Source organism: Acinetobacter sp. NIPH 2699, from assembly GCF_022549355.1.
Classification (GTDB): domain Bacteria; phylum Pseudomonadota; class Gammaproteobacteria; order Pseudomonadales; family Moraxellaceae; genus Acinetobacter.
This window is the reverse complement of record NZ_JAKZGL010000002.1, coordinates 1-57,671: the sequence shown is the minus strand read 5'-3', so window position 1 is coordinate 57,671 and position 57,671 is coordinate 1. Positions and strand designations below refer to the sequence as shown.

The 57,671-nt window shown below is 40.4% G+C and carries 48 protein-coding genes, 2 rRNA genes and 1 pseudogene (1 of these 51 running past the window's edge); 20 read left to right on the top strand and 31 right to left on the bottom strand.

From position 1 onward, the window contains the following. The 3 genes from gpmI to lptF all read right to left on the bottom strand — a co-directional run. Positions 1-1,323 carry the 5' portion of a 2,3-bisphosphoglycerate-independent phosphoglycerate mutase gene (gene gpmI / locus MMP72_RS02215; protein ID WP_241314125.1) on the bottom strand. 222 nt of this gene lie to the left of the window's left edge, so 1,323 of the gene's 1,545 nt are visible here — the first part of the coding sequence; the start codon lies at positions 1,321-1,323; its stop codon lies beyond the left edge, outside the window. Between the two features lie 128 nt (positions 1,324-1,451). Beyond that, entirely contained in the window at positions 1,452-2,522 is a 1,071-nt protein-coding gene (gene lptG, locus MMP72_RS02210; protein ID WP_241314123.1) for an LPS export ABC transporter permease LptG, read from the bottom strand. Beyond that, the gene (gene lptF / locus MMP72_RS02205; protein ID WP_241314121.1) at positions 2,522-3,622 is read right to left on the bottom strand and encodes an LPS export ABC transporter permease LptF; all 1,101 of its coding nucleotides are present in this window, start codon (positions 3,620-3,622) and stop codon (positions 2,522-2,524) included. The genes lptG and lptF overlap by 1 nt, the downstream gene beginning before the upstream one ends. Positions 3,623-3,779: 157 nt before the next feature. Here lptF and MMP72_RS02200 point away from each other — a divergent pair, with 157 nt between their 5' ends. Genes MMP72_RS02200 through MMP72_RS02190 form a run of 3 tightly spaced genes read left to right on the top strand, consistent with a single transcriptional unit; the run spans position 3,780 to position 6,302 of the window. Beyond that, complete coding sequence (locus MMP72_RS02200; RefSeq protein ID WP_241314119.1) at positions 3,780-5,228, top strand: leucyl aminopeptidase; 1,449 nt, start codon at positions 3,780-3,782, stop codon at positions 5,226-5,228. A gap of 4 nt (positions 5,229-5,232) precedes the next feature. Further along, on the top strand, positions 5,233-5,640 hold the full coding sequence (locus tag MMP72_RS02195) for a DNA polymerase III subunit chi (RefSeq protein ID WP_241314117.1): 408 nt from the start codon (positions 5,233-5,235) through the stop codon (positions 5,638-5,640). A gap of 35 nt (positions 5,641-5,675) precedes the next feature. Continuing rightward, positions 5,676-6,302 (top strand): hypothetical protein, encoded by a 627-nt coding sequence (locus MMP72_RS02190; protein WP_241314115.1) that lies wholly within the window; start codon positions 5,676-5,678, stop codon positions 6,300-6,302. Positions 6,303-6,347: 45 nt separating this feature from the next. Here MMP72_RS02190 and MMP72_RS02185 read toward each other — a convergent pair whose 3' ends face one another. The 7 genes from MMP72_RS02185 to glnK form a co-directional block, all read right to left on the bottom strand. Then, positions 6,348-7,007 carry a riboflavin synthase gene (locus MMP72_RS02185; RefSeq protein ID WP_241314113.1) on the bottom strand — a complete coding sequence of 220 codons (660 nt, stop codon included), beginning with the start codon at positions 7,005-7,007 and terminating at the stop codon, positions 6,348-6,350. Between the two features lie 167 nt (positions 7,008-7,174). After that, complete coding sequence (locus tag MMP72_RS02180) at positions 7,175-8,011, bottom strand: MIP/aquaporin family protein (protein WP_241314111.1); 837 nt, start codon at positions 8,009-8,011, stop codon at positions 7,175-7,177. Between the two features lie 393 nt (positions 8,012-8,404). Beyond that, the gene (locus MMP72_RS02175) at positions 8,405-9,697 is read right to left on the bottom strand and encodes a DNA adenine methylase (RefSeq protein WP_241314108.1); all 1,293 of its coding nucleotides are present in this window, start codon (positions 9,695-9,697) and stop codon (positions 8,405-8,407) included. Beyond that, complete coding sequence (ribD, locus tag MMP72_RS02170; protein WP_241314106.1) at positions 9,694-10,794, bottom strand: bifunctional diaminohydroxyphosphoribosylaminopyrimidine deaminase/5-amino-6-(5-phosphoribosylamino)uracil reductase RibD; 1,101 nt, start codon at positions 10,792-10,794, stop codon at positions 9,694-9,696. Before ribD ends, MMP72_RS02175 begins: the two co-directional genes overlap by 4 nt. A gap of 12 nt (positions 10,795-10,806) precedes the next feature. Then, positions 10,807-11,271 carry a transcriptional regulator NrdR gene (gene nrdR / locus MMP72_RS02165; RefSeq protein ID WP_241314104.1) on the bottom strand — a complete coding sequence of 155 codons (465 nt, stop codon included), beginning with the start codon at positions 11,269-11,271 and terminating at the stop codon, positions 10,807-10,809. Between the two features lie 148 nt (positions 11,272-11,419). Next, positions 11,420-12,808 carry an ammonium transporter gene (locus MMP72_RS02160; RefSeq protein WP_241314101.1) on the bottom strand — a complete coding sequence of 463 codons (1,389 nt, stop codon included), beginning with the start codon at positions 12,806-12,808 and terminating at the stop codon, positions 11,420-11,422. A gap of 68 nt (positions 12,809-12,876) precedes the next feature. Next, a complete protein-coding gene (gene glnK, locus MMP72_RS02155) occupies positions 12,877-13,215 on the bottom strand; it encodes a P-II family nitrogen regulator (RefSeq protein ID WP_000780326.1) in 339 nt (112 codons plus the stop codon). Positions 13,216-13,490: 275 nt separating this feature from the next. Between glnK and MMP72_RS02150 the strand changes: the two genes are divergently transcribed. Further along, positions 13,491-13,718, top strand: coding sequence for an accessory factor UbiK family protein (locus MMP72_RS02150; RefSeq protein WP_241314099.1), 228 nt, complete (start codon positions 13,491-13,493; stop codon positions 13,716-13,718). Positions 13,719-13,787: 69 nt separating this feature from the next. Beyond that, positions 13,788-15,275: a YifB family Mg chelatase-like AAA ATPase gene (locus MMP72_RS02145; RefSeq protein WP_241314557.1), complete on the top strand. Its 1,488-nt coding sequence runs from the start codon at positions 13,788-13,790 to the stop codon at positions 15,273-15,275. A 41-nt stretch (positions 15,276-15,316) separates the two neighbouring features. Here the strand turns inward: MMP72_RS02145 and MMP72_RS02140 are convergent. Together MMP72_RS02140 and MMP72_RS02135 are read right to left on the bottom strand one after the other, a co-directional pair. Continuing rightward, positions 15,317-16,102, bottom strand: a pseudogene (locus MMP72_RS02140) (TorF family putative porin). 441 nt (positions 16,103-16,543) lie between these two features. Next, positions 16,544-17,314: a TorF family putative porin gene (locus MMP72_RS02135; protein ID WP_241314097.1), complete on the bottom strand. Its 771-nt coding sequence runs from the start codon at positions 17,312-17,314 to the stop codon at positions 16,544-16,546. Positions 17,315-18,048: 734 nt separating this feature from the next. On the opposite strand from MMP72_RS02135, the gene MMP72_RS02130 reads away from it, so the two are divergent. Beyond that, positions 18,049-19,323 (top strand): OprD family outer membrane porin, encoded by a 1,275-nt coding sequence (locus MMP72_RS02130; RefSeq protein ID WP_241314095.1) that lies wholly within the window; start codon positions 18,049-18,051, stop codon positions 19,321-19,323. Between the two features lie 104 nt (positions 19,324-19,427). On the opposite strand, the gene ppa is transcribed toward MMP72_RS02130, so the two are convergent. Next, positions 19,428-19,955: an inorganic diphosphatase gene (gene ppa / locus MMP72_RS02125; protein WP_241314093.1), complete on the bottom strand. Its 528-nt coding sequence runs from the start codon at positions 19,953-19,955 to the stop codon at positions 19,428-19,430. A 119-nt stretch (positions 19,956-20,074) separates the two neighbouring features. Further along, a complete protein-coding gene (locus MMP72_RS02120) occupies positions 20,075-20,473 on the bottom strand; it encodes an MAPEG family protein (protein WP_241314091.1) in 399 nt (132 codons plus the stop codon). A 166-nt stretch (positions 20,474-20,639) separates the two neighbouring features. Here MMP72_RS02120 and MMP72_RS02115 point away from each other — a divergent pair, with 166 nt between their 5' ends. Continuing rightward, positions 20,640-21,026 carry a hypothetical protein gene (locus MMP72_RS02115; RefSeq protein ID WP_241314090.1) on the top strand — a complete coding sequence of 129 codons (387 nt, stop codon included), beginning with the start codon at positions 20,640-20,642 and terminating at the stop codon, positions 21,024-21,026. A gap of 86 nt (positions 21,027-21,112) precedes the next feature. Here MMP72_RS02115 and MMP72_RS02110 read toward each other — a convergent pair whose 3' ends face one another. The 7 genes from MMP72_RS02110 to MMP72_RS02080 all read right to left on the bottom strand — a co-directional run bounded on the left by MMP72_RS02110 (position 21,113) and on the right by MMP72_RS02080 (position 34,363). Continuing rightward, the gene (locus MMP72_RS02110; RefSeq protein WP_241314088.1) at positions 21,113-22,792 is read right to left on the bottom strand and encodes an AMP-binding protein; all 1,680 of its coding nucleotides are present in this window, start codon (positions 22,790-22,792) and stop codon (positions 21,113-21,115) included. A gap of 157 nt (positions 22,793-22,949) precedes the next feature. Next, the gene (gene parC, locus MMP72_RS02105; protein WP_241314087.1) at positions 22,950-25,169 is read right to left on the bottom strand and encodes a DNA topoisomerase IV subunit A; all 2,220 of its coding nucleotides are present in this window, start codon (positions 25,167-25,169) and stop codon (positions 22,950-22,952) included. A 558-nt stretch (positions 25,170-25,727) separates the two neighbouring features. Beyond that, positions 25,728-26,312 carry an RHS repeat-associated core domain-containing protein gene (locus MMP72_RS02100; RefSeq protein ID WP_241314085.1) on the bottom strand — a complete coding sequence of 195 codons (585 nt, stop codon included), beginning with the start codon at positions 26,310-26,312 and terminating at the stop codon, positions 25,728-25,730. 452 nt (positions 26,313-26,764) lie between these two features. Beyond that, entirely contained in the window at positions 26,765-31,426 is a 4,662-nt protein-coding gene (locus MMP72_RS02095; RefSeq protein WP_241314083.1) for an RHS repeat-associated core domain-containing protein, read from the bottom strand. Positions 31,427-31,530: 104 nt separating this feature from the next. After that, positions 31,531-32,175: a trimeric intracellular cation channel family protein gene (locus MMP72_RS02090; protein ID WP_241314081.1), complete on the bottom strand. Its 645-nt coding sequence runs from the start codon at positions 32,173-32,175 to the stop codon at positions 31,531-31,533. Between the two features lie 52 nt (positions 32,176-32,227). Continuing rightward, entirely contained in the window at positions 32,228-32,698 is a 471-nt protein-coding gene (locus tag MMP72_RS02085) for a YchJ family protein (protein WP_241314079.1), read from the bottom strand. An 81-nt stretch (positions 32,699-32,779) separates the two neighbouring features. Continuing rightward, positions 32,780-34,363 carry a TerC family protein gene (locus MMP72_RS02080; protein ID WP_241314077.1) on the bottom strand — a complete coding sequence of 528 codons (1,584 nt, stop codon included), beginning with the start codon at positions 34,361-34,363 and terminating at the stop codon, positions 32,780-32,782. A 326-nt stretch (positions 34,364-34,689) separates the two neighbouring features. On the opposite strand from MMP72_RS02080, the gene MMP72_RS02075 reads away from it, so the two are divergent. Continuing rightward, positions 34,690-35,310 carry a TIGR00730 family Rossman fold protein gene (locus MMP72_RS02075; protein WP_241314075.1) on the top strand — a complete coding sequence of 207 codons (621 nt, stop codon included), beginning with the start codon at positions 34,690-34,692 and terminating at the stop codon, positions 35,308-35,310. 41 nt (positions 35,311-35,351) lie between these two features. Here MMP72_RS02075 and MMP72_RS02070 read toward each other — a convergent pair whose 3' ends face one another. After that, on the bottom strand, positions 35,352-37,352 hold the full coding sequence (locus tag MMP72_RS02070; protein ID WP_241314073.1) for a choice-of-anchor I family protein: 2,001 nt from the start codon (positions 37,350-37,352) through the stop codon (positions 35,352-35,354). Positions 37,353-37,517: 165 nt separating this feature from the next. On the opposite strand from MMP72_RS02070, the gene mdtD reads away from it, so the two are divergent. The 10 genes from mdtD to MMP72_RS02020 all read left to right on the top strand — a co-directional run bounded on the left by mdtD (position 37,518) and on the right by MMP72_RS02020 (position 46,106). Continuing rightward, the gene (gene mdtD, locus MMP72_RS02065; RefSeq protein ID WP_241314070.1) at positions 37,518-38,906 is read left to right on the top strand and encodes a multidrug transporter subunit MdtD; all 1,389 of its coding nucleotides are present in this window, start codon (positions 37,518-37,520) and stop codon (positions 38,904-38,906) included. 154 nt (positions 38,907-39,060) lie between these two features. Further along, the gene (locus tag MMP72_RS02060; protein ID WP_241314069.1) at positions 39,061-39,822 is read left to right on the top strand and encodes a glycoside hydrolase family 25 protein; all 762 of its coding nucleotides are present in this window, start codon (positions 39,061-39,063) and stop codon (positions 39,820-39,822) included. Continuing rightward, entirely contained in the window at positions 39,812-40,879 is a 1,068-nt protein-coding gene (dinB, locus tag MMP72_RS02055; protein ID WP_241314067.1) for a DNA polymerase IV, read from the top strand. The genes MMP72_RS02060 and dinB overlap by 11 nt, the downstream gene beginning before the upstream one ends. Positions 40,880-41,174: 295 nt before the next feature. After that, positions 41,175-41,897 carry a two-component system response regulator CreB gene (creB, locus tag MMP72_RS02050; protein ID WP_241314555.1) on the top strand — a complete coding sequence of 241 codons (723 nt, stop codon included), beginning with the start codon at positions 41,175-41,177 and terminating at the stop codon, positions 41,895-41,897. Positions 41,898-41,932: 35 nt separating this feature from the next. Continuing rightward, positions 41,933-42,205, top strand: coding sequence for a hypothetical protein (locus MMP72_RS02045; RefSeq protein WP_241314065.1), 273 nt, complete (start codon positions 41,933-41,935; stop codon positions 42,203-42,205). A 32-nt stretch (positions 42,206-42,237) separates the two neighbouring features. Then, on the top strand, positions 42,238-42,447 hold the full coding sequence (locus MMP72_RS02040; protein WP_241314064.1) for a toxin-antitoxin system HicB family antitoxin: 210 nt from the start codon (positions 42,238-42,240) through the stop codon (positions 42,445-42,447). Positions 42,448-42,465: 18 nt separating this feature from the next. After that, positions 42,466-43,932: a two-component system sensor histidine kinase CreC gene (gene creC, locus MMP72_RS02035; RefSeq protein ID WP_241314554.1), complete on the top strand. Its 1,467-nt coding sequence runs from the start codon at positions 42,466-42,468 to the stop codon at positions 43,930-43,932. A 75-nt stretch (positions 43,933-44,007) separates the two neighbouring features. Next, the gene (gene creD / locus MMP72_RS02030) at positions 44,008-45,411 is read left to right on the top strand and encodes a cell envelope integrity protein CreD (RefSeq protein WP_241314061.1); all 1,404 of its coding nucleotides are present in this window, start codon (positions 44,008-44,010) and stop codon (positions 45,409-45,411) included. Positions 45,412-45,468: 57 nt separating this feature from the next. After that, complete coding sequence (locus MMP72_RS02025; protein ID WP_241314059.1) at positions 45,469-45,672, top strand: hypothetical protein; 204 nt, start codon at positions 45,469-45,471, stop codon at positions 45,670-45,672. A gap of 77 nt (positions 45,673-45,749) precedes the next feature. Beyond that, the gene (locus MMP72_RS02020) at positions 45,750-46,106 is read left to right on the top strand and encodes a RidA family protein (protein WP_241314058.1); all 357 of its coding nucleotides are present in this window, start codon (positions 45,750-45,752) and stop codon (positions 46,104-46,106) included. On the opposite strand, the gene MMP72_RS02015 is transcribed toward MMP72_RS02020, so the two are convergent. The 5 genes from MMP72_RS02015 to MMP72_RS01995 form a co-directional block, all read right to left on the bottom strand. Beyond that, complete coding sequence (locus MMP72_RS02015; protein ID WP_241314056.1) at positions 46,103-46,639, bottom strand: DUF2726 domain-containing protein; 537 nt, start codon at positions 46,637-46,639, stop codon at positions 46,103-46,105. The two genes, MMP72_RS02020 and MMP72_RS02015, sit on opposite strands and share 4 nt — an antisense overlap. Before the next feature lie 296 nt (positions 46,640-46,935). Beyond that, positions 46,936-49,311, bottom strand: a complete 2,376-nt coding sequence (locus MMP72_RS02010) for a YgiQ family radical SAM protein (protein ID WP_241314054.1) — start codon at positions 49,309-49,311, stop codon at positions 46,936-46,938. Between the two features lie 187 nt (positions 49,312-49,498). Next, positions 49,499-50,005, bottom strand: a complete 507-nt coding sequence (locus MMP72_RS02005) for a hypothetical protein (protein WP_241314052.1) — start codon at positions 50,003-50,005, stop codon at positions 49,499-49,501. 124 nt (positions 50,006-50,129) lie between these two features. Then, entirely contained in the window at positions 50,130-51,344 is a 1,215-nt protein-coding gene (locus tag MMP72_RS02000; RefSeq protein WP_241314050.1) for an MFS transporter, read from the bottom strand. An 82-nt stretch (positions 51,345-51,426) separates the two neighbouring features. Then, a complete protein-coding gene (locus MMP72_RS01995; protein WP_241314048.1) occupies positions 51,427-52,680 on the bottom strand; it encodes an esterase-like activity of phytase family protein in 1,254 nt (417 codons plus the stop codon). A gap of 290 nt (positions 52,681-52,970) precedes the next feature. On the opposite strand from MMP72_RS01995, the gene MMP72_RS01990 reads away from it, so the two are divergent. Both MMP72_RS01990 and MMP72_RS01985 read left to right on the top strand, forming a co-directional pair. Next, positions 52,971-53,189: a DUF2798 domain-containing protein gene (locus MMP72_RS01990; protein WP_241314046.1), complete on the top strand. Its 219-nt coding sequence runs from the start codon at positions 52,971-52,973 to the stop codon at positions 53,187-53,189. 361 nt (positions 53,190-53,550) lie between these two features. Then, a complete protein-coding gene (locus MMP72_RS01985) occupies positions 53,551-54,072 on the top strand; it encodes a transglycosylase SLT domain-containing protein (protein WP_241314044.1) in 522 nt (173 codons plus the stop codon). 59 nt (positions 54,073-54,131) lie between these two features. Here the strand turns inward: MMP72_RS01985 and cysK are convergent, their stop codons facing one another. The 4 genes from cysK to MMP72_RS01965 all read right to left on the bottom strand — a co-directional run. Further along, entirely contained in the window at positions 54,132-55,133 is a 1,002-nt protein-coding gene (cysK, locus tag MMP72_RS01980; protein WP_241314042.1) for a cysteine synthase A, read from the bottom strand. Between the two features lie 153 nt (positions 55,134-55,286). Then, positions 55,287-56,909 carry a Na/Pi symporter gene (locus tag MMP72_RS01975; RefSeq protein WP_241314040.1) on the bottom strand — a complete coding sequence of 541 codons (1,623 nt, stop codon included), beginning with the start codon at positions 56,907-56,909 and terminating at the stop codon, positions 55,287-55,289. Positions 56,910-57,141: 232 nt separating this feature from the next. Next, a 5S ribosomal RNA gene (rrf, locus tag MMP72_RS01970) occupies positions 57,142-57,256 on the bottom strand. 268 nt (positions 57,257-57,524) lie between these two features. Beyond that, positions 57,525-57,671, bottom strand: a 23S ribosomal RNA gene (locus tag MMP72_RS01965); the annotation flags it as partial.

Below are 57,671 nucleotides of genomic sequence, written 5' to 3'. Positions count from 1 at the left end.
AATTAACATATGCCCTTTGTTTGCCATCACCGCATCATAAACACGGCCTAAACAGGTATCCACAGTTTCCACTGCCTTAATCGCAGCATCAAATATACCCGTATGCCCAACCATATCACCATTGGCATAGTTCACCACCAACAAGTCAAACTCACCCGAGTTAATTGCATTGACCAACTCATCAGTGACTTCATAGGCACTCATTTCTGGCTTTAAGTCATAAGTCGCAACATTCGGCGATGGAATCAAAATACGCTTTTCCCCCTCATATTCATCTTCACGACCGCCACTAAAGAAGAAGGTAACATGCGCATACTTTTCAGTTTCCGCAATACGCAATTGGGTTTTTCCCAAGCCAGACAAATATTCCCCGATAGAGTTTTTCAACCCTTCAGGCATATACGCAATCGGCGCATCTATACTAGCTTGGTAGCGTGTCAACATGACAAATTTTGATAATTGAGGAATAACTTTACGCTCAAAACCTGCAAAATCTTTTTCAACAAAAGCACGGGTAATTTCACGCGCACGGTCAGCACGGAAATTCATAAATACAAGACTATCGCCATCTTGTACCTTCGCAATATCGCCAATACGAGTTGCTTTGACAAATTCATCATTTTCATTGTCAGCATAAGCTTGTTCGAGACCTTCAACCGCACTGTTGACGACACGAACAGCCTCACCTTCAGTCATTAAACGATAGGCTTGCTCAACACGATCCCAACGGTTATCACGATCCATCGCAAAATAACGCCCAATCATGGAAACAATACGACCTTGATTTGGATATTGCGCGAATAATGCATCTAATTTTTCTAATGACGGTTTGGCACTACGCGGTGGTGTATCGCGGCCATCTAAAAATGCATGTAGATAAACCGTAGCACCACGTTTTAACGCGAGTTCGCACATCGCCACAATATGGTCTTCATGTGAATGTACGCCACCTTCAGACAGCAATCCCATTACATGCACTGCACCATTAGCCGCTTTTGCCTTCTCTACAGCATCAACCAATACTTTATGTTCAAAGAAATCACCAGTACGAATATCTTTAGTAATACGGGTGAAGTCTTGGTACAGCACACGTCCAGCACCAAGATTCATATGTCCAACTTCTGAGTTACCCATTTGCCCATCAGGTAGGCCGACATCTTCGCCTGAACCAGAAATCAAACTATTCGGATGCTTGGCTTTCATCGCAGTGAGGTTTGGCGTCTTAGCGGCTAAATACGCATTATCTTCGACTGCTTCACGATGTCCTACACCATCCATAATTACAAGAACGTGAGGAATTTTACCAGCATTTGCATCCGTCATAATGGGCTCTCTGTGTGTCTATCATTTGATCGGCATAGTTTACCGAAATTTAAGCAAATTCTCTATGACCTTGCTGATGGCTTTCACCAATGTGCAGCATAGAAATAATGGATCGATTAACGGACTGCTTACCTTGCTCGATACAATAAATAACTACCGATGCTAAACATCAAAGCCACAGGTAATAATACAAACCAAGCCGGTGAAGGTGCATAGACCAAACTGGCGTAGCCCATAAAATCTTGTAGATAGAAGAAGCCAAGTCCTGTAAATAAGGCTATCACCAAGCGAAAACCCATTGATTGTTGCCGCAATGGACCAAAAATAAAGGAACACGCAATCAGCACTAACGCAATCAAAGCAAACGGCGATGCGACTTTCTGCCAAAATGCCAACTCATAGGTTTTCGGCACTTGGCTGTATTCTTCCATATAGCGCATAAAGCTAATCAGCTGACTTGGGGAGAGATCTTCTGGATCCAAAGTCACCATATGTACATATTTCGGTTGTAGCGCTAAAGCCAAAGCTTGCTGTGCATGGTCTGTTTTGATGGCGTTGCCTTGGGGTAATAAATCAACTTGATGCGCCTGTTCCAAAGTCCATTGCCCATCTTTGACAAAGTTGCCATGTTCAGCAGTTACAAAAGACTGTAAGCGATAGTTTTCATCAAAATCAATCGATTGAATATTGCGTAACTGCCCTTGAGCATTGGCATAGTCGATATAAACGAAGCGCTGTCCTTCCCGTGACCAATAGCCTTTGACCTCACCTAAAGCAGCAACACTACGTTGTTTTTTGACGCTTTGAGCTTGTTCATTGGTATATGGGATCACCCATTCGCTTAACACAAAAGACAAAACGATCAACAACAATGCCGAACGCATCACCCAGCCAACAATCCGCCACAGACTGATGCCTGCCGAACGCATCACGATAAGTTCACTATTTGAAGCCAATGCACCCAGCCCCAAAACCGAACCAATCAATGCGGCTACAGGCAAGATTTCATAGAGATAACGTGGCGCACCCCACATGACAAATATGAACGCTTGCCATGCATTGTAATTTTCTTTGAGTGCACCTAACTCACCGAGATAAGTAAATAATACCTGCAAAAAAGATAACACCAGCGTTGTACCAAGCATGGCGAGGACTGTCGTTTTTGTCACATGTTTGGCAATGATTCGACGTGCTAACATTACAACCCCACTCGCTGAATACTTTTCTTGATTTTGGGTGCCAATTTCTGTTTACGCGCAAAAATTGCCGCAGCCATTGCATAAATAAGCAATACAACTGGATATGCCCAAACGTCCAACTCTTCTTTACTAATCCGCGTCTTAATTGCAATCATCAACACGATCAAACTGGCAAAAATGAAAATCGCAGGAATCAAACGATAATATCGTCCTTGGCGTGGATTCACCTCAGATAAAGCCACTGCCAATAACAAAGCGACCAGCATGACAAATGGACCCGAGATCCTCCAGCCCAACTCACTTCTGACCACAAAATCATCACGTTTCTGCCATAATTTTGCCATCGATAAAGCTTCAACATCCTCACTTTCAAATTTCACATCCTTATCATTTTCTAAACGTAAACGATAAGATTCAAATTCGGCTTGGGTATATCGTGGCTGGTTAGGATAGATTTCGTAACGTCGCCCTTGGACCAAATCAACGACACTGGCGGTATCATTTTCCATTTCTACCCGAGTCGCTTCTTTGGCTAGAATCATTTGATCAGGTTTATCGTCACGATCAGACTTATAATAATAAAAAATATCTTTTAGATTTTTCCGATCTTCTGAAAGCGAACCAGCATAAATCGTATAAGATCCAGAGGAAATAAACTCCCTCGGTCGCACCAAATCAAAACCAGCACGCACGGCTTGTGTCTGCATCAAATTTTGATAGCCACTGATGCCTGCCGATGCTCCCCAGCACATTAAAATCGCTTGTACGATCACAAAGACAAAGGTCATCGGCAATAATAATCGTGTCAATTGATTACGGCTGACACCACTACCATTTAACACAGCCATTTCATGGTCTACATAGAGACGGCCAAACACCAGCATCAGACCAATAAAAAAGCCCAATGGCAAAATCAAGGTTAAAAACTCTGGCAAACGATAAGCAATGATGCTGAGCAAAACACCAGCATCCAAACGTCCTTGTGCAGCTCGCCCAAATATCTTAATGAGCTGACCACCCATAATAATTAAAGTCAGTAAGGCAGTCACAACCAGTGAAGTGGACACCACTTGTTTGACGAGGTAACGCCGAATAATCAAAGTAATGCTTCCAAAAATAGACCAATCGAGGGGTAATGCTAGTTTACCCGAATGTTAAAAATATAAAACCTATCGCTTGTTGCGGATTGCAACCTCATATCTGAAAGTGTTTAATGGGATTAACTTTCTTTTTTGTCCATTAGGTTTTATACAAACAATGAAATTTACCCTTCATCGCGCATTTCCAACGCAAACACCAAGTGAATCTTTGTGGATTTTGGTTGATTCTGAACAATTACAACAAAACCTAAACAGCTATAAAATCAACCAACTAGATGACATAATCAGTGCCACACAGTTCAAAGCTGGCTTTAATGAAAGCCTTCCACTCATTGCTCAAGTCGCTGTTCAAAGCAACACGCAGTTGCTCGGTCTTGGGAAAAGTCTAGAGTTAAAAGCCAGTAAGTTAGCAAAACTCACACAAACGATTATCAAATCATCACAAACTAAATTTAAACAAATCACAATCGATTTATCAGCGCTACCTGCTGATTTACATCAGTTGTTCGCTTTAAGTTTGACCCAAACGGCTTATGCTTACGATGAATTCAAATCCAAGAAAAATGAATTTGTCTTAGAAAGCATCCAACTGGTAGCAGATCAGAGCCCATTGAATGATCAACAATTGAATTTGATTCATGCAGTTCAATCTGGACAAAACTATGCACGTGACTTAGGCAACCGTCCGGGCAATATCTGTTTCCCTGAATATCTCGCCGATCAAGCACTGGCCCTCGCTGCACAATATCCTGATCGACTCACAGTGAATGTGCTAAACGAACAACACATGACAGATTTAGGCATGCATGCCTTTTTAGCGGTCAGCAAAGGCTCTGATCGTGAAGGACGTATCATTACCCTTGAATACAATGCCAAAGTGAATCAAGCACCAGTGGTATTGGTAGGTAAGGGTGTGACTTTCGATACTGGCGGTATTTCATTAAAACCAGGCTTAGGCATGGACGAAATGAAATTTGACATGTGTGGTGCGGCATCTGTACTTGGAACAATGCAGGCCCTATGTGAAGCACAATTACCGATTCATGTGGTTGGTGCAATCGCAGCAGCAGAGAATATGCCTTCAGGGCGTGCGACACGTCCTGGTGATATCGTCACCAGCATGAGTGGTCAAACCATTGAAATTTTAAATACTGATGCAGAAGGTCGTCTGGTTCTTTGCGATACATTGACCTACATCAAACGTTTCAATCCTGCCTTAGTGATTGATATTGCAACATTAACAGGTGCATGTGTAGTCGCACTGGGTAAAGTGGTCAGTGGTTTATTCACGCCAGATGATGAACTTGCACAAGACTTACAACATGCAGGTGAACAATCCCTTGACCGTGTATGGCGTATGCCCGTGATGGAGGAATATCAGGAACTACTCGACTCGCCTTTTGCCGATATCGCCAATATTGGTGGGCCGTATGGTGGTGCAATTACCGCAGCATGTTTCCTTGAACGTTTCACACGTGAATATCGTTGGGCACATCTCGATGTCGCTGGAACAGCATGGCTATCAGGCGCAGCTAAAGGCGCAACAGGCCGTCCAGTGCCATTATTGATGCAGTTCTTAGCAAATCGTGTTGAAACGAATAACTAAAAATATGACCCAAATCAGCTTTTATCTCTTTGAAAAAAGTGCAGAACGGCAAGTCGAAAGTGCTTGCCGTTTATGTCGAAAAATTCTGAATCAGCATCCGCATATTTGGTGGTATTGTCCTAATTTAGACCTCCAAACCGAGCTAGATGAAAAGCTGTGGACTTTTGATCCACTTAGCTTTATCCCTCACGGCATTCATCAACCGAATAACGCAGTCTGTATTTCAGAGCAACTCCCCACATCCAATGATTGGATCGTGTTTAATTTTAACAATCATGCACTTGAACTTACTCAGGATTTTCGCCACATTATCGAGATTATTGAAAATAATGAAACCGCAAAACAGATTGGGCGAGAAAAATTTAAACAGTATCGGCGTTTAGGTATTGAAGCCCGAACGTTTAAATTATAAATCTGTATGCAATAACATCATTGAAGGAGTGTCTTGTGGCATTGAATGTTGGTCAGGACTTTAAGAAACGTTGGTTAAATACCCCTGAAACGGTACGCCAGACCTATCAGGAAGATTTAGCACGGATCTGTGATCTACTGTTGCCACAAACCCAGATTCAAACTTGGACGCAGCATGAGGAGCATGCCGCGCAACGCTCCCAACAACGCATTGACCAAGCCTATGCGGACCTTAAAGCGGAACTAATTGAGCAGGCACGCATCCGTAAACAACAAGCCTTGGAAAAAGCATTAGCGGAGAAACGTGCAGCCGAAGCGGCTTATGCAGCACAACTACAAGCGGATGAAATTCATCAATTTACACAACAAACTGAAAACCTTGTTGCCTTACGAAGCCATATTGATCAAGAGATTGCACAGCAAACTGAACGCTATCAAAGCAATCCTGAGCAACCGAGCGTTGACTATGCATCAGGACAACGCCTTGTTATCGAAGATCATCAAATTTTATCTGAACTCGAAAGTGTTCGAGTACGTTTAGAGTTGGAAGCAGAAGGTTTAATTGAACAAGCCGTCACCGCATTTCGCGCCAAACTACATCTACTTGCCAATGAAGAAATCGAATATATTTTGAAAAATAGTGAATTCTCTAACGAGAAATAAAGAGCAAGAAGCCCAGTCGATCTGGGCTTTTCTTTACCTAATTTTTTATTTCAAAAAACCATTTTCAGCTAAAAAAGCCATACTGATATTCGATTCAGTTTTCTGCTCAGCAGCTTTGTCACCCAACAATAACCGCTCGATATAACGCGCCAGTACATCCACTTCTAGATTCACTTTAGAACCGACTTGCCATGTACCAATATTGGTTCGTTCAGCCGTATGCGGAATCAAGTTCAAACTGAGAATATTGCCACGTAAATGGTTAATGGTCAGGCTAATCCCATCCACGGTCACAGAGCCTTTTTCTGCCAGATATTTGGCCAACTCAACTGGTGCAGTCACTTCAAAATACAATGAACGCGCATCTTGGCGAACGACAGTGATTTCACCCAAACCATCCACGTGTCCACTGACGATATGCCCACCGAAACGTGTGGTCGGTAACATGGCTTTTTCTACATTGACTGCTTGCCCAACTTTCCATTGACCAAGGGTGGTACGATTTAAACTTTCACGAGAAACATCTGCTGCATACCAATTCTCGCCCCACTCGATCACCGTTAAACAAATACCATTAGTGGCAATAGAATCCCCCAAATGCACATCAGACATATCCAAATCAGTCTGAATCCGTAGACGAACATCACCACCCACACTTTGTAGACTTTCAACTTTGCCTAAACTTTCAATAATGCCTGTAAACATATGACTTTTAACCTACCTTCATTCAAGTGTGAGTCTCAGCGAATCAAGATACCTTAATGCAAAGAACTTGAGATAACAAGCGATCCGCTTATGCAAATACAGCCAAATGAAAAAGGGCGATCACCTGATCACCCTCCTGTTATTTGATTGCCTTCTTCTCATCACCATTACATGTCTGAGATGTGCTTTTCAGCAGTCGTTGGCACTTCGACTTGCTGACTCACTAAAAAATGGCTAAAGAATAATTTATAGCCGAGCACCCCTAAACAAGCCCCGACAATGGGCGCGATAATCGGAACAATAAAGTAAGCAATATCTCGACCACCCGTGAATGCGACTGATCCCCAACCCGAGAAATAGGCAACAATTTTAGGGCCAAAATCACGTGCAGGATTCATCGCAAAACCAGTTAAGGGACCAAAAGAAGCGCCAATCACCGCAACCAACAAACCCACCAATAACGGCGCTAAAGCACCACGCGGCAAGCCATTTTGATCATCGCCTATTGCCATAATCAACCAGAGCAACAACATGGTTATAAACATTTCAACCAAGAAAGCTTGACCGATTGAAAGCAAGTGATGCGGATAAGTGGAGAAAATTCCAGCCAATTCTAAACTTTCAACGCTACCTCGAATCATGTTGTGGCTTTGTTCATAATCTATAAATAAATTACTGTAGAGTCCGTAGACCAATAAGGCACCGACCGCAGCACCTGCAACTTGTGAAATAATATAGAAAGGCACTTTTCTTTTATCAAAGCCTGCAAAGAGTGCCAATGCAATGGTGACTGCTGGATTGAGATGTGCACCAGAAATACCTGCTGAAAGATATACCGCCAATGCAACAGCCAAACCCCATACCACGCTAATTTCCCACTGACCAAAACCTGCACCTGTCAGCTTAAGCGCAGCAACCACACCGATACCAAATGATAAAAAAACTGCTGTAGCAAAAAATTCAGCGATACATTGTCCCAATAAGGTGGGTTCCGAGCGACTCATAACAACCTCTCTTGGCCATCGCTTCTCATCGATAAGACCCTAAATGAGGTCGGGAAATTATATTTATTTTGATATTGGGTCAATGTTTTTTGGTATTTTTTTAACCGAATAGTAAAATTAATTCAGTTATAAAATGCAGTGCAATCGCTTAAGGACTAGACATTATTTATCACACAAGCACATGTATTTCATTGAAATTTATAACAAAGACTAAACAAAAGAAAAAATATTAAAAACCAAACCGAGTAAAAATATAATTAAAAAATAAGAGATAAAGACTATAAAAACAGATGCTTATCTAAGAATACGATTTAATTAATCTTATTAACCGATAGCACATAAACTTAAGATACAAAAACACCACTTTTTAGCTAAAGTGGTGTTTTCTTAGTCTTACCAAAGTGCGAGCTGAGTGCTGCTGCCTGACGTATCTACGCCACCTAATTCAGCAAAATGATACAACTGGCCTAGTAATTGTCGCAATGGCGGACCTGATTTTGCATGAGTATCGGTAATCACAATAAACTCAAGCACCCGTGCCCGTTCCGACTGTCTCTGTTTACTGACACGATAGCGAGGTACATCCTGAGTCAGCAAGGTAACTTTTCCACGCTTTAAATTGGCAGTCAGTAAATCTTTAGGCTCAATATTTCCATCAGTCGAATAGCTGGTCAAAATATAACGCGCATTAATGGTTTCCAATAACTTCTCATACGCATTTTGGGCATGTTTAGATGAGTTATAGGGACTTGGACGTTCTTTACGCCACGCACGATCAATACCACTCTTAAAACCTTTGGTATCGGGTGAAGGTAAATCCACTTGATCCCATAGGGTCAATGCATTCAGAACATGATAATTACTACTGTACGCATGTTGATTATAAGGTGGATCAAGATAAGCCACGTCCACCTCAAAACCACTCATTTGATTGGCTAAATGCTGTGCATCGACACACCATACTTCTGCCGCAGGGCGTTTTGTATCACCAATTTCACAAAAACGACTTGGGGTTAACCACAATAAAGATTCAATACGCTCTAATGCGGTCTGAGTTTTTCCACCCCAGCCTTGATGAAAACTTTTAAACACGCCACTGGTATTACTGACGAAACTTGCTGAATACAGTAATGGTGCAAGTAAAGCACTCATTTCCACATCATTAATTGCACCCTGCGCTTGCCACGTTGCGATTTGCTGGCGAATCGCATCAATCTTCATCCCATTACGACGTTTAAAGAATAGTCGATCGCGTGCAGGATCATAAACATCATCATTGCGGGGACATAAATTATGCGTCACCCAGCCCTTTACTTCAGGCAAACGATTTAAAATATCAATGGCTTTTTGATAGCCACCTAATTCTTTAAATGCAGGTGCATCAATACAGGCCAAAATCGCGTGATTGAGGGCATGGCTGTAAGGCTCCCAATCATTGGCAATCACACGATAACCATTTTGGCGAGCCAAACGAGAGACCACGCCACTGCCTGCAAAAAAATCAGCAAAAATTGGTGGGTTCTTTTTCTTACTATTCAGTGTTCCCGTAATCTCAAGCGCTTCTAAAATCAGATGAAGGAGTCGGCGCTTATTCCCCAGATAAGGTACGAGCTGATGAAAAAGATATTCGTCAGTGGTACGCGCTGCATGGCGACGTTTGTGATAAACCGATGCTTCAGGATTCATATCATCTCTTGGATAGGGAGCAATCTTAGGCGAATATCTTGCCCAAGTTGGGTTACATCGACCAACTCAAAGCGAAGCTGCTCTGCCATTTCGTTCAATTGAGCATTGAACATTGACCGAGCAGATTGACCAAGTAAAGTTGGTGCAACATAACTAATCATTTCATCAACCAAACCTTGTTGTAAAAAGGCAGTCGATAAAGTCGCACCTGCCTCAACCAATACATCATAAATTTGATGTTGTTGAGATAAGGTCTGCAATAACTGATCTAAAGGTTGCGGTGCTAATTGTATCACGCCTAAATCGGCAAGTTCTTGCCGAAATGGAGTCATCACCATGACTGTTTTGGGATTCTGTAACATCTTGGCAGTGAGTGGCAATTGTCCTTGTCGATCAAGCACAATTCGTTTTGGTTGAACAACCGTTGCAAGATCAACACCCGCTAATGTCCGAACATTCAGCTCACAATCATCCGCTAAAACCGTTTGAATCCCAGTGATCACTGCACCTGAAATCGCACGCCAGTGCTGTACATCTTGTCGTGCGGCTGTTCCTGTAATCCACTTCGACTCACCCGAAGCCATGGCCGTCCGCCCATCTAGACTGGAGGCGATTTTCAAGCGTACATAAGGTAAACCTGTTGACATTGCTTTTAGAAAACCCAAATTTAAAGTTTTCGCAACCTCAGCACAAACACCCGTTTCAACGTCAATGCCTGCATCTTGTAAAATTTGGACGCCCTTGCCTGCCACCAGTGGATTTGGATCAGAACATGCCACCACAACTCTTTTGACTTGTGCTTTAACCAGTGCTTCAGCGCAAGGAGGCGTTCTACCATAATGTGCACATGGCTCTAAGGTCACATAAGCTGTCGCAGCTTTTGCATGTTCACCAGCCTGACGCAATGCAAACACTTCCGCATGCGGTTGTCCTGCTTTTGGGTGATAGCCCTCTCCAATCAATTGACCATCTTTTACAATGACACAGCCAACGTTCGGATTCGGTTTGGTGGAATATTGTCCAAGTCGAGCTAAATCAATTGCTCGTTGCATCCAATACTGATCTTGAAAAGTTCGATCTTGATTTAACTCAGACATGATTTCTCTAACTTAGGCTTCATTTTCACGTTGTTGCATTTGCTCAATCTGATGGCGAAATGCTTCTACATCTTGGAAATCTTGATAAACCGAGGCAAATCGAACATAAGCGACATGATCCAATGCAAATAATGCCTGCATCACGATTTCACCAATAGTTCTTGATTTGACATCACGCTCGCCTAAACGACGAATCTGCGACTGAATATCACTGAGTACCGTTTCAATTTGCTCTTGTGTCACTGGACGCTTCTGTAGTGCGTGCATCAATGAACGGCGCAATTTCGCTTCATCAAACGGTTCGCTTTTGGTATCCGATTTAATGACGCGTGGCATCACCACTTCATAACTTTCAAATGTGGTAAAACGCTCGCCGCAAATAGAACACTCTCGACGACGACGAATTTGACACCCTTCCGCAGCCAAACGGGAGTCGATGACTTTACTATCAGCAGCGTTACAAAATGGACAATGCATAATGGTAGGATTATTTACTCACGTTGGCTAAGTGTAGCAAAGTTTCTTGATTTGCTGAACTAGGCTCTACAGACATAACAATCTTGCATAAAAAAACAGCCCTGAGCAGAAGCACAGGGCTGTTTTATCAATATCATTTTACATTTGATTATTCAATACGTTCGCCATGTTGGCTCAAGTCAAGACCTGTACGCTCATCATCAGCGCTAGCACGGATGCCAATCGCAAGATCAATCACTTTCAAGATAATAAAGGTCATGACTGCACTATATGCGATTGTTGCAAGTACGCCTTCAACCTGAATCCATAATTGTGCCAACATATTGCTCGGTGCATCATCACCCATGATGAACGAACTTGCAAAGACCGCTGTCAAGATCGCACCAACGATACCACCGATACCATGTAAGCCAAATGCATCTAAAGAATCATCTGCTTTGAGCATACGTTTGAGGACGGTAACTGACCAGAAACAGACCACACCACCAATCAAGCCCATAGCTAAAGCGCCGCCTACAGTCACGAAACCAGCCGCAGGAGTAATCACCACCAAACCAGCAACTGCACCAGATGCTGCGCCTAAAGCAGAACCTTTACCGCGAACCAAACGTTCTGCAATCAACCATGATAATGCAGCACTTGCAGCAGCAACCTGAGTCACAACCAATGCCATACCTGCAGTACCATCCGCCGCATAAGCAGATCCACCATTAAAGCCAAACCAACCCACCCAAAGGATGCTTGCACCAACTAAAGTTAGCGTCAGGTTATGTGGCGCCATAGATTCTCTGCCCAAACCGACACGCTTACCGATCATGTATGCAGCAACTAAACCAGCGACACCTGAGTTAATATGGACAACTGTACCACCCGCGAAATCAAGTGCTTTGTCAGTTAACCAACCACCACCCCAGACCCAATGGCAGATCGGCGCATACACCAACACAACCCAAAGTGCTGCAAAGACCATAAATGCTGAGAACTTCATACGTTCTGCAACAGATCCGCTGATAATGGCAACAGTAATAATCGCAAAGGTCATTTGGAAAATGACATCAATGATTTCAGGTAATGCTCCGCCTGTTTCTGCCGTAATACCGGTCAGCATGACTTTGCTGAAGTCACCCATAAAGGCATTTCCTTCACCGTAGGCGATGGAGTAACCAATGATGACCCAAACGACGCTCACAACGGCTGCTGCACCGAAGCTATACATCATTGTAGATAGAACATTTTTACGACGTACCATACCTGCGTAGAACAATGCCAAACCAGGTAAAGTCATAAACAAGACTAAAGCTGTCGATACAAAGATCAACATTGTGTCAGCTTTATCTACCGCTTCAACTGCTTCTTCTGTCACAGCAACTGCTTCAGTTTCAACAACATCAGCGGTGCCATCAACCTCAGTCGTCGTAGATAAAACGACTGCTTCGGTTGTCACAGCATTCTGTTCTGGATTTGGCTCGGCCCAAACAACCGCTGAACCACCTAAGAGTGCGCCAGATAGACTGAGCGCCATAAGCATTTTTTTCATTCGTGTCCCCCAACCTTATTTTGTGAGCTATATCTCTTAATTTCTAACTCAGCAAACTTTATGCCAATTTAGACAGCATCTGGTCCAGTTTCACCAGTACGAATACGGATGACTTGTTCTAGATTAGTGACAAAGATTTTCCCATCACCGATTTTTCCTGTGCTTGCGACACGCGTAATAGATTCAATGACCGCATCGACCATTTCATCGCTAATCGCAATTTCAATTTTTACTTTCGGTAAGAAATCAACAACATACTCTGCACCACGGTACAGTTCAGTATGCCCTTTTTGACGACCGAAACCTTTGACTTCAGTTACGGTAATCCCTTGAACACCAATATCAGAGAGTGCTTCACGAACATCATCTAATTTGAATGGTTTTACAATTGCAGTTACAAGCTTCATGTGTGTTTTCCTTCGGCTTATTTTCACCAGTAAGGTTTTATGTTCAATTTTCATGCCAATATTTAAAGGTTAGGGGATTTCAAATACGGGACATAAGGCTTCTTTATAACCTATTTAAGCGTGGAGATGTAGATCCTCAATCCAAAATAAGTCGTATTTGCTATGATTTAACTGAATTTCATCGTCACCCATCAAGCTGTTCTGAACAGCGCTAGAGGATTGCTGCAAGCAGTGATACACTGAGCAACAAATACACATAAACGATTGAGCACTTTATGATTGAAACTCTTTTACAGGCTATTTTGCAGCAAGTCGATCAACCCAAAAAAGACTTAGAAAAAAATTTACGCGCTTTACTCAATGAAAGTATCGAAAAATTAGATCTGGTTTCTAAGCAAGAGCTCGATCGCCAAAGAATAGCCTTGAATTTAGCTAACCAACGCCTCACTGAGCTACAACAGCAAATGAAAACACTTGAAGAAATCGTGCAGAATAAAAAATAAGCACCAACTCGGTGCAGATAGCACCTTAAAATGACTAAAAATAAAGCACCACAATGGAACAACAATAAAATGTCTTTCGCAAAAATTTATACAAGGGGTTTATTGGGGCTACACGCCCCTCAAATCGAAGTTGAAGTCCACATTAGCTCTGGTCTACCCTCTTTAACCATTGTTGGCTTGCCTGAAGCCGCAGTGAGAGAAAGTAAGGATCGGGTTCGCTCAGCGATTATTAACAGCGGCTTTCAGTTTCCAACCAAGCGTTTAACCATTAACCTAGCACCTGCAGATCTGCCTAAAAATGGTTCACGATTAGACTTACCCATCGCGCTTGGCATCCTAATCGCTTCTGGCCAACTCCCTGAAAATTGCACAGAGGGCTTTGAATTTATTGGAGAACTTGCACTCGATGGACATTTGCGCCCAATCTCTGGTGCACTCACGATCGCGATGGCATGCCAACAGAGTCAACACCGCTTGCTACTTCCTACAGCAAATTTAGACGAAGCCAATCAACTTCCAAACTTTGAAGTCTATGCAGCCAATCATTTACAAGACGTTTGTGCACATTTTTCGGGCAATTCACATATAACCGTAGCACCTAAACAAGCGAATACAGCGTTATCTGGTTACCAATTCGATCTTGCAGATGTAAAAGGGCAATTACGTCCTCGCCGCGCTCTCGAAATTGCAGCCGCTGGCGGGCATTCTTTGCTCTTTAAAGGCCCACCGGGCACAGGCAAAACGTTACTTGCATCAAGATTGCCTTCTATTTTACCGCCACTCAATGCGCAGGAAAATTTAGAAGTTGCCAGTATCTATTCCGTTGCGAATGCTCAACATCATTTTGGACAACGCCCCTTTCGTGCGCCGCACCATACTGCGTCAGCCATTGCATTGGTAGGGGGCGGTTCGCAACCAAAACCCGGTGAAATAACGCTTGCTCATTTAGGCGTGTTATTTTTGGATGAACTGCCTGAGTTTGATCGCAAGGTACTGGAAGTATTACGCCAGCCACTTGAATCTAAAGAAATTATCATCTCCCGTGCGGCAAGGCAAATGACCTTCCCAGCCAACTTTCAGTTTATCGCAGCAATGAATCCCTGCCCTTGCGGTTATGCATTTAATCAAGACAATCGCTGTCAATGTTCACCTGAAAGTATCCAACGTTATCAAAATCGTATCTCAGGACCATTATTAGACCGTATTGACCTACATATAGATGTGCCACCATTACAAGCGCAGGAATTACAAGATCGAACAGCCACTGAAAACTCTGAAATTGTACGCCAACGCGTCATCACGGCGTATGACAAGCAAATTCAACGACAGCAGTGCTTAAATCAAGCGCTTTCCCCCAAATTATTGGAACAATATGCACTTTTAGATGACAACTCAGCGAAAATCATCGAAATGGCGCAACAGCGTTTAAATCTTTCTGCTCGGGCTTATCATCGCGTATTACGTGTTGCCCGAACGATTGCAGATTTAGCTGAAAGTGATGTGATCTCAAGTACTCATCTCACGGAGGCACTTTCTTACCGAGGCAACCAAGCTTAAAAAAAAGCGACCGTTAAGGTCGCTTTCGATTATTGTTATGATTAAAAAGCGTAACCTACCCCCAAAACCACTTTATTCTTTTGTTTGGTTTCATCACGTGTATAACCACCAAAAATATAATCCAAATTCCAAGTTGCACCAGTTTCGCCCAATGGATGTGATACGCCTAAAGTTGCATGACGGAAAGCAAAGTCAGTTTTGGTGACATCACCTGCTTTGGCTTGATAAGCTAGATATTCATCATCATCGCCATAATAATACGCTGCAACTTGAACTTTCCCTGTAAATCCCCCAGCGAGTTGAGGCGTATAAGTTGCCAAAAAGTAGGTATCACCCTTATTGCCAAAAGTAACGTTATTCAAAAGGGTTTGGGCTGTTACTGTTAAATCTTTATAACTTAAGCCCACAATCGCTTCATAGCCCGTAGATTCCCAACCCGGATAATAGTAATAAACAGTTCCCCCGACTTAATAACCCAAGTCCTCACTAATTTTGCCTTTATAGCCGGCATAGAAATCATTTTCGAATGACTTTTTCTCTTTTGGAACATAAGTCGGCGAAGTATTAAAGTCTGCATAAGCCGCTGTTAAGGTTGAAAACCAGTAACCCAAATAAAATCCTCTGTCATGGCTATAATCTAGTCCACCCTGTATGGCAGGTGTATCACTTTCAGGCGAGTTGGTCATACCACGCAAGTTATAACTCGATACAACACTGATATTTCCTGAAAGAGCACCTGAAAATGGCAATGTCGTATCTGCCATCACCAAAGTTGACGTTGCAACCATCATCCCCAAAGCAACACCTTTACATGCAAATTTCATCATATTGATTTCCCCCATAATTTAGATACTTAACTGATTTATGTTTTAAATTGCATCGAGGGGTAATTTGCAAATGCTGTGCCAAGCCAAAAGCATTCAGAAAAATATATTAAATACCTAAATAACAAAAGCTTATAATCACACTCAAATCAGGGTTTGATTTAATTCCTTGTCTAAATAAAAGATGAAGCACATCGTGCATCAAAACGAAAGCAGCCTAGACCGTTATGGCGCATACAAAAGCAAAATGGGGAAACAGGTAACCTTTATCGAGCCTTGTTCAACTTCATCATCGTTTTAAAATACAGCGATCATCTCACTGTATGCCTTTGAATCTACTTTTGGTTTAACAAAAAAAACTCTCATCAGAAATAACGTTTTGCCATGAGAAAATACGCGCATAAAAAAGCAGAGCGAATGCTCTGCTTTTTCTTAAAAAATAACTTAGAAACTTTTGGTTAGCGTAAAGACTGCACCCGTTTTTACAGCACGTTTCTCTACTTTAGTTAAAGCATCCGTATCAATATTTGTGCCGATCGCTGCTAATTCTGCACTAAAGCCTTCAATTGATTTAAATTCATAACTTACACCAGCTTTCCAGTCGACGTAATTATCTTTTCCATTGAATTCATCATCAATATCAACTTTGGTATAGCCCACACCGAGAACACCACCAAAACCAGTATCAGCAAAAGGAACACTGTAAGCAAGGTTTAGATACCAACCATCCTCATCTGAACCAATCACATCATTGCTATAGTTCACAGCTGCTAATAGGTTATCACCAGCCACGATTGCATTGTCAAAACCAAGTCTAGCGTAGATTTCTAACCAATTCAGGTCAGACGAACTTGGATAACCGTAATACCATAAACCCACATCTAACGTTGGTTTACCCGCAAATGGTAACTCTGTCGCATAACCAATATATGGATCAAGCTCTAAATGTGTTGGATCACCTGAACCAAAATGGACATTTGAAGCCCATACCCCAGCATAAACACCAGACTCATGATCTAATTGAAAACCACCTTGGATCGCAGGATCACTTTCCGTTTGAGTTATACCACGGAAACGATAATCGGTGGTCAATGCAGCACTTCCCGAAAAGCTTAGACCATTTTTCGCGAGTACACTATCTTCTGCCGCGAAACTCATTGTTGAAAGTCCAGCAAGCATACTGAGCGCAAGTGCTTTACATGCAAATTTCATCATATTGATCTCCCCCATACGGATATTCGACTGATTTATGTTTTAAATTGCATCATGGAATAGTTAGCAAATGCTGTGCCAACTTCAGAATATCCTTATAGAATATCGTTCTTGTCTCATAAAAGTGCCATTCGCATTGCTTAGATGCGCCTCGATTGATCCCAGCGCTCTTTTTTTCTTGTTTTTTCGATCTATTTAGAAGCACAATGAAAATTTAGCTCATTTTTCGCACAAAAAAGATGCGCTTTCAAAGATCAAAAATAACCTGAACATTTGAAATACAAGTTATATACATATGAATTCATCAATGCTCAATAAAAGTGCACTTAGAAAGTCTTAAAGTGAACTAAATAAAATGTTCTTCTTTCGTTACTGTTTGACTACCATTCGTCGGGATGTAATTTTTTGCAAATCAAACTGCTATATTTTTAACCAAACAATAAATAACTCATTAAATTTAAACAATATATATATGTCTTAATCACATTTTTTAAACAAAACTAATCTATAAATAATTAATGAATATTACAACCTTTATAAATATATTTAACCTTATAAATTATAAACTTAATTTTATTTTGTTTGCTTTTTAAACGAGAAACAAATCATAAAATCATATAAACTTTTTATTTAAAATTAATGAATTTTTTTAATAAAAATCTATCTTTTTTATGTATAACTTATACAATTGTTCAAAATTTGCAGTTTCTTTCCCAATTTTTTTATGAGGCTAGGCTATGCCAAAGGCACAGAAACTTACATTAGCGGTATTGATTAATGCCGCACTCATCACTTCAACATATGCAAGCGAACAAAGCGAAGCAAAAGGATTTGTTGAAGATGCAAACGGAAATGTTTTATTCCGCACGGGTTATTTAAATCGTGATAAAAAAAATGGTGTTGCTGATACCAGCTCTTACGCTCAAACTGCAATCGTTAAGCTAGACTCTGGCTTTACTCAAGGTGTTGTAGGCTTCGGTGCGGGTATTATTGGCGATGCTTCTTTTAAATTAGGCTCGAACAATAATGCAGGCAACGGCATGATTCCTCAGCATCCAGATGGTTCAGCGTATGACCATTGGGCGCGTGGTGGCGGTTATGTAAAAGCACGCTACTCAAATACAACTGTATCTTATGGTACTCATGTTCTTGATATTCCAGTGTTGGCAAGTAATACCGCTCGTTTAGTACCTGAATACTTTGAAGGTGTTTTGGCGACAAGTCGTGAGATTGATGGTCTAGAACTAACCGCAGGTAAATTCACTAAAGATCAATACTCTGATCAGATCAATAGTGATGGTAGACATCTTGATCGTGCCGTTATTTGGGGCGCAAAATATAAATTCGATGATCATTTAACCACTTCTTATTTTGGCTTAGATAGCAAAGATAAGTTAGATCGCCATTATATCAATGCAAACTACAAACAACCACTAAACCAAGAGAGTGGTTTGACTTATGACTTAAGTGCTTATCACACGAAATGGGATAAAGAAGCGGATACTTATTCTAGTACAACCGATGACCTATCTAATCGTAAGAACACCATTTGGGCACTGTCTACAACCTATAATACAGGTCCACATAGCGTAATGCTGGCTTACCAACAAAACAATGGTAATACAGGTTATGATTATGGAGAGAATGCTGACGGTGCTCAAAGTATCTATTTGCCAAACTCTTACCTCTCTGACTTCATTGGTAATAGCGAAAAATCTGCTCAATTACAATACAATGTAGACTTTGGTGGCTATGGTGTTCCTGGTTTATCATGGACAACAGCATTTGTTTATGGTTGGGATATCAAAGTCAAAAATCTGACCGACAATGCTCAAGAACGTGAATTCTTTAACCAAGTGAAATACACGGTTCAATCAGGTTTTGCCAAAGATGCAAGCTTACGCGTACGTCACTCTTACTACCGTGCTAGCGATGAATATCAAACCAATGCTTACATCGGTGATACTAACGAATGGCGTCTCTGGCTTGATATTCCTGTGAAATTCTTCTAATTCACAGTTAAATATCTCGTCATAAAAAAACCTCCATTCACTGAATGGAGGTTTTTTTAAAGCCAAATTTTTAAAATTAAAAAATTTGGTTTAATTGTTCAAACTTACTTTTGAGCAGCTTCGATTGATTTAACAACTTCTGCTTTAGCAACATCAGTACCTTCCCAACCACTCAATTTCACCCATTTTCCAGGCTCTAAATCTTTGTAATGTAGGAAAAAATGTTCAATTTGGCTGATCAATAATTGTGGAAGATCAGTATATTCTTGAACATCTTTATATAGTGGAGATAGTTTTTCATGTGGAACTGCGATCAATTTCGCATCAATCCCACCATCATCTTCCATATTTAACTTGCCGACTGGACGACAACGAATCACGGAACCAGCAGCAACTGGATAAGGTGTTACAACAAGTACGTCTAAAGGATCGCCATCTTCAGATAATGTGTTTGGCACATAACCATAGTTTGCTGGGTAGAACATTGCTGTACCCATGAAACGGTCTACAAATAACGCATCTGAATCTTTGTCGATTTCGTATTTGATTGGCGCTGCATTTGCAGGAATTTCAATGATGACATAAATGTCATTTGGCGCGTCTTTACCCGCAGGAATATTGCTATAACTCATATCAACACTCGTGTATGTGAAATTAAATATAAAAAATCGGTCAGATTATAACGTGAATACAGTCAAAATGATGCTGTATATTAGTATTAGGCGTCATGAATTTTTATGTGAAACTTGGTTTAAGTCATTTTAATGGTGATCACAAACAAAAAGATGGGGCAAAGCAAAGAGAAAAACCAAATAATTGAGCGTAATGTTGCAAGATTAGCTAAATAGCAAACGCCATAAATGATCCGAAAAACAATATAGGCCCAGCCCAATGTCAGGATAAATCGCTCAGGAATCACCATATATTCCGCCATCAAAATTGCAGCGATAAATAAGGGTAAGCTCTCGAAGCTATTCTGCTGTACAGCATTTGCTCTTGCCGACAACCCTGTGGTTCTAGCCAAAAATTCACGAGGATTGTGATTGTCTTTTGCTTGAAAACCACCTTTTGACTTCGCAATCAAAGTAAAAACATAAGGCAATAAACATGCGACGATAATAATCAATATAATGCCGCTAATACCGTGCATCTGACATCCATCATTTGAAATTCTTCTGATCATGCTATCATAACTTATGCTTTATGGAACTTTCATTTGTACTTGTTCAACGTACATTTCTTTTTGTACGGGTACGCTGCTAGAAAGTTAAATCGAATGACATCGCCAAGTTTTTATATTGTTTTAGGGCCGATTTATGCAACAGCAAGATCAAAAAGAAATGTTTGATATCCTTGATCAACAGCGCCAACATCAACTTAAGGTTGATCGCGTCCTAAAAATTGTATTTCCTATTGTTGCCTTTTTACTCAGCGTTATCTGTGCAAACCTAAACTGGCAATCGACCTTAGGGACCTTTGTCATTTTAACAATTGCCTTTTATGCAGTGGGGATTAAACGTTTCACACTGTGGCATTGGTTGGTCGTCATCACGCTCTATGTCTTTGTTGATCATTATTTTAGCTTTAATGGAATTGATCCAACGCGTTTACGTTTCCAGCTCATCAGCATGATCATCTTCGTAGGAATTGCAGGCATCAGTCGACGCTATATCGATCGCTGGTTAAGGAAAAAACCAACTTAATCGTTATTGATATAAAAAAACGCCGCAATTTGCGGCGTTTTAGTTTTCTAAGCTCCCCTTTAAAAGAGAAACTTAGAGGAAGTATTTTAAGCTGGTTTACGTAGATCTTTACGTAAGATTTTACCTACATTCGACTTTGGTAACTCATCGATAAATTCAACATAACGTGGGCACTTGTAACCTGTTAAATTCTTCTTCGCATAAGCAAGAATTTCTTCAGTTGTCAAAGATGGATCTTTTTTCACGATGAATAATTTAGGTACTTCACCTGATTTTTCATCAGGAACACCAATCGCAGCAACTTCCAATACTTTTTCGTATTGTGCAATCACTTCTTCGATTTCACTTGGATAAACGTTAAAGCCTGATACCAAAATCATGTCTTTCTTACGATCCACAATTTTAAAGTAACCACGAGCATCCATAATCCCGATATCACCTGTACGGAAGAATCCATCCGCGGTCATCACTTTATCCGTTTCATCAGGACGATTCCAATAGCCTTTCATCACTTGAGGGCCACGGATTGAGATTTCACCTTGCTCACCTTGAGCAACTTCGTTCCCGTCATCATCCAAGATCGCAACTTCAGTCAATGGCAATGGGATACCAATCGTGCCACTGAATTCAGTAGTAGCTGGTGGATTCGCAGTTGCAACAGGAGAGGTTTCAGATAAACCATAACCTTCGATGATGATCGTACCCGTTACTTTCTTCCAAGCTTCAGCTGTCGATGGTAATACAGCCATACCACCGCCCATCGCCATCTTAAGATTGCTATGGTCAAGCTGCTTAAACTCTTCGTTATTCACCAATGCATTAAACAAAGTATTTACTGCAGGGAAGAATGAAGGTTGATATTTACGCAATTCACCAATAACTGCAGGTAAGTCACGTGGGTTAGGAATCAAGATATTCGCTTGACCTTTGTACATGCCGTACATCGCACACACCATAAATGCAAAAATATGGTAAAGCGGTAATGCACAAACAATACGATCGCCTTTTTCACTATCAGAAGCACCAAACTTACTTGAGAAAATTGCTTCACATTGTAAAAGGTTACCCACTAAATTGCGGTGAGTTAGCTCAGCACCTTTAGAAACACCTGTCGTACCACCAGTATATTGAAGTACAGCAGTATCACTTAAGGTTAAGCTTGGACGTTTATAGTTACTTGGATTTTCTTTGTTTAATGCGGTGTTAAATTTGGTATAACCTGGAATATCCCAAGCTGGAATTTGTTTACGTACTTTACGTAACACAAAGTTAACCAATGTTCCTTTAAGCGTACCGAGCATATCCCCAACAGTCGCAACAACCACATGCTTCACAGGAGTTTTGCCAATAATACTTTGATACACACTCGCAAAGTTTTCAATAATGACCAGCACTTCTGCTCCAGAGTCATTCAATTGATGCTCTAACTCACGTGCTGTATAAAGTGGGTTGACGTTGACAAGAACCAAACCAGCACGGAATACACCTAATGCCACCACTGGATATTGGAAAACGTTCGGCATCATCACCGCAACACGTGTTCCTTTTGCCAAGCCTAAACTTTGTAAATAAGCTGCAAATTTACGACTCGCAACTTCTAACTCATTAAACGTTAAAACCTTATCCATAAAGATAAAGGCATCACGTGAACCGAATTTTTGGAAATTGCGTTCAAAAATATCAACAAGTGAGGTGTTTTCAGCAGGCAGTGCAACTGTTTCTGGGATTCCTGTCTTTTGGTATTCAGCAAACCAAATCTTTTCCATAATGCCATTATCTCCGAGTGGTAATCCTTAAAAATGTAACAACGTTACTTTCCATGGCAAAACATTTTTTTTAAGTTTTTGAATTGCCCTGTCAACCTATCCAAATAATATGAATATGTCATCATATATAACGTATTTGTATCACAGAATACCAGCCTTATCTCTGAATGAGGAGTCTATTTGCTTTTTGATATCCCCGTGGTAAAAGTTGCCCCTTTGTTGCTCTTTTTCCTATATATTTTTGGAGATCATCCCCTTTCAGTTTTAAATGCTGTTGTCCTGCAGCGACTTGGATTATTTCATCTAACGTCAGGGTTGTCATGGATAAAATTTGCTCTTTCCCCTCAAGTTGTATCAACTTGTTACCTTTACCCTTATTCAGGATAGGGAGTTCAGCTAAATCAATAATGAGTAAACGCCCTGCTGAATTCAATATCGCAACATGAGTTGCCTGTTGAATAAGTAACAATGGTAATGCGGTTGCTTTCTCTCCCACTGTCAAAAAGGTTTTCCCCGCTTTGGCATTGGTATCCATTTGACCTGCTTTGGTTTTAAATCCATAACCATTTGAACTTGTAACCAATAATTCCTTGTTATCGTCCTCAACCAAGACTTGGAGAAATGACACCCCACTGGCTGGCGCAAGTTTTGAACTTAACGGCTCACCTAAACCACGCGCAGAAGGCAAACTACTGATTGGCAGCGCATAACTACGTCCTGTTCTATCCAAGAAATAAACCCGTTGATTGGTTTTACCCACCGCATGACTTAAGTATTGATCACCAGCACGGAAGTTTAGATTTGCTGCATCAACATCACCGCCTTTGGCTGCACGCACCCAACCGGCTTCCGATAAAACCACCGTTACCGTTTCAGCGGGTAGCAAATCTTGTTCTTTAATTTGCACTGCATCTGCCCGTACCACCAATGGCGAACGACGATCATCACCAAACTTTTTCGCATCTTCTTTGAGTTCATTGATAATTAAACTTTTCAATGATTCAGGATTTTCAAGTTGCTCACGAAGGATTGCCGCTTTCGCTTCCAATTCTTCTTGCTCACGGCGAATTTCCATTTCTTCTAACTTCGCTAAATGACGAAGTTTAAGTTCTAAAATCGCTTCTGCTTGAATCTCATCAATACCAAAATGCTGCATCAGCACAGGTTTCGGTTTGTCTTCTTCACGAATAATACGGATCACCGTATCAATATCCAAATAGGCAATCAAAAGGCCTGCCAAGATATGCAACCGCTTTTCGATTTTGGTTAAATGATATTGCAAACGGCGGGTCACCGTTTGTTTACGGATCTCAATCCATTCCAACAAAATACGGCGAATGGATTTCACTTGTGGGCGACCATCTGCCCCAATCATATTCAGATTGACGCGATAGCTTGACTCTAGATCAGTCGTTGCAAATAAATGGCTCATCACCGTTTCTGCATCGACACGATTGGAGCGCAGTACAATCACCAAGCGCGTTGGGTTTCTGTGATCGGATTCATCCCGAATATCTGCCACCAAAGGTAACTTCTTCGCAATCATTTGATCGGCGATTTGGGTGACCACTTTTGAACCTGAAACCTGATAAGGCAGTTCAGTAATCACGATTTCATTTTTTTCTACCCTATAAACTGCACGTGCCCGATAGCTGCCTCGTCCGGTGGTTTGAATCTTTAATAATTCTTCAGGTGGGGTAATAATTTCAGCTTTGGTGGGTAAATCTGGCGCAGGAATATATTCTGCTAATTTCTCATCCGTGGTTTCAGGATTACGAATCAGTGCGATCGTTCCTTTCACCACTTCACGCAAGTTATGCGGTGGAATATCGGTTGCCATCCCAACGGCAATACCCGTTGTACCATTGAGTAGGATATTTGGAATACGTGCAGGTAAAGTAATCGGTTCTTTCATTGAACCATCAAAGTTATCTTGCCATTCGCTGGTGCCTTGGCCCAACTCATTGAGCAATAGCTCACTATAAGCGGACAGTTTGGCTTCGGTATAACGCATCGCCGCAAAGGATTTAGGATCATCAGGTGAACCCCAGTTGCCCTGACCTTCAACCAATGGATAGCGATAGCTAAAGGGTTGCGCCATCAATACCATTGCCTCATAACAGGCAGAGTCACCATGTGGGTGATATTTACCCAAGACGTCACCAACGGTACGTGCAGATTTTTTTGGCTTGCCCGTGGATTTTAAGCCAAGCTCACTCATGGCGAAGACAATACGCCGCTGTACAGGTTTTAAACCATCACTGATATGGGGCAATGCACGATCCATAATCACGTACATGGCATAATTCAAGTAAGCTTGTTCAGTGAATTCGGCTACGGAACGGTTTTCTGTTGCATGATGTGCAAGGCTGGTCATTTCAGCAAGTCATCCAAAATTATTTGTTATCGTCAATGCTTTGTATGCTAAGTGGATGAATGCGTTGTGACAAGCCCTTGTTGTTGTTTAAACGTCAAATGGTGTCTTGTTAAGACTATAAATAATGGTTAAAACATACCCATCAATATTCAACCCACTATTAAACCTACCGGATCACTTTCTACATAACATCCAGTCTTGAGTAACAAACCAAGTGCTACTTGGCTTGTTACTCAAATCATAATCTCGAAAGTAGTTGTAAAATAGGCTATTTCCCAATCGTAATACTGACCTGTGATAAATTTGAGTGTAGCGTATATTCTCTAAAAAACTTCCTATTCTAATCATAAATAAAGAATATCTTATATTTCTACCACCCTAGTAATGGAATAAAAATTACATCCATTATAAAAATAGATAATCCAATCACTATTAATATAGCCTCCAACTTCGTCATTGGATAATATTTCATTCTAGGATAAAATAGAAATGTTTTTGTTCTACCACAATATATAAGACACCCCACCCCACCCAATATAAAACCAAACATACTTAACATTATAGAACCTCATCACAACCACAATTTTTAATATTTGATTTAACAACTTTTGCTGAACCTCCTACACCATCAATTGCTAGATCAAATCCTCCAATTGCTGCTGGTTTTAGTCCTCCTAAATTAGATGTTGCCCCTCCTAATTTAACCATCATTCCTCCAAAACCTGCTCCACCAGCCACGCCATAACTAAACTTCAAATATTGCCCATTAAAAACTTGAGGATTAACATCGCTTAAATTATCTTCAAAAGAAATTGTACCTCCATTATAAGTAGCAGGTATTCCGAAACCAACACTAAGCCCTTTAGCATGAATCCTAGCAAAGCCCTGTTTCCCATTAATACATTTTGTTTTTAAAGTATATATATCATAAGCAAAAATTACTGCTGAACCTGCTAATACTGTACCGTTCCACTCTACAAGTCCTCTAGGATCAATTTTTAACAATGGACTTGCCGAAACATACCCATAGGTATTCAATCCACCATCTAAACCTATTGGGTCACTCTCTACATAACGCCCTGTAATCGGATCATAATCTCGGAAATAGTTATAGAACAGGTTAACTTCTATATAACTGCTCAAGAATAGCTTTCACCTTGCGTCGGGATAAGGCGCTGTTTTGTTATTCCCTCCTCATACCTTGCATGGAGAGTTGGGAAGATGAAGATTTAGCAACCCATGTCTAAACTGATCTCCCTCCCAACGCCATAAAATCTGGTTTTGGTTATTGCTAATAGCTCTTAGGATTCCTAAATAAACACCCTCTCTATCTCATAGGACTATTCATATCTTTCCAAAATTTGATTATTTTCTTTGAAAAAATCAAAAAACCAAAAATTAAAGATAAAATCAAAGAAATCCAGTTAAAAAATCTCAAGGTATAATAATATGACTCCGTCATATAACAAGTTATAATTTTATCATGATGAACAAACGTGTGGAGTACATCCATTTCACTTATACAAAAATTTTCTATAATGTAACTACATATAAAGAAAGACATTATCATTAATAAAAATATTAAAAATATTAGTTTAGTTCTCACAGCATGATTCCTTATTGCTAGAGATAACTCTTGCCACACCAGCAACAGATTCAAATGATAAAAAATCATTATGATAACCACTCTTTAAATTATCTGTATATTTCGTTGTCATACTTCCTCTTGCCCCACCTATTTTTACAGTTGCAATAGAACCATGAAAACCAAAACTCATTCCTCCATAATAAAATGAGCCATTAAAAACATTTGGGTTAACATCATTCAATCCATCATTAACCATTACTCGTCCTCCGCCTAAAGAGACCTTTCCTAAAGTAAGCCCACCTGATCCACCAACACCAGATGCTATAATTTTAGCTTTACCTTTATATCCATTTACACATTTGGTACTTAAATTAAAGTACATATGCTTTGCACCAATAAAGAGAAAGTCAGAACCGGCTTCTTTATAACTTCCTTCCCATTCAATTAATCCTCTAGGATCAATTTTTAACAATGGATTTGCTGAAACATAACCGTAAGTATTCAACCCACCTTGCAAGCCAATTGGGTCACTCTCTACATAACGCCCTGTAATCGGATTATAATCTCGGAAATAGTTATAGAATAAATTCACTTCTGCATCGTAATACTGCCCTGCATGTCTCATCGGAAAAGTGAGATCTCCTATAGGCAGCACATCCCCAAACTGATCTCCCTCCCAACGCCATAATATTTCATTTTGGTTGTTACTAATCGCTCTTGGCGTTCCTAAATGATCTGTATGCACTCTCAAAATTTCATTTGGGTATTGGTAACTTCTTAAACCCACCAGTCGGTTGTCTAGCCAAATATATTCACGAACGACTTGTCCTTGTGGAGTGTACTCACCCAATAATTGACCAGATTCATCATAAACAAATAAAGTCTGTGTCTGATTGCCTAAATAACTTCCAATTTTTTGGATACGCTGCCCAAAAGCATCATAAATATTAAAGCTACTACTTCCGCCTGTATTAATGCTTTCGCTGCGTCCTTGTGCGTTGTAACTATAACTTCTTGTGCCGTCATTACTAATTTGACCTGTAGGTAGATAGCTATAAGTCGTACTATTGGTCCCCTGGCTAATGGTATTGATACGGTTATTGTTGACCTGAATCGTATAGTTTTCAGTAGTACTCACACCATTTATCGTTTGGTTTCTTGTGAGTCGGTTACTATTTGCATCATAACTATATTTAAAAGTTCGATTGGCAAGGTTCTGCTCAATCAATCTACTCAGTGCGTCGTGTTTAAAACTGCTACTAATATGGCTATTGGTTGGATCAGTAATGGCAAGGATTCGATCTGCGGTGTCATAACTATAGTCTTTTTCATAGACATTCGGCATCAGAATCTTTTGAATTCGTCCATCCAAATCATACTGGAACTGTACCTGATCACCGACCTGACTATAAGTCCAACCCTTAATGCCATTGGCTGAATGTTGAATATTATTAATAAAGTTTTGACTATTTAAATTTATGCCTACCAATTGCCCTTTATTGTCGTAGTCATAATTAACAATATTGCCACTTGGTAAACCAACTTGCTTGAGTTTACCACCCAAACTATAGCTGTAATATACATTTAATTCAGGTGCCATACTCTGTTGAGCCGTCAGGTATTTCACCGTTTTTTGTCGAACCAAGCCTAGATCATTATAGCTAAAATGGGTCTCTGCTCGTTTGTTATTGGCTTGCACCAACTTGCCTTGATCATTACCCATTTGTCCGTAGGCAAATGTCGTATTCTCATACTGGTCTGTCCCATCAGCGTATTGGTCTTGCTGTAAGGTCACTCGACCTTGGGCATCATATTGGTATCGGTGTTTGCGCTGGTTGGCATCTACCTTTTCTAGTAACTTGCCGTTTTGGTATTGGTAATTAGTTATACCTGTGTCTGGACTATTGAGCTGCTTAACTTCACCAAACGCATTATATTGATAAGTCGTTGTTCCCCCTTTGGCATCAATGACTTTTTTCAGTTGATCAAATGCATCGTATTCATATTGACTACTTTGATTGAGCGGATCTTTCTCTGTAATTTGACGACCTAATACATCATAAGTATAGTTATAACTTTGATTAAGTGTATTTTTATCATTGGTTGGTTGATCATAATTATTATAGGTCAACGTCTGAACTTGCTGATGATTCCCAAGTGTTTGTTGTAAACGTCCTAAATTATCATAAACCTGTCGGTTTTTCGCTTCGAGTTGCCCTGTTACCCCATAAACTTCAGTTTGGGTAATATCACCATTAGGATTGAGTGTATAAACAGTGCGATTACCAGACTGATCCTTAATCTCAGTTAATCGGTGCGCATCATCATAAATATATTCAATGTGCTCACCATCCGCTAAGGTCGTGGCAATGAGTAAACCTCTAGGATCGTATTCATAAAGATTAACCGCTTGTTGAGCAGATACCTGATTGGCTATAACGATAAACTTTTGTTCTGTTTCAGTATAAGGTTGTTCCTGATTTAATAAGCTATAAATAGCATTAACGAACTGTTGCCACCAACTTAATCCATCTTCATTATTTTGTTGTTGTAAATCATCTCTGCTAACCGTTTGTTTTTGCTGTATGACTCGTCCTGCATCGTCATAAACTAGTTCAGTGATTTGTCCTGTACTGGTCGTGATTCGAGTAGGTTGTCCATCGGTATTATGCAGACTGTAGGTGATTGCAATACCATTAGCATCAGTACTACTGAGTAGATTGCCATTGCTTTCATCGTATTGATAGGTTGTGACTTCTCCATTCGGTGTCGTCTGCTTGGTCATTTGACCAAAGTTGTTGTATTCATAGCTCCATATACGACTTTCTTGGGTATTTGGGTCGGTAATGGTTTTGCTTAAAGCATTGCCTTGATTGTCGTAGCTGTAAATTGTGGTTCGAATCACTTGTCCTTGTGAAACTTCTTGTATTTGTACTGGTTTGGGGAAGTCTGTATGCCAAGTGGTGTTAATGGTTCTTGCTTGTGCTGTACCCACTGCTTCGGTGCGGGAGGTTTCCAGATTACGACTTAAATCATAGCTATAAGTGGTGGTTTGTCCCTTTTCTATTTTTTGGGTGATATTTCCTGCTGGGTCATAGGTATTGTTTAATGAACTATATCCAAGTTGTGAAATACCTTTTACACGAGGTGAACCTGATGCCTGTGATTTACTATATGTTATTTGTGTACCATAAGGATTTTTAACATATGTCACTGAACTATGATGGGTCAATTCATAGCGTTGTACCCCACCTGCCTGTTCGGTCAGTATGCCACGATCTTGTACATCATAAGCGTAATTCGCAAAACGTTTACCAGCTTCATCGGTAATTCCTGTCAATAAATTTGGATTGCCTGACGGTGCAACATTTGGACTTTCATTGTAGTGATAGATTTTTGTACCATAACTGGGACGGATAACACTAACCAGACGATTGAAATTGTCATATTGATAAGTGATTTGTTTCCCACTTGGTAAGGTAACTGATGAAATGAAACCTTGAGGGTTATAGTTAAACTGTAAACTTCTACCAAAGTGATCTGTTACTTTTACCAAGACATCTATTAATATCGTACTAATATTTAACTGAACATCATCATAACTTAACTCAATGGATTGCCCATTAGGATAAGTCATTTTGATAAACCTACCTGTTTTATCATAATATTCTATGATACCCGTTTTAAGCTGCTCGACTCGCCATAAACCATCAGGTTGATAAACTAATTTTAAACTTTTATCACGCTGTATAAACCAGCCTTTTTCACCTGCAATAGTTGTATCAGAATATTTATTATCAATATAAACCTCTGCACCATCAGGACGAGTTAACACGCCCCAAATTGGTAAAGTGAGTTCTTGCTCATCATCCACACTCAAGGCAGAATACTGCCCTCCTGTTAACTCAGAAAAACGATATAATCGAAGTGATAAATTATAGTTATGAGTCCATACCTGTCCTATACCCAACCGGGTCATAGGTATCGTTTCATTGATTTTATTAGAATCGAGACTATTATAAGTACGAATCCATGCCAATATACCCAAATTAGATGACCAGTCTCGTTCAACCTGAAACTTATTTCCTGTTGTAATTGAACACGGATTTCCGACAGTTGCCGAACATCCTTTAGGTGGTACAGGGATTCTGCAATAAAAGGGTGGTTTATTTGGATCATTATTATGATCCACTTTAGTAGTATTAGCAGGACACTCCCACACATCTACAGGACGGTCTCGAATGATTGAATAACAACCTGAGCCAGGAGATGGATTCTGAGGATTAATTGTTACATTTGCCCATGCTAACTGATAATACAGAATTTTATTCTTATATGCATTTGCAATCCTTGTTTCGCCAACAGGACAACTTGCATGGGCATATCTTTCTTCCAACTGCCATTGGATCGGTGAAAATTTAACATTTGGGGTATGGTAATTTTCAGCAAAGTCTCTCTCTAACCAGTGCATCGCCTCTGCATAAGTCGATACTCTTTGAGGACAACCTATACGTGTAGATCCACCTGGACAGTAATAAGACCATTCTCCAACATTAGGCTTCTTAGGCACACTACAAAGATTACCTCCCCCATTTTGTAAACAGCTTGCAGCATAACTTGCAGAAAACATCCCATTCAACAATATAAAAGCAAATACGTTTTTTTTCATTTTTTTCAAGAGCTAAAAATAATCGACGGAATTGTAAACTTTGGTAAATAAAAGACCAAGTAGTAACTACTTAGTTTTATTAAAATTAATAAATTATATTTTTATCAATGCTCATCTGTCGAAGAGGCAGACTCGGCATCATCTTCTTGATAAATAAATTTTGGCATCTCTAAACCAAAATAAATCGCGATTAAACGCAGGGTGAAACCAAACACCAAGGTGAAAATTACGGTTAAATCGTGGGGTAATCCAACTTCTAAGCAGACCCAATAACAAATCACTGCGACAAAGGAAATACTGGCATACAGTTCACGACGGAAAACCAAAGGTACATCATTACATAGAATATCACGCAGAATCCCCCCCGATACGCCTGTTAAAACCCCTGCCACCGCAGAGACGACAAAACCGTGTCCCATAGATAAAGCAATTTGGCAGCCAATAATGGTAAAGCCAATTAAGCCCAAAGCATCGAGTACCAAGAAAATATTCCGTAGATGACGCATCCATTTGGCAATAATAATCGTCACAAAAGCCGCACAGCAGGTCAAAACCAAATATTCAGGATGTTTGACCCAAGTTAAAGGATAATGCCCGAGCAGCACATCACGCACTGAGCCACCACCCAATGCCGTTACACAGGCAATCAGTACCACACCAAACCAGTCCATACTACGTCGACCCGCTGACAACGCGCCCGTCATCGCTTCCGCAGTAATGGCAATAATATAAATTACGGTGAGTAACATCTGCCTACATCCCTAAATCAGGCGTAAAAGTGTGCGCTATTCTAAGACAAACTTAGATGAATTGTGCACAACATTGTTTAAATTTTTTCCCCGAGCCACAAATACATGCTTGTTTCATAGTGATTTGCAGATCTAAAGTCGGATCAAGGAAATACCATTGTTGTTGATGCAATACAAAATGTGAAATTTCATGATGAACATGAGCTTGTTTGCCATCATGATAATGTGCCTTAAACTCAACCAGTGCATGGGTTTTATCCAGCTTGGGCTGGTGTTGGATGACCTCTAATTTGAGCCATTGATTGGACTGACTCCAATCGGTGATTGCCGCTCGATCTAACAAAGCCTGTTGTCCTAAAGCCGTTGTATCGAGAATATAATCAATCTGCTGCAAGGCAAAAGCACTATAACGCGAACGCATCAGTTGTTCAGCAGTTTCGGCAAATTGTTGTTTCAAATGTAGGGGCTGACAGCATGCAGCATATTGCCCTTGTCCACATGGACAATTTTGTGACGATGTCATTTCCATTTCTCAAATAAAAATAGCCCTGAGAAAAACCTTGCGGAACAAGGTCAAACTCAAAGGCTATTGGTTAAAATTTAATTATTTCTCCGTGGGTTTCTCTTTCGCAATAATGCGCACTTTTTCAATCTTGTGCCCATCCATCGTGACCACTTCAAAACGATGACCATCTGCTTCAACCATTTCCCCATTTTCAGGTAAACGTCCGAGATGGAATAAGATATAGCCCGATAAAGTGGAATATTCTTCACTTTCATCCACCAGATCTTTGCCCAATAATAAAGACACATGGCGAATATCAGTTGAACCCTCTAATAACATAGAACCATCATCGAGCGTTTCTGCCGTCGCCTCAAGCTCATCTTCATCAGGGAACTCACCAGCGATCGCTTCTAATATATCAATCGGTGTTGCAATCCCTTCAATTGAACCATATTCATTGAGTACAATCGCCATTTGTAATGGTGCTTGACGCAACTGCTCCATGACCATCAAGACTTGTGCATTTTCATGCACAATCACAGGCTCACGTAGATGTTTCGCAAAATCAATTGCGCCTGTTTCAATGTATTCATTCAATACTTTATGTGTGAGCACCACACCTTCAATATTATCCAGTTCACCACGTGCAATGATCAAACGCGAATGCGTCATTGCCATTAAACGATCTTTTAATTCTGCTGGATCAGCATCTAAATCTAACCATTCCAATTCTGGGCGTGGTGTCATCACTGACTTAACTGGACGCTCTGATAGGCCTAAAACACCCTGTACCAAGACACTGTGATATACGCCATTGTCTTCATCAAAGACTTCTTTGGCATAGGCTTGTGTTGCGAGTACGTCTTCTGCTTCCTTGTTCTGGGCCTCGTTGCCATTACCTTTACTGCCCAACATTCGTAAAACAGCCGATGCTGTGCGATAACGCAAATCAGTCGTTGTCACCATTTTTTGCTGATTACGCAGTGTCAATTGACGGATCGCTTCAACACCAACCGAGAAACCAATCGCAGCATATAAATAGCCTTTTGGAATATGGAAACCAAAACCTTCAACTACGAGCGAGAAACCGATCATAAACAAGAAAGCAAGACACAAGATCACCACGGTTGGATGTTTGTTTACAAAGCCCATCAATGCTTTGGATGCAATCAACATCACGGTCATCGCCACAATCACGGCAATAATCATGACCGAAAGATGAGGAACCATTCCCACCGCAGTAATCACACTATCCAATGAGAAGACCGCATCCAATACGACAATTTGTGCGATCACTACCCAGAATGCGGCATGTACAGCTTTTTCTTCTTTATTTACATGACCACCTGCAACACGCTCATGAATTTCCATCGTGGCTTTAAATAATAAGAATATACCACCAAAAATCAGGATCAAATCTCGCCCAGAAAAGCTCTTATCAAATACATGAAAGAGTTCATCTGTGAGTGTCATCACCCACGAAATCGAGAACAGTAGGATAATACGCATCACCAGCGCCAAGCTCAGACCAATAATACGGGCCTTCTCACGTTGCTCAGGCGGTAATTTCTCTGCCAAAATCGCAATAAAAACTAAGTTATCTATCCCCAAAACGATTTCAAGGACGATTAAAGTCAATAAACCAACCCAAGCGGAAGGATCAGACATCCATTCAAAAATCATAGAGGTAACTCCTCTACAAAATCAGCGCGATCATCATAAAACTGATTAATTAATAGATCGGCATAAACAGCCCAAACATTTTTTTTAGAAAAAAAGAATAAAGCAGAGCGACAACAACCACTACTCATAGAGGTACATTTATTAATAAAAGGATTTTTAGTATAGGTAAGATTTCAACAAAATTCATCATTTTTATAGTGATGTTTTTTTCAATTCTTTTCTAACAATAGCGAAAAGACTTTGTATGCGAAATGTGCATAAAACTGTCATACAAGTCATTTAACCTAGACAAGTACAACGAAAATGATAAGGTAAAAATAAAGTAGATGAATAGTGTATTTAGAATGACTGTTAAAAAAACCATTTCTTCCATAAAAACAACCCTCCCACTGATTGCCTTGTATTGTGGTTCTCGTTCTGGCAACAATCCAATTTACCGTGAAAAAGCGATTGAACTTGCCCAACACCTCGCTACACAGAATTTTGGTATTGTGTATGGCGGTGCCAGTATTGGCCTCATGGGACAAGTCGCAGATACCGTACTTGAGTACGGTGGAGAAGTTGTTGGGGTGATTCCTGAGTTTATGCTGGACTATGAAATTGCACATAATCAGCTCACCGAACTGCATGTTGTGACCAGCATGCACGAACGTAAAGCCTTAATGGCTGAACGTGCCAATGCCTTTATCGCCCTACCGGGTGGACTCGGTACTTTTGAAGAAATTTTAGAAATCGCCACTTGGGGACAGCTCAATCAACATCAAAAACCGATGATTATTTATAACGTCAATCATTTTTATGATGCATTGATTACTCAACTCGACCATGCCGTTGCAGAGGGTTTTTTACCCCCACAACATCGTGCCAAAGTCATTGTTTGCGAAAATACTGAGCAAATTTCCAATGTGATTAAAAACTTAAACTCTCCTGAACACGTGGCGATGTAAAATAAAAAAAGCGGATCAATCTCTGATCCGCTGCTGTGTTTTTATTGAACTTTAATTTGATAAATTGCGGTTGAACCACTGACCTCATTCCCCACAACCAGCAATGGTTTTCCATTCGGCGAATCTTTGGCAGGAATAAAGACTAAACCTTCTGGTCCAAGATCGCCATGTGCAGATAATGCAGTCGATGGATCAGCCTCATCCCAGATTTCACGGGTATTTAAATAATCTTGGAAAATAGGTTGCGTTGGATTGGTTACATCAAACACCATCACACCGCCCATACGCTCAAGCCCAAGGAATAAGAACTGTTTATTACCAATTTTACCAATCGTCAGACCTTCTGGCTCTGGACCTTTATTACTGCTACGTCCACCGAGTGTATTGCCTTTTTCATGGTTGCTGTTAAACCAGTCTTGACATGGAATGTTACGCGCTTTGCCTAGCTTACACTGCTCACTATTCAAGTATTGTTCAATAAAATCACCTGAATCATAGGCGATTTTGACCTGATTTTGTGTATCCCAAATTGAGAATGAACGCCCACCCAACACATATAAATCGTCATACATCAAATAATCCGTCAAAGGATTACCATTGATCCCGATTTTATCGCCTGCTTTTGAGTAATACACCGGTTTACCATTTTCAGTTTGGTAGCCTTGCGTCCAGGTGATTTTTAAACGTCCCAATTGTTTATCATCACGACAATCACCCGCATCACCTTTGCTTGCACCACAATAACTAAAAGCAGTTGGATTCAAATGTGCCCCCGCAGCCAAATCACGTAATTGCGCAGGTAGGTCATCAGCACAACGGCGATCAAAACCATCTTTATGTACCAGATGCTTAACTCGCCATTCCTCAACAAAGCCTTTTTTGCTGTCATTGTCACAACGATTTAAGCCATTTTTAGAAAAATCTTTTTCTTTGACCGTACCGAAGTATTCAGGTGTCGTTTCACCCCATGCACGTGCATCACCTTCATTGGCAGAGATTAAATAAGTTTTCTGATCTGCGGCGGTATAAGCAGTGATTGCATCGGGATGATACATCCCTTTCAGCCCATTCCATGTCTTGATCATAATATCTTGGACGGTTTTTTTGCCATCAAAGTCACTGACATCCAAAGCATTACTTGAGTTTTTATTTGGATCAAAGATGGATTTAAAACCACTATCACTGAGACCATGATCTTTAAAGCCCAGCGCATCAATAGAGGTCACGGTTGCTGTGGCAATATCAAGTACGGCAATGGCATTGTTTTCTTGTAAAGCCACCCAAGCGGTTTTGCCATCATCAGACACAGCAATGTATTCAGGTTCTAAATCTTGAGCAACCGTGGCATTTGGCCCGAAAATACGCACACCTTTGGCAAGGAGTGCATCTTTTTGACCATTAAAGGCTTTAAAATCAGCCGTTTTAACGGTTGGCTTGCTGATATCACTGACATTAATAACACTGATCGAACCTTCTGGATCGATCTGATAATCATCAGATGGTTCACCTTCGTTGGCCACCAATACTGTTTTTCCATCGGGCGTAAAGGTCAACATATCTGGCAATGCGCCGACGGGCACATGGCTTAAACGTTTGAGATCACTGGCTTGATAAAATGCCACAAAACCAGCATCAGTTTTATTGGCAGCTTCAATCGCCAGTGCAATAATGCCATTATGTATACTGACACTGTTTACCTGTGCGCCTTGGGCAATATCATCCACCGTAATGGATTGTAGATAGGTCGGCTTTGCTGGATTCGATAAATCTAATACATCCAGTGCACCCAGTTCCGCATTGACCACAAAAACACGTTTACTGACTGGATCATAGGCTGGAATTTCAGCAGCGCTTTTACCATAAACACCTGATTCATAACGCCCGAGAAAGCTGAGTTGTATACTTTCAGGTGTAGGCTCAACCACTTCTGGTTTAGGTTCCACTTCTTTGTTTGGCGACGTGTTTTGCTTGTTATCATCATTACACGCAACCAGCCCCGCTGACAGCATTGCGGTCAATAATACTGAGATCTTAAATTTCATGATCAAATTCCATACGTTTTATTTTGTATGGGCTAATCTAGTATTCTGAGGTGCAAATTGGATGACACTTTCATGTCAGTTTGATGACGACTCTTTGACAATTTTTGTCTTTATTTCAAGGACAATTGCATTAAACTAAAACAGATATTTCATTCGTCAAGGCTCATGACAACGACCACACATCAAGCTGTACAGCCCGAATTCCGTTTGTTGGTGTTATTGGTTTCCATCGGCTTTTTTATGCAGGCATTGGATACCACCATCGTCAATACGGCGATCCCAATGATGGCGCTGCAACTCAATGAAAATCCACTACAAATGCATGGCGTGATTGTTGCCTACGTGCTGTCTGTGGCTGCTTTTATCCCTTTGAGTGGCTGGCTGGCCGATCGCTTTGGTATTCGCAATACTTATCTCGCAGCGATGGTCATCTTTAGTTTGGCATCACTTGGTTGTGGTTTATCTCAGAATTTAAATCAACTGCTCATCTGTCGCGTCATCCAAGGCATGGGCGGCGCATTGTTGATGCCTGTTGGGCGACTGGCTTTATTAAAATTAATCCCACGTACGCAATTTCTTTCCGCGATGAGTTTAATGAGTCTCGCAGGTCTAATTGGTCCATTGATGGGACCCACTTTAGGCGGTTGGTTAGTTCAGGTCGCCACATGGCACTGGATTTTTTTAATTAATCTACCGATGGGCGTACTGGGTGTGATCATGGCTCTCAAAGTCATGCCAAACCATAAAGAACCAACAGTGAAATCATTTGACCTCGGTGGTTTTATTTTACTCATGGTCGCCATGGTCGGACTCTCTTTAGGGATTGAAAATATTGCAGCACCACAATATTCAGGTTATGTCAGTATCAGCCTACTTGTAATCGGGAGTATTGCAACACTAGGCTATGCCTATCATGCACATAGCCACCAAAATGCACTGTTTCATGGGCGCTTATTCCGTCACACCATCTTTTCAATCGGTGTGTTAGGCAATTTCTTTGCGCGTTTAGGCAGTAATGCCATTCCCTTTATTTTACCGCTGATGCTACAAGTGGCTTTTGGTTTTGAACCGTTTATTACAGGTCTAATGATGATCCCAATGGTGCTAGGTTCATTATTCTCTAAACCGATTGTTCGTCCTTTAATTCAACGTGTCGGCTACCGTCGTTTTCTGCTGACCAATACGATTCTAGTCGGATTATGTATTGCCAGTTTTTCTTTAATGACTGCTGCAACCCCACTTTGGCTGAAAATTGTGCATCTCTTTATCTTCGGTACACTGAATTCACTGCAATTTGTAGGGATGAATACCTTAACTTTAAAAGATTTACCTCAACATGATGCCAGCAGTGGCAACAGCTTCTTATCTATGATAATGATGCTCTCGATGAGTATTGGCGTTGCATTGGCAGGAACATTGATCAATCTGTTTAGTCAATATTATCCAACTGCATCAATCACAACAGCATTCCATGCTTCACTGATTACGTTGGGTTGTATTAACATCATTACAGCAATCGTGTTTTGGCAGATTCCCAAAGAAACCACAGACTAAAATATTGGAAGCCAAAACAAACCCTGCTTGATATCCATTTTTTACAACCATAGAGAAGTCTGATGATCAACTTGAAAGCGAAAAGAGTACAATTAATCCATAACCAATACTGTAAATCTGGCGCTCACTTAGACATCGCATAATACCTAACCATATGGCAAAAAAAATCGCGAAACATCCGCTCGTGCAACACTATCCGACATTGGCCAGTATCGGTTTAGCAGTCATGCTCGGAGTTTTGCTCTACTTCGGTGTGTTCTATCAGCAAAAAGTAGTCGCTCAGGATTATGTTATTCGTGGTTTTGATGTCTCACACCATCAAGGTGAGATTAACTGGAAAAAGATTTCGCCTGCTCAATATCAATTTGTCTATCTCAAAGCCACTGAAGGTGGTGATTTCAAAGACCGAAAGTTTCAAGATAACTGGCTAAAAGCACGCGAACAAGGCTTGCATGTAGGCGCTTATCATTTCTATCGGTTATGTCGTGATGGTACGGTTCAAGCTGAAAACTTTATTGCCACTGTGCCCAACAAAACCGATGCGTTACCGCCAGTGATTGATTTGGAATATGACAGTAATTGTATCAATACCTATAGCAAGGAACAGTTACTTAAAGAAATTCAAGTCATGCATGATCAACTACATCAGCATTATGGCAAACAACCTATTTTTTATATTTCCAAAAGTTTTTATCACATTGTATTAATGGGGAATTTCACCGAAACACCGTTATGGGTCAGAGACTACGATGGCAAACCTGAACTCAAAGATGGTCGTGCATGGTTATTTTGGCAACACAGTCAAACGGGTAAGATTGACGGTATTCCAAAGCCTGTCGATTTAAATGTCTATGCAGCGTCTCCAAAACAGTGGCATATTTTTTTAAAAGAACAAGGCATTCAGGATGACAAATGAGCTTCGTAAAATCATCCATATTGATATGGATGCCTTTTATGCTTCAGTCGAATTGCGAGAGCGTCCTGATTTAAAAGATTTGCCAGTGGTGATTTCCTCACATCATCCCCGTGCTGTCATTGCTGCCGCCTCCTATCCAGCACGGGTCTTTGGTCTGCGTTCAGCCATGTCGATGGGACAAGCCAAAAAGCTTTGTCCACAAGTGGTTGTGATTGAACCTAATTTTGAAAAATATCGTGAAGTCTCTGCACAAATTCATCAAATTTTTCAGCAATATACCGCGCTAATCGAACCACTGTCTTTAGATGAAGCCTATTTAGATGTCACTGAAAATCTAAAAAAAATTCCAAGTGCAACAGAGGTAGCGACACAAATTCGAGCGGATATTTTTGCCATGACAGGACTGACGGCCTCCGCAGGCGTTGCACCAAATAAGTTTTTGGCAAAAATTGCATCAGACTGGAACAAACCGAATGGCTTATTTGTCATTAAACCGAATCAGGTACTGCAATTTATTCAAGACTTAGCACTGAGTAAAATTCCAGGGGTCGGCAAAGTCACCCATGAGAAATTAAATCAACTGAACTTACATACATTGGGTGATCTACAAAAAATCGAAGAAAATGTCCTCACCCATCATTTTGGAAAATACGGTAAACAGCTTTATTTATACGCGCAAGGCATTGATCATCGCCCCGTCAAAGCAGAACGAGAACGTCAGCAAATTTCTAAAGAGATCACTTTTGATGATGACTATAACCTCGATCAATGTGCACATACGTGGCAGCCATTGACGACAAAGATTTGGCAAAGTTTAGATAAAAAACAGCTCACTGCACGTGGGGTCAATGTCAAACTTAAGCTTAAAAATTTTCAAGTCTTACAGCACAGCAAAAGCTTTAAACATCCGCTACAGTCTCCACAAGAGTTATTGCAAGTGGTTATACAATTGCTAAATGAAATGCATATCCATCCAGATTTCCAATTTCGCCTCGTCGGTGTTGGCGTTTATCAGTTACAACCCATGCAGGAGGAATCTCAACTTTCCTTATGGTAATGTCGATTTTTTACACAAAAGTATCATTCACACTCAAATTTATGTTTGCTTTTTATCCAGTTTTCAGTACTCTAGGCAACGCAGTAACATTATCCATGTTATTTGCTCTTGCTAAAGAAATCCTCGCTTTTAGCATCTGCTCCTGTGGTTGGCGTGACGACAAATCCGAATATTACAGGGCACTTCAAGTGTCCTTTTCCTTATTTCCCCTCTATAAAATTCCGAATAGCACTTTTCTCTATTGAAACTTAAGTTAAACTAACTTAATAAAATTAGAATATATTAATCACTGTTCATTATGAGTCAAAAACAAATTCTCTGTGTTGAAGATGAAGCCGCCATTGTGCTACCGCTACGTTATGCATTGGAACGTGAAGGCTGGCAAGTCAGTTGGGCCAATACTGGAACTCAAGCGCTACTATTACTTTCACAACAAACTTTTGATTTTATTATCTTAGATGTCGGATTACCTGACCTAAACGGTTTCGAGGTGTGTAAACAACTGCGCCAAAAATATCAAACGCCATTACTCTTTTTAACAGCACGCGATGACGAAATTGATCGTGTTGTAGGATTAGAAATTGGCGCTGATGATTATTGTAGTAAACCCTTTAGCGCACGTGAAATTGTAGCGAGAATCAAAGCTATTTGGCGCAGAATGGAGGTTCAGTCTCATAATGTTGCATCGCACGCTCAAATTTCACAAACAGAGATTGTTATTCAATCAGCAACATGGTCGTGTAACCCACAATCGTTACAAATTCAATATCATGGGCAAAGCCTACAACTCACCCGCTACGAATATCGACTGTTGTTATTATTGATTCAACATCCTGAGCAAGTGTTTAACCGCCAACAATTAATGGATCATATATGGGAACATCCTGAACATAGTCTGGAGCGCACTGTTGATACACATATCAAGAGCTTAAGACAAAAACTCAAACAGATTACCCCACATGATCCTATTCGGACGCATCGAGGGTTTGGATATAGTTTGGTGAAATACGAAAAATAATAAATCCAGCATATAAATATAGGAAAAATAGAAATATGCATGATTGGTCTCTCATCTCCATTCAAATTGATTGGATTCAATCAAGCCTTATCGTTCATCTTAAAGATAGTCAATCGCAAAACGTAATGCTCATTGCAGAAAAATTTAAAACATTCAATATTTCCAAGAAAAATGAATGGGGCGAAAGTATTTCTATAAATCAGATAATAAACTTATCAATTCTGGATAATGGAAATTCTTTTTTAAAAGTAGAAATACAATCTGGTGATGTTTTTGAAATTGAAGCTGAAAAAATAACGTTTCCTTAATCAAGTGCTTAAATAGGTAGAGGAATAAAGATATGAGCAAAAAAATAATTAGAGTCAATAGTCATTCAGCCATTACCTCTTATGATGCAGAAATTGATATGCTATGCGGCGAATTTATGGGCTTAAATGCACATATTCCATCCGAACCACATGAAAAATTGGTACTTGGGGCAACTGCTCAAGGGAAAAATCTAAATGCTTTCGTTCGTCAAGTGATTGAATATGAAGTTACTTATATCTAAGTCATTCTTATGAAAACCATGTCTATCTTTATTCGTATTTGGTTTTTCTTTAGCTTGGTCGTTATCCTAAGCCTAGGCTTTATTGCCTATACCCTGAATCAACAAGTTAAACCCAAAGTCCGTCAGGTCGTTGAAGATACGCTCGCTGAAAATACCAATATCATTGCCCAACTCATTGCAGAAGATGTCTTTCAACATCAAGTCAACACACCCGAATTTGATCAAAAAATTCAGGCAGCGCTGTCACGTCAGCTCAATGCGACCATTTGGCAACACCAAAAAGATGAGATCAGCCAACAGCTTTATATTACCGATCAACTGGGTATCGTCATCTATGATTCTGAAGGGCAAGCCGTTGGCCAAGATTACTCAAAATGGAATGATGTCTATTTAACCTTACGTGGAAAATACGGCGCACGCTCCACAGCAACCAATCCGTATGAGCGAAATAGCAGTATCATGTACATTGCTGCACCCATTATGTATAAACAGCAATTGCTCGGAGTCCTGAGTATTGGTAAACCAAATCAATCAGTACAGCCTTATATCGAACGTGCCGAACAACAACTCATTTCTCAAGCATTGTGGATTGCTGCACTCAGTTTATTACTTGCCAGTATGGTTGCCTATTGGCTAAAACATAGTATTGATAAAGTACGACGCTATGCTCAAGCGCTTGCGCCTGTAAATCAAGCGCCCTTTTTCTATTCAGCAAAAGAACTGAATCAAGTCACCCAAGCACTCAGTGAAATGCGAGAAAAACTGGAAGATCGAGCCTACGTTGAAAATTATGTCAATACGCTGACGCATGAGCTAAAAAGTCCACTCACTGCCATTCAAGCCAGTGCCGAATTATTACAAGATGAGCTTCCTCTTGCAGATCAACAACAATTCGCAGTACATATTTTCCAACAAAGTCAGCGCTTACACTCTTTAATCGAACGAATGTTATTACTCACTCGTTTAGAAAAAAATCAGCATGTTTTAGAGTTTCAAATACTAGATTTAATTGAGCTGATTCAACAGTGCTTTCTTCAACAAAAAAGTGCGTTACACCTTAAAAATGTTCAAGTACAGCTTGATCTTCCTGAACAATGCTCCATATACGCTGATCCTTTTTGGCTCAAACAAGCGCTGAATAATCTACTCGATAATGCTAGAGATTTTTGTCCTCAACAGGGGAAAATAGCCATTCAAATTAGCAAAAATGAGACACATAAAAACATAGCAATCTTATTTTTTAATGAAGCTGAAGCGATTCCTGAATATGCTTTAAATCGTGTTTTTGAGACCTATTTTTCGTTACCTCGTCCGCATAATCAGCAACGGAGCACAGGGATTGGACTCAGCATCGTGCAGCAAATTATTCAACAACACCATGGTCAAATTACAGTTCAAAATATTACTGAGAACACACTAGATTTCTTAGAAAATCATGCTTCTGGTGTTCTCGTCATCCTCACACTTCACACAAACTTCACTTAGGCTTCAAATCCATCTCATCCGAAGCGCACATCACTTGTAGATACTGGTCATATCACAATGACAATGGAAGCTACCATGCGCCGCAATTTTATTAACCTCAAAATCGGAGCTATTTTATTTCTGATCTTAATTTTTTACATTGGTTTATTATTTATCTCAGGCTTGGTCACTGAGCGACAGCACTATCAACAACAAGTCATCAATGACATCGCCAATGAACAAATCCGCCCACAACAAATTATTGCACCCTATTTAAAACTGCCATACCAAATTAAAACCACGTGTACTGATGAGCAGAATAAAACATACGATTGCCAACAAACTTTATTTGTTGCACTAGGCGCAGAAACAACAGACTGGACAGCGCAATTTAACGTATCTGATAACACCTATAAACGTAATATTTATAAAGCAATTAGCTATCAAAATATCATGTCAGGTAAAGGCCTATTTAAAGCAGTGAAGAATGAACCTCAACGAGAATATCACTGGGATCAAGCTGAAATCATTTTTCCAGTTCAAGATGCACGTGGTTTAAATGCTAAGCCCATTTTTAATATTGATGGCAAAGCATATAAATTTGATTTCTCAGAACAAAGCCAAGGCCCCCGCGGTTTTGACTTAATGCACATCACGGCGGAACAATATCCTGAACTGATCCAAAAGCTCCAACAAGGATTTCAATTTAGTCTGCAATTTGATCTAGAAGGCTTGAGTGAATTTACATTTATTCCAACCAGTTATGAAATGACGTATCAAGCCAAAGGAAATTGGGGCGACATCAAATATGATGGACAAAGCTTACCCTTTAAGAAGTCGAGTAAGAAACAACACTTCCAAGCTGATTGGAAAAATATTGCTTTAGGCAAACGTAATTTAGACAGTGTTGCAATGTGTGAAAATAGCCGATGCTTTTATCAGCTTCTCAATGATTACAATGATCCATCGGTGATAGCACAATCAGCTTATGAAACACAAAACTCGTCAAAGAACACAATATCAGGGATCTCAACTCAATTCTTAGAGCCAGTGAATATTTATAGTCAAACAGATCGTGCGATTAAATACGGCATAATGATAATCATCATTACTTTTGGTTGCTTCTTCTTATTCGAAGTTTTAAAAAACTTAAAAATTCATCCTGTTCAATATGCCTTAGTCGCAATGGCTCAGGGTGTGTTCTTCGTACTATTACTTTCAATCAGTGAATACTATGCTTTTGCATTGGCTTATGTCGTTGCAGCCATCGCCTGTGTAGGTTTAATCACATGGTATTTATACTTTGTTATAAAAGGGTTTAAAGCTGCAATTCTATTTGGTGTTTTATTAAGTGCCTTATACGGCATGATGTATCTACTCTTGCAGTCCAGTGGCAAAACCTTCTTGTTCGGCTCAATTCTATCTTTCATTCTCATTGCCTGTGTCATGTTCATTACCCGTCATATCAACTGGTATCAATCAGAACAACAAAGCATATAACGTTTTAGGGCGAAGTCATATTTTCGCCCAACATTTTAAATGTATAAGGATAAAATGATGTATCAAGCAACTTATTCGGCTCTAAGCCAACTTACACAACTCTGCCCATGCCACAGCTCTATTGCGACTTGTCTGAATCAATTACGGCAGGCAAGAATTTCTTTTTTAAATCTAGGCAACATTATTATTTGCCCCCAACAAAGTTGTATTTTATTTTTCCAGCAGCATTATTTAATCAAAATTGAAACGTTCAGTCGCTGACTTAAAACAAAATTACACAGCAACGAAAGGCCATCAAGTACAATCCTATTGATATATTTTTGATTAGGTAATGCCTTATGTCTGTGCAACGACTGCATGTTACTTCACGTTATTGCGAAGTCGCAATTTCAGGAAATCTCGTTCATTTAGCGGGTCAATTGGCGGATGATACCAGCGTCGATGTCAGCGCACAGACACAGCAAACCTTAGACCATATTGATCGTTTATTGGCTGAAGCAGGCACGGATAAAACCCATATTTTATCCGTATTGATCTTTTTAAAAGATATTGAGAAAGATTATGCAGCCATGAACGCAGTATGGGATGCATGGATTGCTGAGGGGCATCCCCCAGCACGTACCTGTGTAGAATCTAAACTATACGCACCTGATGTCTTGGTCGAAATGACTGTGACTGCGGTACGCCCAGATTAAAATGGCTTTGCCGCAAACACATTGTATTTCATCAGATGTTCAGTTTGCGGCATCGGACTTGAAATTTGTGATGTAGAAGAACGCATTGGATCAAACAAATCAGGTATCAAATCTTCACGTAGCTCTTGTTCAGTTGGAATACTGCTATAGCGGAAAACACGATATCCAGCCAACTCAAGTAGACTGTCTTGATAATGCTTTTGATTCAAACGATTGACGTAAGATTCATCTGCAATCTCAACAATTGCAAGCACCTGATGTTGTTGATCGAGGACCACAAAATCAGCAACTAAACCCTGATACTTACGTCGTGTATGGCTAAACTTAGTCGTGAGCAAAGCATCAAAAGAGACATGCGCTAATATCGTATGACGGTGCAAAACAGCTTGCAAACGCATCAAAGTAATTTGCTCAGCAATATTGAGAATACCACGTCGCTTTAATGGACTGTCTTGACGCCGATTCTGATGTAAATGTCGAAGTGCAAGTGCTGTAATCAACAGCAAACCAACTATTGTTATGAAATAATACATTTCTAACTAATCCCTTTAGATTTTTTATAATCATTTTTGGCTTTATGCCAATTTTTTAATCAATAACAACGATAATAAAGTTATTTTAACAGTTCCAACTCAACGTTCTTAATCATTCCTACCAAAGTCGTAAAAGCCTACTGTCTTGTTATTTATAATCAGCATATACCAAATATTCAAGTCGATATTGTCAGTATATGTTTCTATAGAGTATAGTTTTGAAATTGGACTGCGACCTATTTATCATTTTTATATAAAAAAGAAGGCATGATCTCACATGCCTTCTTTGATGCTCATTAGCGATGTGTCTTCGCTTTCGATTTGGGCTTGCCTGAAAATGGTCTTTTCTCACCAGTTTCACGCGGTGGCAAACCTGTGTGTTGAGTCAGTATTTGACCTTTTTGCGGACGTTTCTGACCCGATTGTGGTTGTGCTGAACTGCGTTTTGCTGAATCTCCCGCAACGGTCGAGTTCTTCTTACGCGCAGACTTATATTCACTCTCAGCAGTACCTTGAGGCTGATAGGTCGGAATCAAATGCTGCTTTGAGTTACCAATTAAATCAGGACGACCCATTTCTTTTAGGGCCTCACGTAATAATGGCCAGTTATTTGGATCATGGTAACGTAAGAACGCCTTATGCAAACGACGACGCTTATCGCCTTTGACAATATCCACATTTTCCGTATAACGCGCTACTTTGGATAATGGGTTCTTGCCCGAATAATACATGGTGGTGGCTGTTGCCATTGGTGATGGATAGAAGGTCTGTACCTGATCGGCACGGAAACCATTTTTCTTCAACCAAATCGCCAAGTTCATCATGTCATAATCGGTTGTTCCCGGATGTGCAGCAATGAAGTATGGAATTAAATACTGTTCCTTGCCCGCTTCCTTACTGAAACGCTCAAACATTTGTTTAAAACGATCATAAGTGCCGATGCCCGGTTTCATCATCTTCGATAATGGCCCTTGCTCAGTATGCTCAGGCGCAATCTTGAGATAACCACCAACATGGTGCTGTACCAGCTCTTTGACATATTCAGGATTCAATACCGCTAAGTCATAGCGTAGCCCTGAACCAATCAAAATCTTCTTCACACCCTTGATTTCACGTGCTTTACGATAAAGCTGAACCAAAGGTGCATGATCAGTATGTAAATTTTGACAAACACCTGGATAGACACAAGATGGTTTACGACAGTTCTTTTCAATCTCAGGATCATTACAATGCAAACGATACATGTTTGCGGTTGGACCACCTAAGTCTGAAATAATCCCTGTAAATTGAGGTGCGGTATCACGAATCTTTTCGATTTCACGCAAAATCGAATCTTCAGAACGGTTTTGAATAATACGGCCTTCATGTTCTGTAATTGAACAGAAGGTACAACCGCCGAAGCAACCACGCATGATATTGACGGAAAACTTAATCATATCAAAGGCAGGGAAACGTGCATCACCATAAGCTGGATGCGGCAATCGTGCATAAGGTAGATCAAACACATAATCCATTTCCTCGGTGGCTAGAGGAATCGGCGGTGGATTAATCCAAACATCACGTTCGCCATGACGCTGCACCAAGGCACGTGCATTACCGGGATTGGTTTCGAGATGCAAAATACGGTTGGCGTGCGCATATAGAACTTGATCATTCGCCACTTCTTCATAAGAAGGTAAACGAATCACTGCGAATTCACGTGGTGGCAATTTATGCTTAATTGCTTTTGAAGGCGCCGCTTTTAATTGCACAATCTGTGTGTCTTTATCGAGCTTATCGCCTTCACGCACAATCGGATTTGCGACGATTTCTTTTTGAAAATCTTGATATTGTGCCAGTGAGTTGCCTTTCTCTTTTTCAACTTCACAACCATCAATATCTTCAGTCATCACATAAGGGTTGATGATCTGATCAACACGTCCAATGCTATCGACATCATTACTGGCGATTTCAACGAATTTTGCTTTTGATTTTTTATTATGTTTGTTCACAATAAATGCGGTGCCACGGACATCGGTAATGTCCTGAACTTTTTCGCCCTTGGCTAAACGATGCATCACATCAATAATGGCACGCTCACCATTGCCGTACATCAATAGATCGGCTTTTGAATCCATCAAGATCGAACGACGAACTTTGTCTGACCAATAATCATAATGCGCAATACGACGTAAACTGCCTTCAATACCACCGAGTAACACCGGCACATCTGGGAAAGCCTCACGACAACGCTGACAATAGACCGTCGCAGCACGGTCAGGACGTTTATTGGCTTCGTTATTTGGTGAATAAGCATCATCCGAACGGATTTTACGATCTGCCGTATAACGGTTGATCATCGAATCCATATTGCCTGCGGTTACGCCCCACGCAATGGTCGGCTTACCGAGTACACGGAAACTTTCAGCATTGGTCCAGTCAGGTTGCGCGATAATACCGACACGGAAACCTTGTGCTTCAAGCACACGTCCGATCACACCTGAAACAAATGAGGGATGATCAATATAAGCATCACCACAAACTAAAATAAAGTCACATGCATCCCAGCCGAGGAGATCCATTTCTTCTCGTGACATCGGCAAAAATGGTGCGGGTTCAAAACACGACGCCCAATATTTGTCGTAATCAAACAACGCTTTTGGCGCGGTCTGCATGGTATAGGCAGTAGACATAGCTTGCGAATCTCGGCTAGCAATAAAGGAAGAGAGGCATCTAGACGTTTTTGATGCCAAAATGAAAGCTGGTCAGTTTAACATGAATTCTATTCATTTTTATAGACTAAAAAACATACAAAAAAGATTCCCCCATTCTCTACAGTCCAGAGAATGGCGGAATAAGGTTATAACTATCTGATAAGGTTTATTCTTCGTTTAAGAAACCTTCCTTAATTTCTGTTGGAATGTCTTTATGCCACCATGCATAAATTGATGCTTTAATGTTCTCATCTTCATCAGGATCGTTAAATGGCTCATCATCTTCTCGAATTAATTCATCACCATTGAATTTAAACCAAAACTCCCACGGATCATCATCACCGCATCCCCATGCTTGTGCCTGAATATCAGGTAATAAGCCTTTTAGAAATAATAAAATATTCTCAATATTTTCATCACCATTTGAGCCATGTGTAAAATCTAGCACTGCAAAGCCTTCGACATAATCGAGTATCTCTGGTCCAAGATCATGTTCAATCGAATCAATCAGATCAAGCAGTTCTTGAGTAATCTCACCTGCTTGCGGATTGATGGCTAAAGCAGCCTGTAAAAAGCTTTCCGCATTTCCCTCATGTTCATTAAATAAGGCCTCTAATTGCCCCATTATTTTTGCATCTGGATGTTTATAATAAACACGACTATGTAATTCCATTGTTATTTCCCCATGATCAAAATTTAAATAAAATATTATTATGCTTAAAAAGAGCACGTGTTTAAGTTACTAAAATTCAATGATTTTTATCAAGCCCCCCTGCGACTATATCTGTCGCTTTATTTTAAGCGTATGTCCTGTTTTTTGAGTCACCTAAGCAAAAAGTGAGTAGGAAACCGATGACCAAGACTGCACCCACACTCAAATTAATGCCGATCCAGCCAAAGTTTTCCCAAATTAAACCACCGCTACTTCCTAACACACTTGATCCTATGTAATAGCAAAATAAATACAGCGAAGAAGCCACTGCTCGATATTGCATAGCTTGTACCGAGACCCAACTACTTGCGGTTGAATGGGCAGCAAAAAATGAAAAGGTAAAAAGAGTTAAACCAAATAAAATTGCCCAAAGCGATGGAATTAGAGTAATCAACAAGCCGATGATCATGCTAAATAGCAAACAAGGCAGCACCTTTTCTCGCCCATATTTAAAGCCCCATTGTGCCGCTTTGGGTGAACTATAAATCCCCGCCAAATAAGCAATCGAAATCACACCAATCCACGTTTGAGACAGGTAAAAAGGCGCTTCTAACAAGTGATAACTGATGTAGTTAAATACCGTCACCAAGCAGCCCATCAGGATAAAACCTTGAGCAAATAAAATTCGCAATTTACGATCTTTTAAATTCTGTTCGAAAGCGGCTTTAAAGCGAGAGAATCGGAAAGGATAGGGTTTGAAGTGCTGAGATTTTGGCAATAACAGATAGAACAAACAGGCAATGATAAGATTCAGAAATCCAATAATATAAGTCGCTGCTTGCCAAGGAATGAAATCAACCAAAACCCCTGCAATCAGACGGCCACCCATGCCACCAATCGCTGTACCTGAGATATACAGTCCCATGGCGAAACCGATATCTTTTTGTGCAATTTCTTCCCCGATATAGGTCATGGCGACGGCTGCAACGCCACTCACCGCTAAACCAATAAAAATACGAGTGCCTAAAAACACCTCCCAAATCGGAAAAGAAGCACTAAGCAGCAATAAAATCGAAACTAGAAATAAGGCAAACACCATAATCGGTTTACGTCCAAACCGATCAGAAATAAAGCCTGTAAATAGTAAGCCAATAGCCAAAGCAATGGTGGAGAAAGACAGAGGAAAACTACTATGCGTCGGGGTAACCTGAAAGAATTTTGCAAAAATTGGCATCATCGGCTGAACACAATACAATGATGAAAATGAAGCGAAACCTGCAAAAAACAATGACCATAAAATCGAAGTAAACGATTTTGAACCATACTCTATATGGGTTGAACGTATAACTGATTCAGACATGAGCACTCCTTCTGCCTGATCAGTATACGCTCGTTTTCATTGAAATTATCAACAACGATATTAGTGACTTTTCACTTAATTTTTAAAATAATGCTTTCGGTAAACGAATCTGAATAATTTCATTGTCATCGGCAAGTTTGGCATTACGTCCTGATGAGCCAGGAAAGTTATTGTCATTAAGAACCGTGAGTGTGGTGGCATTTTCTATGATCACATCCTCGATCGTCTCAAATGGAAAAGCAAAAATATGACCTGTCCCAATATCGCCCTCTCTCACTGCACCATATAAAGCATTTGGATTGGCAATTTTCATGAGATCGACCAACGTCTCACGTGCAACCACTTGTTTAGGCTCATTCAACTGGATACGAATAAGTTTCTTATAGCCGCCTAAATTATTTTGGCTGGCATCGCGTTCAATGATGATGCCATCCTTATCATTAAAGAGTTGAAAATCACCAATATTGGTCGCTTTACTGTCCAAAGCAAACCAATAATATTGTCCCGTATAGGCTTTTTTCTGAATATCAAATTGGGAGATAAGCAGTCTACCTGTCGAATCATTCAGTAGTGGCTTCTCCAGTAATGGATAGAGATACTTGCCATCAGGTGACATCGCCATGCCTTCAAAACCACCACTTTGTTGAACCAATGGCTCGACATAATTGATATTGGCTTTATTGAATTGGTTTTGAGGGGAACGCAACTCCTGTGCTGGATTGAATGGATGAGGCAACGCAATCGGTGCATCCAACAACACACCATCCGCAGAAAAGTGCAACAGATATGGGCCAAACTCATCACCAATCCAATAGCTTCCATCCGCTGCACGTTGCATCGACTCAGGATCAAAATCAGCGCCCGTCAATAAACGCTCTGCGCTATTACCATTCACAATCTCAAAAGGAATCAGTTTATTCGGATCACGTAACTGAATGAAGCTTTGCACAGCAACCTGTCCTGTGCCTTTGGTCTTGGTTTTAAAATCGGCTTTTAATTTATAAATTCGCAGTAAATAATCCGCTGAGTTGTCCTGTGTACCAAAGCCGTTATCAGACATGGCCATATAGCTGCCATCATCATTTTTTAAAGCCGCGGAAAAACCTTGTACAGGTTGTCCTTTAAATGGAGGATAAATCCCATTGGCACCACTGACTGCATTGCCTGAATCAGGACCAGCCGCATAAGTTGCCACAGGAAGTTTTGCGAAAGAAATCAAAGTCGGTTCAGTCACTTTCTCTGTCGATGTGGTTTGGTCAGAGTTATTGTCATCATTACAGGCCGTTAGCCCCAAAGCGCTACAGCAAAATAGAGCCAATAAAGTTTTCTTGTTCATGGTTTTATACATTTGGTAAAAAATTAAGCAAGTTTAAACAAGCTTTTATGAAGCTTTCACTGCATTAAAATGAAATCTTTATGGCAAAAATATGACCATGTAATCCTATCAGGGCGTAAAGAATAGCGCCCCTAATGCAAAAACTTAAACTTTGATCAGCTGATATTCTCCAGCGATTATTAGCCTAATCATTAAAGCCATCTCAATTCCCTTTTCACCTTTGCTCAGCAACACGATATGATAAGAGGGTGATCATGCAATTTTGCCCACATAACTCCTGAGGTTAAACAATGAAGGCGTCTCAGCTTTTATTTCCATTAATTTTATCTTGTATCATGTCATTTCTAATTTCTGGAATCACCACTTTAAAAGCATTAGGCTTCGTTGAAAACCTCTTTTCCATGTGGATGTCAGCTTGGGTGATTGCATGGATGTTTGCTTTTCCTAGTGTGTTGGTCTGTGCACCGATCGCACAGAAATTAGTCAATATAATTCTCAAAGACCGCTAAGCCTCATCCTCTTTTATTAAACCCTTGTAGGTTAAAACGTACACAACTTGCAGTGATTCACGAATATCCGAGAACAGATTTATTTCGTAATATACAAATCATAGAGAGATAGGAAGTCTCATTCAGAATAACAAGACGCACAGGACGTGGTCGTTGACAGGAGTTAACGGCAATAAACCGAATATAGAAAAGTCTCGACAGGATGTCGGGGCTTTTTTGTATGTGCTCAGTAAAATAACGACACTTGACGCGATGTATTTAAGTTCATACCATCACTCTACTTTCGAATATGCGATTAAGCTCTTATTTTACGATGATCACGCCACAAAACAATGTAAAACGCCATATAAGTAATATCGCTATGTTACTTTTTAAACTCAGCATTATGTTTGCTGCTGTTTACTTAACGGCTTGTAGCCATTTAAGTGGTTCAAGCGCAACACGCGCTCAGAAGCTATCCGTCGGGATTCAAAAAGCCTATTCGGTACAACCTGATACTGCCAATCGCGTTGCCCCGATGATCATTCAAAGTGCCAAACAACATGATGTTGATCCACTCCTGATTGCTGCCATGATTCGACAAGAATCGAGCTATAGACCCCATGTGACCTCCTCTGCGGGTGCTGTTGGACTGACACAAATCATCCCCCGTTATTGGCAAAATACCTGTGGCGGCAACTTATTTGACGAGTATACCAACGTCAATTGTGGCACTTATATTCTTGCAAAATATAATCAATCAGCGGGTAGCTGGGAAAAAGCACTGGCATATTATAACGTGGGCCCAACGGGGTATCAGCGCAATTGGAAAATGAAACGCCAAGGTAAAAAATATGCCAAGTCAGTTAAACATCATAAAAAAATGCTGAAAGCTGCGTTATAGAACATTGAAACAGAAATAAAAAAGCCATGCATTAAGCATGGCTGTTTATCCCAAATTGACTAGGCTTCATCAAATAAACCTTCAAATAAGACTGAAGATAAATAACGCTCACCGCTATCAGGTAAAATCACCACAATGGTTTTTCCTGCATTTTCAGGACGTTCTGCAAGCTGAGCCGCCGCTGCTAATGCCGCGCCACTTGAAATACCGACCAAAATCCCTTCTTGAATTGCACATTTTCTTGCCCACTCAATCGCATCTGCACTATTCACAGGCACAACTTCATCCACCAAATCTAGATCTAAATTCTTCGGAATAAAATTGGCACCAATCCCCTGAATCTTATGTGGGGCAGGTGTAATACTTTCACCGCGCTTGGTTTGAGTAATGATTGCTGATTCAGCAGGTTCAACTGCAACAGAGTACAATGGCTTATTTTGAACTTGCTCAAAATAACGCGAGATGCCTGTAATTGTTCCACCAGTCCCCACACCTGCAACCAAAATATCCACTTGACCATTGGTTGCCTGCCAAATTTCAGGGCCTGTAGTATCTTGATGGATTTGAGGATTGGCTGGATTTTCAAATTGTTGCGGCAAGAAATATTGTGCTGGATTTTCAGTGGCTAAGCGAATCGCTTCATCAACAGCACCTTTCATCCCTTTGGCAGGATCGGTCAATACCAAATTTGCACCCAAAGCTTTCAGCACTTTCCGACGTTCTAAACTCATACTTGATGGCATGGTTAAAGTAATCGGATAACCTTTTGCTGCGGCCACGAACGCCAAGGCAATACCTGTATTCCCACTGGTTGGTTCAACAATATGCATCCCTGCTTTGAGCACGCCACGTTGTTCCGCATCTGCGATCAAGGCAGCACCAATACGACATTTCACCGAGAATGCAGGATTACGACTTTCGACTTTTGCCAATACCGTTGCACCAGTTTTGATAATACGGTTAATACGCACTAAAGGCGTATTACCAATTGCCTCTGCATTATTTTCATAAACTGCGATACCAAGATTGGCAGGTGTTGGAAATTGTTGATCGGTAGACATGTTATTTCCTTATTAGATTTGGAATGATTCTCAATCATTATAGGCTTGTCAGCCTAGGAGAAAAGTAGAAAACCTTAGCTTTTATGAAAACAATTAAAACTTTCGATTCATATTTTTATCATTTGAAAATAAAGTAATAACCACACACTGTCATTATGATGATTGCGTTGCGCTTAACTCTTCATTCACTGATACTTGTTCAGTATCACCCAATAAAATTGCAACGCGGCTACAATGAATCATCAAATGTTCTAACCAACGCTGTGCAGCAAGTTGTTCCAAAGTATAAATTGCCGACATCGTTTTAGATGAAGAATCCTCAATAATGTTCTGTCGCACCAAATCTTGTTGTGCTTGCATCTCTGCGGCAAAGTTGGCTAGCTCCTCCACCAATGTTTGGGGGATTTTAGCAAATGGTTCATGCAATAAATGTGGGATAAATTGCTCAAGAATTGTTGCGAACTGATTGGCAAACTGATCAATATTCCTTTGATTTTGAATACTTTCTATATAGCTCATACCACTTAAATCATTTTTGAGAACACGTACATAAACCACCAGTCTCAATAAAATAATCAAACGATGTTGATCAGCTAAAGATTGAGGGACAGCCATCTGATCAAGATAATGCTCAACTTTCGACAAAACATGATCAAACTCGGCTGTTTTAACTAACCCTGCAACCATCCGTCCTCGTATACAACGGATAAAAATGCCATATATATCAGCGATGGATTTTAAAAGTACTCGTTCCACAGCAGCAATGGCAAGCGCTGGAACACTATACAATGACTCATCTAGATAACGCGTAGTGGAATATTCTTTTTCTGGGAGCAAATGAACAATCAATTGCTCGAATTTAGGCAAAAGTGGCATAAAAATACATGCACCTAATAAACTAAAAGCGGTATGAAATGCAGCGACCAACAGAACTGGACCTAACTGATAAATAGCTTCAATATGGTTATATGCCCATACAAATACTGGTGACAATAAAATAAATGCAAAAATGGCAGTCACAACATTGAAAATGACATGAACCGCCGCCGTTCTTTTGGCACTTGTGGTTGCACCAATTGAAGCTAAAACTGCTGTCGCCACCGTTCCAATATTTTGACCAATGACTAAAGCTAAAGTTTGTTCCAAATTAATGGCTTGAGTAGATAAAGCTGCCAAAGTTGTGGTAATCGCCGCACTGGATGACTGTAATACAATGGTCATCAATATCCCCACCAGTACGAGAAACAGCCGCATGAGGAGTGTCGGTTCAGCCCAACGAGATAAGTCAATCAGTTCTGCGACACTACTCATGGCATCTTGTAAAAGCTGGATACCAAAAAACAGTAATCCAAAACCAGCCAAGGTCAGTCCAATAAACGCAACTTTTTCCTTACCCAATAATTTCAGTAATGCCCCAATTCCAACCAGTGGTAATACAAAACTTGATATTGAAAACTTCAAACCGAGTAAAGCAACCATCCAGCCTGTACTCGTTGTGCCAATATTGGCACCGATAATGACACCAATTGCATGGCTAAAACTGAGCACCCCCGCGCTCACAAAACCAATGGTCGCCAAGGTCGTTGCTGTTGAGGATTGCACGACAACCGTTAAACCAATGCCTGATAAAACAGCTTTCATCGGCGAATTTGTAAATCTAACCAACCATTGTCGCAGTGCTTCACCCGCAATTGCTTTTAGACTATCTGTCATTAAAGACATGCCTAAAAGAAATAAGCCGATTCCACCCATCAACTGCACAATGACATTGAACACAAAAGTTTCCTTTTTATAATTTTAAGAGAGTAAGCGAGTACTACTTTTAAATAACTTACATTGTTCTATTCAAATATTTATATTTGATTTATGCCTTACAATAAAGGGCTAATGAAGTTTAATATGGTACTTAAACTCAAATTCAGAATAAAACGCTATTTTTATCCATTATTTTTCATTCGCGCAATAAAAAACACCCCTCAACGTTAGTTAAGGGGTGTTTAGATTTAAAAGCTGGCGATGACTTACTCTCACATGGCAAGTGCCACACTACCATCAGCGCGAAGAGGTTTCACTTCTGAGTTCGGGAAGGGATCAGGTGGTTCACTCTTGCTATTGTCGCCAGCAAACTGTTGTGGTGTTTTCGGGTCTTATTACATATTCATGTATGCCTTACTTACGAACCAAAGAGTTATTAACGGATTAGTATGTTAAGTCTGAAGTATAACATAAAGCGTAGCTTTATGCCTTGCGCTCGGGCAAAGATTCTTAATCTTTGCTTATCCTCGCTCATATCTAGCTATTGGACTAAATCAAGTTCAATCAGTTTAATTTGCACTGACTGTTTGGATTTGAATCGAATTGATGCTTTGTATACAACTGCTTGGGTGTTGTATAGTCAAGCCTCACGAGCAATTAGTATTGGTCAGCTTCACACGTCACCGTGCTTCCACATCCAACCTATCAACGTCCTAGTCTCGAACGGCTCTTTAGAGGACATAAAGTCCTAGGGAAATCTTATCTTGAGGTAGGCTTCCCGCT

Bases quoted from the DNA above. Each gene is read 5' to 3' on its own strand.
- lptG (WP_241314123.1), bottom strand. From the start codon at position 2,522: ATGTTAGCACGTCGAATCATTGCCAAACATGTGACAAAAACGACAGTC.
- MMP72_RS02200 (WP_241314119.1), top strand. From the start codon at position 3,780: ATGAAATTTACCCTTCATCGCGCATTTCCAACGCAAACACCAAGTGAA.
- MMP72_RS02195 (WP_241314117.1), top strand. From the start codon at position 5,233: ATGACCCAAATCAGCTTTTATCTCTTTGAAAAAAGTGCAGAACGGCAA.
- MMP72_RS02185 (WP_241314113.1), bottom strand. From the start codon at position 7,007: ATGTTTACAGGCATTATTGAAAGTTTAGGCAAAGTTGAAAGTCTACAA.
- MMP72_RS02180 (WP_241314111.1), bottom strand. From the start codon at position 8,011: ATGAGTCGCTCGGAACCCACCTTATTGGGACAATGTATCGCTGAATTT.
- MMP72_RS02175 (WP_241314108.1), bottom strand. From the start codon at position 9,697: ATGAATCCTGAAGCATCGGTTTATCACAAACGTCGCCATGCAGCGCGT.
- ribD (WP_241314106.1), bottom strand. From the start codon at position 10,794: ATGTCTGAGTTAAATCAAGATCGAACTTTTCAAGATCAGTATTGGATG.
- nrdR (WP_241314104.1), bottom strand. From the start codon at position 11,271: ATGCATTGTCCATTTTGTAACGCTGCTGATAGTAAAGTCATCGACTCC.
- MMP72_RS02160 (WP_241314101.1), bottom strand. From the start codon at position 12,808: ATGAAAAAAATGCTTATGGCGCTCAGTCTATCTGGCGCACTCTTAGGT.
- glnK (WP_000780326.1), bottom strand. From the start codon at position 13,215: ATGAAGCTTGTAACTGCAATTGTAAAACCATTCAAATTAGATGATGTT.
- MMP72_RS02150 (WP_241314099.1), top strand. From the start codon at position 13,491: ATGATTGAAACTCTTTTACAGGCTATTTTGCAGCAAGTCGATCAACCC.
- MMP72_RS02145 (WP_241314557.1), top strand. From the start codon at position 13,788: ATGTCTTTCGCAAAAATTTATACAAGGGGTTTATTGGGGCTACACGCC.
- MMP72_RS02135 (WP_241314097.1), bottom strand. From the start codon at position 17,314: ATGATGAAATTTGCATGTAAAGCACTTGCGCTCAGTATGCTTGCTGGA.
- MMP72_RS02130 (WP_241314095.1), top strand. From the start codon at position 18,049: ATGCCAAAGGCACAGAAACTTACATTAGCGGTATTGATTAATGCCGCA.
- ppa (WP_241314093.1), bottom strand. From the start codon at position 19,955: ATGAGTTATAGCAATATTCCTGCGGGTAAAGACGCGCCAAATGACATT.
- MMP72_RS02120 (WP_241314091.1), bottom strand. From the start codon at position 20,473: ATGCACGGTATTAGCGGCATTATATTGATTATTATCGTCGCATGTTTA.
- MMP72_RS02115 (WP_241314090.1), top strand. From the start codon at position 20,640: ATGCAACAGCAAGATCAAAAAGAAATGTTTGATATCCTTGATCAACAG.
- MMP72_RS02110 (WP_241314088.1), bottom strand. From the start codon at position 22,792: ATGGAAAAGATTTGGTTTGCTGAATACCAAAAGACAGGAATCCCAGAA.
- parC (WP_241314087.1), bottom strand. From the start codon at position 25,169: ATGACCAGCCTTGCACATCATGCAACAGAAAACCGTTCCGTAGCCGAA.
- MMP72_RS02095 (WP_241314083.1), bottom strand. From the start codon at position 31,426: ATGAAAAAAAACGTATTTGCTTTTATATTGTTGAATGGGATGTTTTCT.
- MMP72_RS02090 (WP_241314081.1), bottom strand. From the start codon at position 32,175: ATGTTACTCACCGTAATTTATATTATTGCCATTACTGCGGAAGCGATG.
- MMP72_RS02085 (WP_241314079.1), bottom strand. From the start codon at position 32,698: ATGACATCGTCACAAAATTGTCCATGTGGACAAGGGCAATATGCTGCA.
- MMP72_RS02080 (WP_241314077.1), bottom strand. From the start codon at position 34,363: ATGATTTTTGAATGGATGTCTGATCCTTCCGCTTGGGTTGGTTTATTG.
- MMP72_RS02075 (WP_241314075.1), top strand. From the start codon at position 34,690: ATGAATAGTGTATTTAGAATGACTGTTAAAAAAACCATTTCTTCCATA.
- MMP72_RS02070 (WP_241314073.1), bottom strand. From the start codon at position 37,352: ATGAAATTTAAGATCTCAGTATTATTGACCGCAATGCTGTCAGCGGGG.
- mdtD (WP_241314070.1), top strand. From the start codon at position 37,518: ATGACAACGACCACACATCAAGCTGTACAGCCCGAATTCCGTTTGTTG.
- MMP72_RS02060 (WP_241314069.1), top strand. From the start codon at position 39,061: ATGGCAAAAAAAATCGCGAAACATCCGCTCGTGCAACACTATCCGACA.
- dinB (WP_241314067.1), top strand. From the start codon at position 39,812: ATGACAAATGAGCTTCGTAAAATCATCCATATTGATATGGATGCCTTT.
- MMP72_RS02045 (WP_241314065.1), top strand. From the start codon at position 41,933: ATGCATGATTGGTCTCTCATCTCCATTCAAATTGATTGGATTCAATCA.
- MMP72_RS02040 (WP_241314064.1), top strand. From the start codon at position 42,238: ATGAGCAAAAAAATAATTAGAGTCAATAGTCATTCAGCCATTACCTCT.
- creC (WP_241314554.1), top strand. From the start codon at position 42,466: ATGTCTATCTTTATTCGTATTTGGTTTTTCTTTAGCTTGGTCGTTATC.
- creD (WP_241314061.1), top strand. From the start codon at position 44,008: ATGCGCCGCAATTTTATTAACCTCAAAATCGGAGCTATTTTATTTCTG.
- MMP72_RS02025 (WP_241314059.1), top strand. From the start codon at position 45,469: ATGTATCAAGCAACTTATTCGGCTCTAAGCCAACTTACACAACTCTGC.
- MMP72_RS02020 (WP_241314058.1), top strand. From the start codon at position 45,750: ATGTCTGTGCAACGACTGCATGTTACTTCACGTTATTGCGAAGTCGCA.
- MMP72_RS02015 (WP_241314056.1), bottom strand. From the start codon at position 46,639: ATGTATTATTTCATAACAATAGTTGGTTTGCTGTTGATTACAGCACTT.
- MMP72_RS02010 (WP_241314054.1), bottom strand. From the start codon at position 49,311: ATGTCTACTGCCTATACCATGCAGACCGCGCCAAAAGCGTTGTTTGAT.
- MMP72_RS02005 (WP_241314052.1), bottom strand. From the start codon at position 50,005: ATGGAATTACATAGTCGTGTTTATTATAAACATCCAGATGCAAAAATA.
- MMP72_RS02000 (WP_241314050.1), bottom strand. From the start codon at position 51,344: ATGTCTGAATCAGTTATACGTTCAACCCATATAGAGTATGGTTCAAAA.
- MMP72_RS01995 (WP_241314048.1), bottom strand. From the start codon at position 52,680: ATGAACAAGAAAACTTTATTGGCTCTATTTTGCTGTAGCGCTTTGGGG.
- MMP72_RS01990 (WP_241314046.1), top strand. From the start codon at position 52,971: ATGAAGGCGTCTCAGCTTTTATTTCCATTAATTTTATCTTGTATCATG.
- MMP72_RS01985 (WP_241314044.1), top strand. From the start codon at position 53,551: ATGTTACTTTTTAAACTCAGCATTATGTTTGCTGCTGTTTACTTAACG.
- cysK (WP_241314042.1), bottom strand. From the start codon at position 55,133: ATGTCTACCGATCAACAATTTCCAACACCTGCCAATCTTGGTATCGCA.